Origin of the sequence: Anaerobium acetethylicum (assembly GCF_900096945.1) — a bacterium.
Taxonomy (GTDB): domain Bacteria; phylum Bacillota; class Clostridia; order Lachnospirales; family Lachnospiraceae; genus Anaerobium; species Anaerobium acetethylicum.
Window position 1 is genome coordinate 576716 of record NZ_FMKA01000001.1, and the last position, 57671, is coordinate 634386.

Here is a 57671-nt window from a genome sequence, read left to right on the forward strand (position 1 = left end):
ACAGTCTATACTAATCCTGTTCATAACATTAATATAGACAATATTTTCCCCATTTCCGAGACTATCAGAAACTGACTTGCCTGCATCAGCCATGGACTCCTGGAAATCATCCTGATTTCCTCTCCATGGGCTGGTATGACTTTTTCCAGCAGTATGGATCAGGCATTTTCCTTCCCTTGAGCCAAGACCGATTGAGATATTTTTTATAGCACCTCCATAGCCAGCTATCTGATGTCCTTTAAAATGAGAAAGTACCAGATAAGAATCATAATTCGCAAAATGTGATCCAACAAGATTCTCTTCCAGATGAGTTCCTCCATCTACAGGCAGACTCATAGACCCGTCAGCATCCAAAATATCCACCGTTGCGATATCTGTAAATCCATGATCTTCCGCTACCTGCATATGCATAGCCGTTTGACTTCGGGAACCACCATAAGCCGTATTGCATTCCACAATCGTACCATTTACAGACTGCACCAAGTCTTTAATCAATTCCGGTCTCAGATAATTACTGGCTGGTGGTTCTCCTGTGCTAAGTTTCACCGCAACATTTCCTTCAGGTGCCCAGTTTAGCGCCTGATAAGCAGACATCAATCCTTCCGGACTGATATCGGTTGTCATATACACTACCGATGCTTCCCCTGACCTTAGGTCTTCCTCTCCCGTATCAGATGAAGCTGTCTGTTCTGTGCTGTCAACTTCTGCATCGGCACCATTACTGCTTGTCTGAGAATTGCCACATGCTGCCAGAGAAAACACTACCACCAGGCTTAAAACCAGACTACCCACTTTTTTCAATTTCATATCGTTCACTCTCCATTCTTTTTAATCAACTACACCTTAATTTGAAATTGTGAGAAATTTGTGAGAAAAGAGGTAGATATATATGAAATTCGGATTTTTATGCAAAACCAGCATAAAAACACCTCGCGGTACTGGACTACGCAATAGTTACGAATATTTATACCATTCGTTAAGTTGTTAGTTACCACAAATGTTGTCTGAATCTGGACACTCAAACCAAAAAGTGGTTAGCCCATCTTCACAATCCACTCCATAATGCATATCATGATCCTTTAGAAACGTGCTGACAATGGAAAGGCCGATGCCCGTCCCCTTATTGCGTCCGCCATGATGTTGACTGCGCTGATATCTCTCCCAGATGATTGCGCGATCCTCTGCCGGAATAGGCTCTCCCGGATTGATAACAGAGACCCTTGTCTTATTGCTCAATTTCTCGATCACTACATCAATCATTCCACCATCTGCGGTATGATTGATGGCATTGTTTAATAAATTTCGCATCACCTGACAGATTTTCATTGCATCTGCATGAATTGGAATATCATTTAGTGTACTCGCCAACCGAATCGTGATTCCATATTCAGCGGCATTCTGTTCGCAATGGGCTATCTCAGATTCTACAATCTCATACAGATTGTACCAGTCCATTTTCAGTTTGACATATCCAGCCTGCAGCTGAGAATAATCCATGATGTCGCTGACCATCTCACTCATCCGTCCGGCTTCCTGTATGATAAGATTAAGGTTATCATTGCGCTTTTCATCATCTTTCCAGTTAATATCCCTCACCATTTCAGAATAGCCCCTGACGAGGGCTAAAGGTGAGCGAAGCTCATGTGACACATTGGCGATAACCTCTTTTCGAAGGATATCCACCCGCTGGAGAGCCTGACTAAGTTCCTCCACCGAATCGGATAATTGCCCCAGCTCATCATTCATGGAAAGTCCCGGCGTCGCCGTCAATTCACCCTTTGCAAGCCTGTCGACAGTGCTCTTTATAATGCGGATCGGCTTTACAAAATGGCGGGAAAGCAATGCTGCCAGCATCGCAGCAACCAGTGTCAGGATTATGCTCAGCGTGACCAGTTGATTGCGGTTGATACGCAGTGCTATGTGTAATTGATCCAGCGTTTGATATAAAATCACCGAAGCCTGCCGGTCATTATAGAATACTGGAATACCAATTTCCAGGACTATTGGATCAGCGTTATATCGTATGATTTTATTGTAGGATTTTCCTTGCAGAACCTGCTGGTATTCTTCGCTCCGCTCCACATATTTCATTGATTCTGACATTGATGCCATGGACTCTTCATCAGAAATTTTATGTCCGATGCTGTAAAGTGCAATCAACTTTCCGTCACCGTCAATCAACAGCATTTTCCCGTTGATTGACTTGCTCAGAGAAAGAAGAAGCTGATCGTTACCTGCGAGATCCTTTTTTTCTAAATCTTCTACGTAAGTCTGTATGTAGCTCTGCACTTCGGCAATCTTGGAATTCAAATAATTCTTCTCAAATAAAAATATTTGACCGATCCACATGAAAGCGATACTGAGCGCCACCAGGAGCATCATGATGATCCACAAACGCAGAACAATCTTTCCACGCAAGGGCGGCTTCTTGCGAATCTTAATTATATTCAAATTTATACCCGACCCCCCACGTAGTTTGAATTACTTTCCTGTATTCGCCTAAGTGCTCCCGAAGCGATTTGATATGAGTATCAACTGTACGTGCATCTCCGTAGTATTCATATCCCCATACCTTGTTGAGAAGCTGTTCGCGGCTGAGTACAAGCCGTTCATTCTGTACGAGATATAATAGGAGATCAAATTCTTTGGGTGGTAAATTAAATGCCTTTTCACCAATATTTACTGCTCTCGATCCCGGAGAAATACACAGCTCTCCAAAAATAAGCTTATCACTTGATTTGTTCCCGCAGCGTTTGAGTACTGCTCCGATTCGGGCCATTAGTTCTCTGGGACTAAATGGCTTTGCTAAATAATCATCTGCTCCAAGGTTAAATCCCAGCAATTTATCATATTCTTCACTTCGGGAGGTCAGCATAATAACTGGAAGCTGACTCTCCCTCCGTATTTCTCCCAAGGTCTCAAAACCATCAAGTCCTGGCATCATGACGTCCAGTACAACGATATCAAATTGTGTATTATTTACTTTTTCGATTGCTTTATGTCCGTTTTCTGCCTCCTCGCACTGATACCCATCCAATTCTGCGTAGGTCAGCACCAGCTTTCTAAGATGTATATCATCATCAACAATCAGCAATTTTGGCATCATGATACCTTCTTTCTTATTCGTGAACTTTCGCACCGTGCAGATATTTCACAAATTCAGGACTGCTATGATCAACAATTTCACTATGTCCCAAATCCATCGCTGCAATCTTATTCATATCTTCCTGTGATAATTCAAAATCCCATATATTAAGATTCTCTACGATACGATTCTGATGTACGGACTTAGGAATAATTACAACTCCTCTTTGTGTATTCCAGCGTAAAACTACCTGCGCGACTGATTTTCCATACTTCTCAGCCATCTCAGTAAGCATTGGATTTGTAAATATGCCATGTTTTCCTTCTGCAAGCGGACCCCATGCCTGAGGCTGAACACCGAATTCTTTCATAGTCGCCAAAGCATTCTCCTGCTGGAAAAATGGATGAAGCTCAACCTGATTGACTGCCGGTATTACCTTCGCAGTCAAACAAAGATCTGCCAGTCTTTCCGGATAAAAATTACATACTCCGATTGCCTTTATCTTTCCTTCTTTATACAGTTCTTCCATTGCACGCCATGCTCCGTAATAATCACCCAGCGGCTGATGTATCAAATATAAATCCAGATATTCGAGCCCCAGCTTATCAAGTGAAGTCTGGAATGCTTTCTTTGCCTCTTCATACCCTGCATCCTGTACCCATAATTTTGTAGTGATAAAAAGTTCTTCTCTTGGCACACCACATCTCTTAATTGCTGCCCCTACTGCTTCTTCATTAAAATAAGCTGCTGCTGTATCAATCAATCTATATCCTGCTTGAATTGCATCAGCAACTGCCTGTTCGCATTGTGCCGGATCTGGTACCTGAAATACTCCGAATCCTTCCATTGGCATCTTGATTCCATTATTTAATGTTGTAAATTCCATTCTTCTACCTCCAAATTGTTTTTTAAGTGACAAATCGTTTCTTATTTTTGTATTATAAGTGACGTTTCGTTTCTTGTCAAGCATATTTCTTTATGTTATACTAAAATCAGATAGTGCACACAAATTGGAGGAAAAACAGATGGCTGAATTTATCAGAGCCCGCAGCAACGAGCAAAAACAACTACGCATGAGCGAAATCATGAAAGCGACAGACCAGCTTTTTCATGACCATACATATCACGCTATTACATTAACCACGATTGCGGAAGCCTTGGGGTGGTCACGCGGCAATTTATATAAGTATGTAACAACAAAGGAAGAAATATTCCTGGAGCTATATCTGGAAAAGCAGAACAACTATTTTTCCGACATAGTATCCTCTTTCGCAGATAAAGACGATTTAACCGATGAAGAGTTTGCCCATTTATGGACCGGCATTCTGGATAGGCATCATGACTATTTGCGGTATTACGGAATCCTTGCCACCATAATCGAAACCAACGTTACTGTAGAACGATTGGCTGAGTTCAAGAAAACCGTTCTCTCCGGCTTTCATCCAGTCATACAAATTTTAATGAAACATTGTCCTGGTATATCAGGCGATGACGCTGCTACTCTTTATTGGACTTTGCTGTTTCACGCCTGTGGACTAAATAACAGTTGCCATGTCAGTCCGCTTGTTGCAGAAGCAATGAAACTAGCTGGCTTACCAGAATTGAAAATTGACTTTTTCCAGAATTTCCGTAATTTCATGCTTATGTGCCTGGGGCACTACAAATAAATCCCAATAAGTCAGACCTGAAAAACCTGACTTATTGGGGTTCACTTCATAAATTTTGTCTCTTTAGTCTCTAATATAGATAATCAGGCTCTAAAAGGCGCATCAGCTCTGTATCATGGTTATATACCAGTTCGGATTGTGTATCCAGCAGCATAGTCGCTCCATTTTCCCTTGTATACGGTTCCCAATCAGGAAGTCCATCCGCTCCCGGAATGCCACTTCGTGCAAAGTTAATCCATGCCTGGCTGATTTGCTCACTTAGCTTTCCGCTCTGGTGTGCAAACACATAAGGGATTTCCGCTCCATGATATGCACCCATAAGACCATCATCATAGGTAAATACATAGGCGTACACCGGAGCACCACCTTGATCTGCCTTATGTGACATGATCTTCAGCATAGGCAGACGGATAAAAGCATCTACATCTTCCGCCTCATCCCGATCCTCATTCGGATATGCCGCTGCAAATGCATTCATTTGTTCGTCAGTAAAATCAATGTTTCGTGCTCCTGCGCTCATTCCTGTCCATTCATTCAGATTGCTTCCAATCAGAAGCGGTATATCTTTTCCCATTTCTGCGAAGGAATCTTCTGTAACAGGATTCGTTGGCATAAAATCACCGTCTATGACCGGTCCCCATTCCATTCCGTAATCGTCGCTTAAGGGTGCCGGAATCTGAAATTCCACTCCCGTTTCCAATAAAGCACTGCTTGCTGCATCCTGCAGTTCCTTATTGGGAACCGTCTGCAGCGCCTCTATGTTATCAGCTGAAATACCAAGGTTTTTCAGGATATTCTCAGTCAGTCTCTGGCTTTCCTCCCTGGTGCTGAAGGTCACGCCCATCATCTCTGTGGCTCCGCTTTGTACGATTCCCTTATGGAACAGGCCTTCTGCATGCGGAGATGTCATGAGTGACAGCACCTTGGCTCCACCTCCCGATTGTCCAAAGACAGTCACATTTTCCGGATCGCCTCCAAAGCTTTCGATATTTTCCTGTATCCATTCAAGAGCCATCACAATATCCATCATTCCGACATTAGAAGAATACTTATATTTTTCCCCGTAAGCAGAAAGATCCAGATACCCATATGTATTTAGTCTGTGATTGACTCCTACCACAACGGCATCTCCACTTTTACTGAGCGCTGTTCCGTCATTTGCGGCATCATTAGCAGAACCCATGGAGAATCCTCCTCCATGCAGCCACACCATGACAGGACGTTTTTCTCCGTCATTGATACCCGGTGTCCACACATTAAGGTTCTGACAGTTATTATCTGTTCCATCTGTATCATTGTTTACCGGCATGCCAAGAATCGCTCCCTGTGGGGATATTTTTCCATACTGGTCTGCGTCCAGCACTCCTTCCCACGGGGTCGCCTTTTCTGCCGGTACGAACCGCTCCGCCGCCTCAGCATAAGGAATCCCATGGTAGGTATAGATTCCATCGCTGATATATCCCCTGACACTTCCTGCCCCTGTTTCGACAATCGCATCATCTGTCACATCCCCGATCTCGACTCTGGGAGCTGCAAACTGGCTGCGGAAATACAGAAATATCCCCGCTCCGGCAATAATGACTATTCCAATGATAACTGCAAGCACAATTAAAATGCGTTTTACAACCTTACTCTTCGTCTTTTTATTCTTTGTCTTCTTTTCTTCCATGAACCACAGAACCTCCAAATTATTATCGTTTAGGCTGATTATCAAAATCTATTGTAACTATTCATGACTACGTCCTTCATAGTCATCGATGTGCACACAAATTGCAAAAATCACAATTTGGCGTATCTCCTTAATTCCAAAACCACAAAAGGCCATTATAGGTGTATTCCATCGCCGCGCGACCGTCGTGCGAATATCCGTCCTTAATACGAAATGCGACATTTCCAGATTCCTCACTGTCGGTCGAAATGAAATTCCCGCTTGACATACCAAGCATTCCTTCAAGCTGTCTTGTGAAATGTCCACATTCAAAATCATCCGTTCCTGTAATCGCATAGATGAAGAAATCGACTGGGCTGTGACCAGAAGCGGTGACTGCCGCATCCACATCATCGCCCTCATAATCCATGGCGCCGCTCATGGGCAGGAAATATCGGAATTCATCCAGACAATTCACAAAGGTATACCATGTGGTAACAGATCCCATAGAAAATCCACCAAATGCGCGGTGGTCTCTGGAATTCTGAATATCCTCCGGCGATGTGCTCGCCGCATAGGTCGAATAGGCTCCTTCCACAGCAGGAATCAAGTCATTTACCAGTTCATTGTGATAATTGACAGTCAGCGTATAAAATGCCAGCGTGTAGTCTGCACTGTCCCTCGGGCTTTCATTATTGTAAGTAGGACATACAATGATAAGCGGCTCTGCCTCTCCATTCTCTATTGCGTGATCAATGACATTCTTAAAGGAATTCGGATTTTCCAGTGTGCCAAGAGTTGTTGTTTCATTACCCCAGCCGCCATGCATCAGATAGAAAACGTTGTACTTTTTATCTTCCGAGTATCCGTATGGCAGGTATACGATTGCCCGTTTTGTAAGCTTCTTACTTTTTTGTTCATATGTTTTCGATTCATAGGTATTGTAGGTTAGCTCCACCAGGGTCCCCTGCTGATCTGCAGCCTGGTAATACTCCTCCGGAATAGTCTTAAGTTCCGCAGGAACTGGACGCTCACCACCACTTCCCGTGTTCCTTCCAGCATCTATCACCTGCCCAGTTTCTTCCAGTCCGGTCTCACTGCCTGCATCATCCTGTGCGTCAGAGACCGAAGTAACATCTGATGATTTCTGGCCGCTGCATGCCCCTAGCAGACCAACAAGAAACAGCGACACTGCTATAATTCTAAGTACCCTTTTTGTCCGCATTCTCCATTCCTCCTCCTCAGTCCATCTGGTTTTCCCAGAATCTGACCGCATGATCTATCCATCCTTCTGCAACCGTCCCTTCGCCAAGCCCGAATCCGTGGGGCAAACCGTCGAAAATCTCAATCTCCGCATCTGTTCCATTTGCCTTGATCTGATTTATATGACTTTCCATTGTTCGAAAGCTTGCAATGCCATCGCTGGTACCCACACATGCATAGGTCGGCGGCTCATTTCCGTAGACCTCGGAAAGTCCCGTATATTGCATGATGACCGCTCCGGGTCCCGGGTACTCCGCTTCTCCAAAGGCTGCGGTTCCGAATGCTCCAAGCCAGGCTGCCATCCTCGCACCTGCTGATCCTCCCCACAGGGAATAATCCGCCGTGTCGACCTCAAGTTCATCCGCATGTTCGTGGATGAAAGCAATCGCTCTTGCAAGATCCTCGCAGGCAGTCTCAGCTCCCGGCCGGTAAATCAGTGCGAATGCATGATATCCCTTTTTTGATAATTCCAATGCGTGCGGAAAGCTGTCATGCATTGCTCCTACATATGCAAAACCGCCACCGGCATTCACAATGGCAAATTTCTCACCCGGATTTCCCCGAAAAAAGAAAAGTCCGGTATTTTCCTTAGCGGGATCAGCGGCTTTCTCTTCCTCCGTATAGATGTCGTAAAAAATCTGTTCCCCGGAATCCGCTCTGGTTTTCATATAATTTACGATTTCGACTGTCCGCTCTGGCTTCACATAGTTGTACCAGGTCAAGATTCTATCGACTTCATTCAGAGTTATACCCTTGTCAATCGTCTTGTCGGCAGGGAAAATCAGCCTCCCATAGCCTTCAAAGGCAGGATCATCCATGACATCCCATACTTTTGTGTCCACAGTGTATTTAAACTCTGTGTTATCCCCTGCTGCATCTGTGGATATAACGGAATCCGCTGTTGTTTCGGAATTGTTTTCTTTCAATTCATCATATCCTTCTTCAATAGTTTCACTGTCTCCTCCTGGTGAAGAAACCTTCTCATCCGCCGTGTTTCTGGCGCATCCTGCAAGCAGGGCAATGGACATCAAAAAAATAAAAAGAACCCTTCTGCACTTCCTATCATGCATACTGCTGCCTCCTTCCGTGTTCTCCGAACAGCTCACCCCCTCACTAAATTTGCTAACTTAGCTTAATACTAAATTGTGAGAAGATTGTGAGAAAATAAGTAGATTTATATGATGATACCAGGGTCAAAAGGTCATGTGTTTCATGCTTCCATGAAAAAACATGGCTTGGGGACCCGCAAAACATGAGAAAGCAGCCCGAACAGGGCGGATTTCGAATGTTTTTAGGATTGTGGGAGCACAAAGTGCGTAACAATCCGCAGGTATGAGGGGGTAAAATACCTTTTGACCCCAACATTATATGATAGTTATTATATGAGCAGAAAAGCAGGTGATGATATTTCGCCTGCTTTTTAACATTTACTTAATTTCCCCAGCAGTTTTTCTATTTCCCTGCTCTTTTTTCCATATCTGAACCAATTGGATATCGTTCACCAATAACTTTTATGTTTGATAATGCACCGTTTAATCGAACCAGTTCTTCTTCCGTAAATTCAACATCGACTGCTCCTGCATTTTCTACCAGACGAAAGCTTTTAGTTGTCCCCGGTATCGGTACAATCCATGGTTTTTGCGCAAGAACCCATGCTAATGAAATCTGTGCAGGTGTTGCTTCTTTATTTACTGCAATATCACGAATCAGATTTACAAGTACCTGATTCGCATCCATGCTTTCCGATGAAAATCTTGGAACCTTGCTTCTGAAATCGGACTCTGCAAATTTAGTATTCTTATCAAATGCTCCTGTCAGAAATCCTTTCCCAAGCGGTGCAAATGGCATAAAGCCTATTCCGTCTTCTTCTAAGACAGGAAAAAGAACCTCTTCTGGCTGTCTCCACATCATGGAATATTCACTTTCCACTGCTGACAGCGGGCACACAGCATGTGCCTTTTTAATCGTCTCTACACCCGCTTCTGAAAGCCCCCAGTTTCTGATTTTTCCTTCCTCCATCAGTTCTTTCATTGTTCCAGCCACTTCTTCAATCGGAACAGAGGTATCTACACGATGCAGATAATATAAATCCACAAAATCTGTCTGCAATCTTTTCAACGAACCTTCTATGGATTTTCTGATCACTTCCGGCCTTCCATCAAGCACCTGCTTTCCATCTGCTATCTTAATTCCACATTTTGTACTGATCACAACCTGATTTCTAAATTGTCTAACTGCCTCTCCGAGCAATTCTTCATTTGCAAATGGGCCATAGACTTCAGCTGTATCAAATAGTGTGATACCTAAATCATAAGCCTTCTGTATCAATAAAATCATTTCTTTTTTATCAGGAATAGTACCATAACCATAACTCATTCCCATGCAGCCTAATCCAATAGCAGATACTTCTAATCCATTGTTACCTAATTTTCTTTTTCTCATATCCGGCCTCCTAATCTTACTACTTTTTCGTTATTCAAAACATTCCTCTAAAATCTGAAGGATTTCCTCATGTGTCATTTTTTTATAGCTCCCCATTGAAATGTTACAGGACTTTGCAACCGGTTTTAGGATTTCTTTATCCATAATTCCAAGTCCTTTAAGTGTTGTAGGCAGACCGATTTCCTTAATAAAATCAGCCAAAGCCTCAACCCCCTCTCTCGCAAGTTTATCTTCTGTCTTTCCTTCCACATTAATATCCCATACATTTTTCGCAAAGCGAACGAACTTTGGAAGACCATACATGTAAATATGCCGATAATATACCGGACTGATGACTGCCAGTCCCTGTCCGTGATTACAGTCCGTAAAAGCGCCAAGCTGATGTTCGATCTGGTGGGCTTCAAAATCCATTTTCTTTCCTAATTTTATAATTCTGTTTTCAGCCATGGTAGAAGCCCACAAAAGATTGCTTCTTGATACATAATCATTTGGATTTTCTATTGAAGCACGTAAATTACGGATTACGCTTTTCATAAGCGCTTCTGAAATGTCATCGGATACATTATCCTCATTCGGTTCACTAAAATAGATTTCCATGATATGGCTTAAAATATCAAATCCACCCGATATCATCTGACTTTTCGGAACACTATAGGTGTATTCCGGATCCAGCAGGGCGAATTTTGGGTTGCATTTCGGGTAATCCCTGCCAGTCTTTATTTTCAGTTTTTCATTTGTAATGACTGCACCGCCATTCATTTCACTTCCCGTTCCAGCAACGGTAACGATGACTCCAAGAGGCAATGGTTCAAAATCAATGACTCCCTTTTTTGCCCAAAAGCTGTCCCAGATATCTTCTTTTGAAACAGCCGCAAGGGATACTGCCTTACAGCAATCCATTACCGATCCGCCACCGATCCCAATGATTACATCCACATGATTATCTATAGCCAAAGCAGCACCTTCCAAGACTTTTTCATAAGTTGGATTTGGCATGATTCCAGTGAATTCAATCACATTTTTTCCTTCGTCTGTTAATATCCCTATCACTTCATCATAAATTCCATTTTTCTTAATGGAGCCTCTACCATATGCAATCATGACATTATTCCCATACTTATTAACTTCACTTGCCAGATATTCTTTCACACAGCCTTTTCCAAAATACGCTTTTGTTGCATTCTCAAAAATAAAATTATTCATTTACAACACCTCCCATAATTGCATTCTCCTATTGCCTGTTATTCTTATTTTATTTTCAGAAAAAAATTATACAGTTTTCATAAAACCCTATGAATCATTATAAGTTGACTAATTCATCAAGAGAAGTTTCAATTTGTTTTTCAGTATAAACCTATTGCTTATAACCCAAAAAAATCCACAGAGCTTATACTCTGTGGAAGAAATATTGTGTCTTACTTATTTTCCAGTCCCATCACCTGGGCGACAGCATTTAAAAATAACTGAACCTGTCTGGATGGATTTGGTGAATGCAGTAGGCCAAATGGTATTTTGTACTCCCATTCCACTGGTAGTATTTTCAGTAATGGATGTACATTTTCCCAATTGCCAATTGCCATCAGAATATAATTATCCCTCTCGCATTGATTAAATACATTCATATCATAAAAATTAAAATCTATCACATGAATTTGGGGATAATGTTCCCAGATATCATCCCGCAACAAATCAACATAGCTGTTCCACCCTCGACGGATAAGCATCAGATTTTCACCAAACAAATCACTCATTTCTAACTTTTCTTTATCCGCCAATCTATGATGAATCGATACTGCACAACGAATCGGTTCCCTGGAGAGTTCCAACGCAGCACATTCTCTCTGTTTTAAAAAATCCTTTTCAAACACGCCTGCTACTATGTCAATATTCTGCCCAAGATTTTTAAGTATTTCTCTTGCATTTTCTGGCGTATTTTCAAATGGAACCAGCTGAAATTTCAAATCCAGATATTTTTCGTGGATTTTTGGCCAGAGTCCTATTAAAAATTGGCTGGGCGTCATGAGCGATGTGCCAATACGGATAACATTTTCACTTTGATCCATAGCATTTCTTGCGCGTACCAATGAATCTTTCGAATATTGAATCATATATTTCGCATCCTGATAAAGTGATTTTCCTGCTTCAGTCAGGATAAGTCCTCTGTGTGTTCGGATAAACAGCTGTAATTCCAGACCCGATTCCAAAAGATTAATCTGTTTAATTACAGCTGTAGGTGAAATATATAAATTTTGAGCAGCTTTTGAAAAACTCCCTGCATGTACCACCTCGATAAACGTATCTAATTGCCTATTGTACATATGGCACCTCCATTCTCTATGTATTAATAATGAATTTCGCTAAATACCATTATACTCCAATTAAATAGGAATATCATCTGCTGTATGCTTCAATGCAATAGAGTTTTTCTTTCTAAGAGTAAAATGCAAATCTCCTGATTGATTGATATTTATTTAAATCTGTATTTATTTCTTTAGTACTTAATTACTTAAGTACTTATTTGTATTGGATTATCCAATCACGGTTTTCCCGGTATCGGCTTTTCCTGTTCCGGCTGTTCCTGTTCATGCTTTTCCCGTTCAGGGTCTTCCAATTCTAACTGTTCCTCGCCCGATAAACCCGGAATCTCTAAGATTGTATATTCTGCTATAGCTAGCTGACCATTGCCGTTTCTCTTCTGCTCTCGAATCAGATACCCCTGCTTCTCCAATTCACCCAAAGTTGTACGAATCCCATCAACTCCCTCTTTGCAAATGGCCGCCAAGCCTCTTATAGAATAATCCCAATCGTCCGGCAGGCTCAGCATAAGAGAAAGGAGTCCTTTCGCCTTAAGCGACAGATTTCTATTCCTTAAATGCTGGTTTGCCATCACCGTAAAATTTTTTATTTTTTTAACTCTGATAACTGCCATAAAACTATTCCCCCTTTTCATAAGCAAGATCAGTAATGGTTCTATTTCTTAACTGTTCAGAACTCTTGTCTCGCAAGGTGTTTTTATGCGGAATTTGCATAAAAACCCGAGACATGCGTGCGCCAAATTGCTGATTTTGCAATTTGTGTGCATCATCTGCGACTATGAAGGACGTAGTCCTGAACAGTTACTCTATTTCAACACATTATTTTCCCGGTTTCCTATCGCCACTGTATCTTCTTCGCGGTAACCCAGGGCGATATGTTGCCATGTCATTTATCGAAGCACCATCCTGCTTTCTTTTTATCTGTTGAATTATTTCTGTTGAATTATTTCTTTTAAACCTTTTATGAAATTGTCCAAAATAGCCCTTGCCAGATACGCAGAATGTATATACATCTGCCACCGGTTAGGGGAGACCCCTAATACCCCTTCTTCCGCACCATCCTGCTGCTTTTCATGCCAGATTTGCTCCGTGGTATCAATTTTTCATACCAAATCGGTCCTCTGACATTAACTCTTCATACCACGTGGTCTTCTGGCTGCACGATCTGTTTCTTCTGTTTTCAAAATCGCGTTTTCCTGTCCTTCACGGTATTACTTTTTCATACCATATGATACAGATGGTATGAAAAAGTAATACCTTAATCTAAACATTAAAATGGGGTTAATTTCCCCCAACGAGAAAAGCTGCCCTTTCGGCAGCTTTTCATTCATCGCAGCGGTTCCTATCTACATCTTTTATTCTGGTACTCCTGCTCTTGCAAAAATAAGAAATACTCTGGCAAACAGGCTAAATGCTGGTATGGTTTTTCAACTTATATTTTTGAGAACACCTCCAATAATATGCATAAAAATAAAATTATTATGTTCTTATTTCTTGATGTTGCTCAAACAGGCTATTTTGCTGGCATTTTCAATGTTTTTTTTATTAATCCATACCCAGATTCATACCCAAACAGTACCCAGAACAGGACGATTTCTAGCAGTTTTTAACGGTTTGAAACGGTAAATACACCTAAATATTCATTTTTCCGTATCAAGAAAATACAAACGCAAAAGTGCCGCAAACCCTTGATTTACTTAGGTTTACGGCACTTCTAAATGTCATATTTTCAGTTGTAAAAATATGGAGCTGAGGGGAATCGAACCCCTGTCCGAAAGCCCATCCATTAAAACTTCTCCCACTACAGTCATTATTTTAACATTCCCTCTGCTTACCGCCTAATGACAGGCTTTAAGTTTTAGTAGCTTCATGAATTCTTCCATTCCCTCAAAGCTTTGGAAACGAAGTGCCTCACATCATTTGATGCCGAGCTCTTAAACTGTGAGTGGTTTAAGTTCGACAGCTGCCGCTAGGCAGCGTACGCTAAATTTTCGTCTGCGTTTATGTTTATTTTCCGGATTGGTGACGCGGACCCAGACCGCGAGTGGCTACTTTAATTTCAAAACCCCCGTCGAAACCAGTACAACCCCGAACATGTTCGGTTGAGTGGTATACAGACGCGTATAGACATATTATATACTAAATACTGACGCATTGCAATGGCAGGCATACCCATTTTCTTTTATTTTTCAAGCCTTTTTTCAAGCCATTTTTCAAGTTCGTTACAAAGCCAGTTACGAAGCCAGTTTTGCGCTGTTCACCGGAAGGCTCTGCAAGCCTCGCAAGCCTCATACAGCCTGTCTGATCCGCCATGCTTCCCCATTCATTCAGGCAGGCTGTATTTTTATCACAGCCTGCCTGGCATATGTTTCAGCACGATCAGGAACTGCCGGGATGCCATTCCGCATGGGCCTTCCGCATTACCTCCCGAACTCCCCCAGCCCATCATCTAGTACAGGTTTTTCACCTTAAAGTCTTTCTCAGCTTCCCTTCGCTGATCTTTCTTCGCGATGTCCTGGCGCTTGTCATAGAGCTTCTTGCCTCGTGCAAGGCCTATCTCCAGCTTGATCAGGCTTCCTTTCAGGTAAACCTGCAGAGGCACGATGGTGTACCCCTTGGCCGCCATCTGCCCTGCTATCTTGTTGATTTCGTATTTGTGCAGGAGGAGCTTCCTGACCCTCAGCGGATCCTTGTTGAAGATATTTCCTTTTTCGTAGGGGCTGATGTGCATGTTGTAGATGTACAGCTCCCCATTTTCCACGCGGATGAAGGACTCCTTGATGCTGCATTTTCCCATTCTGAGGGATTTTACTTCTGTTCCATGAAGCACGATGCCCGCTTCAAAGGTGTCTTCTATAAAGTAATCAAATCTTGCCTTTTTGTTGTTTGCGATTAGTTTTATGCTTTCTTTTGCCACTGTTATCCTCTTCTTCCCCTTCTTCCCGGGCCATTTCAAAATCAATTGTGCGCTGCAGCTTGTCGGCTCCGGTGACTTCTATTTTTACTTTCTGTCCAAGTTTATATGATTTGTGATTGCGTTCCCCGACCATTTCATAGGACTTCTCGTCGTAGTTGTAATAGTCGTCCCTGAGAGATGTGACGTGGACCATGCCTTCAATTGTATTCGGAAGTTCCACGTAGATTCCCCAGTTTGTGATTCCTGATATGACTCCTTCGAACACTTCCCCAATATGGGTTTCCATAAACTCCACTTTCTTGAGCTTGTTTGTCTCGCGCTCAGCTTCTTCAGCCCTTCTCTCGGTCTCGCTGGCATGCTTTGCGACTTCCGGCAGTATGGCCTCATAATGCTGCAGGCGCTTTTCGCTCATTTTTCCGCGGAGGGTCTCCTTTATGATCCTGTGGATCTGCAGATCCGGATACCTTCTGATCGGGGACGTGAAATGGCAGTAATATTTGGTTGCCAGGCCGAAATGTCCTGTGCTGACCGTTGTATATTTTGCCTGTTTCATTGATCTCAGGGTCAGCCTGCTGATCAGCGGCTCTTCCGGCGTATCTTCAATCTGAACCAGCAGCTTCTGAAGCTCCTTCGGATGGATCTCGTCCTTTGTGATTTTTATGGAGTAGCCGAAGTTGTTGATGAACATGCCCAGCTGCTGTATCCTCTCTGGATCAGGATTGTCGTGGGTCCTGTAGACGAAAGGCATCTCCTGCCAGAAGAAATCCTGGGCTACGGTCTCATTGGCGATCAGCATGAAATCCTCTATGATCTTTGTAGCCGAATTTCTCTCATAGGCCTTTACTTCGATCGGACGGCCTTCCGCATCCAGTACGATTTTGCTTTCCGGGAAATCAAAATCGATGGATCCTCTCTTGCGTCTCTTTTCCCTGAGAATCCTGGCCAGCTCCTCCATAAGATCGAACATGGGAACCAGGGGTTCATATTCCTGCAGCTCTTCGCTGTCCCTGTCTTCCACTATCTTTTTGACGCTGGTATATGTCATCCTCCGGTCCACGTTTATGACAGTCTCGGCTATCTTGTGGCCCGTCACTGTGCCTTTTTCATCTATCGTCATGATGCAGCTGAGTGCAAGCCGGTCTACGCCCTGGTTGAGGGAACAGATTCCGTTCGACAGCGTATGTGGGAGCATTGGGATGACCCTGTCCACCAGATAGACGCTTGTCCCCCTGTTGAGAGCTTCCACATCAAGGGCGCTTTTTTCCTGCACATAGTTTGTCACGTCTGCTATATGGACGCCCAGGGTGTAGGTGTTGTTTTCCTTTGAAATCGTAATGGCATCATCCAGATCCTTTGCATCCTCGCCGTCGATCGTGACGGTAGGCCAGTCCCTGATATCCATCCTGCCGGCCATATCTGCGGTGCTGACCTCGCCCGGGGCGTTCTCAGCCTGGTTCATGACCTTCTCAGGGAATTCAGTCGGCAGCTCATAACCGCGGACTATGGACATGATGTCTGTCCCCGGATCGTTGATATGCCCTATGATCTCCCTGACCTTGCCCTCAGGCTTCTTGGTACTGCTTCCGAAGTCTGTGATCTCCACGACCACCTTGTGTCCCGTTACGGCACCTTTAGAGCGCTCAAGGGGGACAAATATGTCCCTGGCAAATTTCAGGTTGTCCGTTACGACAAAACCGAAATTCTTATTTCTCTGGAATGTCCCCACAACCTCGTTCATTCCATGGGAAAGGATCTTCACAACAGTGCCTTCCTGCCGCTTGCCGCCCTTCGCCGGAGTGATCGCCACCTGCACCGTATCCTTGTGAAGTGCGCCGTTAGATGCGGATTCAGGAATGAAGACGTCCTCATCCATTCCTTCAATGGTCACAAAACCGAATCCCTTGGGATGGCCTTCATAAACGCCTGAAAGTACAACGCCCTCTGCTTTGGTGAATTTCCCTTTTTTTGATACCTCTATTTTGCCTTCTGCAAGCAGGGCATCCAGGACAAGCCTCAGATCATTCCTGTCCTCTTTCGGAATCTGCAGCAGCATGGCAATCTCCTTGATTTTCATAGGAACGTATGCTTCATCGCAAATTATGTCATATATTACTTTCTTTCTGCCTTCAAATAAATCTTCTATCATTCCACACACTCCCTTTTCTCCGTATTTTGGACGGAGACCGTTTATCTATTGAATCTATTACCATTATGAAATAATTATACTCAATTTTGAGAAAAAAAAACACTCTTTTAACAAGAGTGTTCATAATCTTAAAAATTAATGTTTAAAATTGCAGCTAAAACGATAAAAGCAATTGCAAGAAACTTTGTAGATTTTGCAAGAGCACCTTCCATTGAACGACCCTTGTTCTTTCCCCAATAAGATTCTGCAGCTCCGCTGATCGCGCCGAGTCCTGCCGACTTACCTTCCTGCATTAAAACGATTACTGTTAAAGCGATACAAACTAAAATAAAAACAACTGTAAGTATGATTCTTAAAATATCCACTGTTAGCACCTCCCGTAGTTAAACAATATTAAGTTTAACATATACCGCCAAGGTTTTCAACATCTTTTTGCAATTATCCCCAACTATCTTTTTTCAGAACATTCCATTATGTTCTTGCAATTTGGGAATAGGTGGATTTATAATATAAAAGATATGTATATCTAAACCTTAAGGAGGAATTCAAATGAAACAGGTAGATAAAACAATGATTATCGGCGATATTTTAAGAATAGATCAGGGTGTTATTCCTATTCTGCTCCAGTCCGGAATGCACTGCCTTGGATGCCCATCATCCCAGATGGAATCTTTAGCGGACGCATGCATGGTTCACGGAATCAGCGCTGATGATCTGATTACAGAATTAAACAACTATCTTGCAACTTTAGAAGACTAATTGAAATTCAAAAAAGCTCCCGTCATGGTTTATTGCCATTCACGGGAGCTTTTTTTGCGGCGTTTTACGCCTGCTCAGTCTTCCACATCCTCAGGAAGGGACTCTGTCTCTGTCTCTAGTTTAAAAATAATCTGATGTCATCTTCCACTGTTCCGATTCCTGCGATTCCAAAGGTATCAACTAACACTTTGGCCACGTTCGGTGAAAGGAATGCCGGAAGTGTTGGTCCTAAATGGATGTTCTTCACTCCTAAGTGCAAGAGCGCGAGAAGTACGATAACGGCCTTCTGCTCATACCATGCGATGTTATAAGCGATCGGAAGTTCGTTGATGTCGTCAAGACCGAACACCTCTTTCAGCTTCAGCGCGATCAGGGCAAGGGAGTAGGAATCGTTGCACTGTCCTGCATCAAGCACTCTCGGGATTCCGCCGATGTCGCCAAGGTCAAGCTTATTGTATTTGTATTTTGCACAGCCGGCAGTAAGGATCACCGTATCTTTTGGAAGTGCAGCTGCGAAGTCAGTGTAGTAGTTTCTTGATTTCTGGCGTCCGTCACATCCTGCCATTACGAAGAACTTCTTGATTGCGCCTGATTTTACGGCTTCAACTACAGGGCCTGCAAGCTCGAATACCTGGTTGTGTGCAAATCCGCCGATGATTTCGCCTTCTTCGATCTGTACAGGAGGTTCGCATTTTTTAGCCATATCAATGATTGCCGAGAAATCCTTCTTTCCTTCTGCATCCTTTTCAATATGGGCGCATCCTGCAAATCCTGCAGCACCTGTGGTGAACATTCTTCCCTTGTAGGAATCCTTCGGAGGCACGATGCAGTTCGTGGTCATGAGGATCGGTCCGTTGAAACTTTCAAACTCTTCTTTCTGCTTCCACCATGCATTTCCATAGTTTCCGAAGAAATTGCTGAATTTCTTGAATGCAGGGTAGTAATGTGCCGGAAGCATTTCTGAATGGGTATATACGTCCACGCCTGTTCCCTGGGTCTGTTCCAGAAGCTGTTCCAGATCCTTCAGGTCATGTCCTGAAATCAGGATTCCAGGGTTTTTCCCAGTACCGATGTTTACTTTCGTGATTTCCGGATTTCCGTAAGTTCCTGTATTTGCCTCGTCTAAAAGAGCCATTCCTGAAACGCCGAACTTGCCTGTTTCAAGTGTCAGGGCAACAAGCTCGTCTGCGCTTAAGCTGTCATCCAGAGTCGCCGCCAGTGCCTTCTGAACAAATGCATTGATTTCTGCATTGTCGCGTCCAAGTTCATTTGCATGCTTTACATAAGCAGCAAGGCCTTTCAGCCCGTAAATGATAAGTTCCCTTAAGCTTCTGACGTCTTCGTTTTCTGTTGCAAGAACGCCCACGACTGCAGCTTTCCTGTCCATTTCTGCCCTGTCGTCAGAGCTCCACAATGCCGCTGCACTGAGTTTTGAAGTATCTTTGATTCCGGCAACGAGGTCGTTTTTGATTTTAAGCGTCTCCGCTACCCTTGCATAAAAAATTTCATCATCGAAGTTTGCATTCGTGATTGTTGTGAAGAGGTTTGTCGTAATATAATGGTCCGTCTCAGGTGAAACTGTTTCTCCCTGATCCCTGAGTGCTGTGGTGACCGCGCTCAGACCTTTCGTAACATAAATTAATAAATCCTGTACTCTCGCAAGTTCTGGTGATTTTCCGCACACGCCTGCTTTTGTGCATCCTGTGCATCCTGCTGTCTCCTGACACTGATAACAAAACATTGTATTTTCCATGATCATTCTCCTTTTCGCTCTCGCTTGGTTGATGAGTTAAGTATAGTATATTTTGCGGCACCCATTTGTAGCTATGGCAACATTTTGTGAGAATGTGCTGGAAACATACATATTTTACATCATTTCCTCATTATGATCGCTTTTGCAGATTAACGACTGCTATTTTGCAAATATTCTGTTGGCACTCCGCTCCTGTCAGTTCAAAAAAAACAGATGCGGCATCTGCCGCATCTGTTATAAGCCATTCTATACATCAAGTTTAAGCTGGATCTCTTCCTCTGCTTCAGCCTTGAAATCTTCCACCTTCTCCTGCTGGATGATCGGAAGCTCCTCGACTGACTGGACTCCGAAGCTCCTTAGGAACTCCTCTGTCGTTGCAAAAAGGATCGGCCTTCCCGGTGCGTCGAGCCTTCCCACTTCGCATATGAGGTTGTACTCCACCAGCTTGTTGACTGCATGGTCGCATTTTACGCCACGGATCTTTTCTATCTCCAGCTTCGTAATAGGCTGCTTGTAGGCCACGATTGACAGCGTCTCAAGCAGTACATCGGTAAGCACGTGCTTATGGGGCTGCTTCGCGATTTTGATTATATATTCGTACATTTCAGTCTTTGTGCACATCTGAAATGAATTTTCCAGTTCTATGATCCTGATGCCTCTGTCCTGGGCATTATATTTATCCATCATATTGTGTATGATCTTTCGCGTCGTTTCTATGTCGTGCTCGATCACCGCTGCAATTTTCTCTATTTCCACCGAATTTCCCATTGCAAAAAGCACGGCTTCGATAACGGCTTCCAGTTTCTGTATTTCCAATTGTTTTCCTCGCTTTTCAAGTAAATTGCCAGACCTGAAGATTTCCCGCTTCTATGCCGCTTTCACTGCGGTTATAAGGATATCGTCAAAGGTATATTCCTGTGAGATGTTTATCTTTCCGATTTTCATCAGCTCAAGGACCGCCAGGAAGGTGACGATGATCTCCATTTTTCCGCACTGTCTTTCCAGCAGCTGCCTGAAGCTGAATTCTCCATTCTCATTTGCATAGGCTTCAATGTATCCGATTTTATCCGTCAGGCTGACTTCCTCTTTTTCAATCCTGCCGAACTTGCTCCTTACGGGATCGATCCTGTCAGACTGCTTCCTGATGATCGACTTGAAGATTGCATGGAGCCTCGTGAGGGTAATGCCGTCAAGAAGAGCTTCCAGGTCTACAGGTTCCGTGTAGTTCATGACCTCGGCAGGGATTGTGGACTGCTTGTACATGGATTTCCCCGCATCAACCAGCCTGTCCTTCAGCTCAAATGACATGTACTTGTACATCTTGTACTCAAGAAGCTGTTCGATCAGCTCCTGTCTCGGATCCTCTTCCTCTCCGTCTTCGTTGATTTCCCTCGGAAGAAGCATCCTGGATTTGATGTCGATGAGCGTCGCTGCCATCACAAGGAATTCGCTCATGATGTCAAGATCCTGACGCTCGATATCCTGGATGTATTCCAGATACTGCTTCGTAATCTCCACAATCGGTATATCGTATATATTGACTTTATTCTTCTCTATCAGATGCAGCAGAAGGTCCAGAGGTCCTTCAAACGCCTGCAGCTTTACAGGTATTCCCATATTATTCTACATTCCTTTGCCTGTTTTGACAGTCTCAACAATTACTATTTTACTACAAAACAAATTAATTTCAAGCCTTACCCTTCAAAGTCACAAGAACCAGTTCCGCAGGATTGTTGAACCTGATGTTGATGGTATGCGTCCCGAGCCCCCTGCTGAGGATCATTTTGTGGCGATCCTTCTCAAACAGGCCTCCGTCATATTCAGGAAACAGCCTGACCTGCGGGGATGCCACTCCTCCGATAAAAGGAAGCCTTGCTATTCCACCGTGGATATGGCCTGCAAATACCAGATCGGCGCCCCAGTCTGCATATTCCCTGAAGTAGCACGGATTATGCGCAATCAGTATCGTATATCTGTCATCTTTACGGCCAATAAGGCTTTCGATGTATCCCTGCTCCATCGGCTCGTCATGAAACCTTTTATAGTATTTTTTATCGATCTCAATCCCCCAGATATCAACAGGCGTATTTCCAAGCATGATGGTCTCTCTCCTGTTTTCCAGGACATGGATTCCCATAGCCTTGATCCGCTCCATATAATCCTCGTACATGGTCCCGTATTTTTCCGGGTATATGCGCAGCCTGTATTCATGGTTGCCTATTCCGTAGTAGACCGGGTATCTCTGAGACAGATTTGCCAGAAGGTCCAGCGGCACCGTGAACTCCCGTCCTGGCTTTGCCACCAGAAGGTCTCCTGCGGCTATGATGATATCAGGCTCTGCACGGTCTATGGCCTTTATGAGCCTTGCATTCCCCTTGCCATAGGATCGGTTATGGAGATCTGCAAGCACGATTATCTTCACATCTTTTTCATTCTTGCTGAATTCGGATCCATGTACCGTATACTTCCTCACCCTGAAAATTCTGGTTTCTATGAGTATGTCCGCTATGATCAGTGCTGCAATTACAGCTGCGGCCGCGATTATATATTCTGGCATTTGGTCTTCCTTCCCTTATATCTATACCTTATATCTATACCTTATATCTATACCATATGGCTTGTCTCAACCAGCACGCACTTCTGCACCACATCGAGGTCATATTTTTTTGCCTCCTGCAGAATCTCAAAACTTACTGTCCCTGGCTGCAGCCATATGGTCCTGATATTTTTTTCTGCACAGTCTTTGATATATCCCAGACCGATCTTAGGATTTACCACAAAAACTGCAACCTCTACGCCATCCGGAATATCACACACATTGTTATAAAGGCTGCATCCGCATGCCTCGCAGTATTTTGGCGATATGCCGTAGACTTCGGCTCCAATATCCCTGAGCCTCTTGAATATCTTATACCCGTATTTATCCTGATCTGTAGTAACTCCGATTACTGCCCACTTTTTTGTGCTTTCCGCAAGTTTTACTGCCATTATCCATCCACCTCGCAACTTTCTGATCGTTCTTCCGTATCTGCAAATATAACGTTCTTCGCGCATAAAATGAAATCTACTAAATAATAGATGACTGCTGCACGGGCAAACAGTATGCCTGCTCCTTTCGGATAAGCCGTTGCAATCTTCTCTACGGCGCCCTGAAGGAATAAAAAGAGTACCAGGGTATAGACCCCCCAGGCGATGGAGCTCTCAAGACACAGGATTCCCTTGTAATTGAAGGGCTTCTCATTGTAATCCCACCATACTTCTCCAAATAATCTGATCATGATCCTTGCGGTCAGATATTCGATTGCCGTGGCAATGATAGCTCCGCATGCATACAGCAATATATAGTTTCCTTCCAGCGGGCTGAGCAGAAAATAAACCGTAATCGCCCCTGCGCCATAGATCGGACAGAAAGGTCCCCTGACGAATCCTCTGTTTGTCAGCTTCCTGCTGCAGACCGACATATATGCCGATTCAATCGCCCATCCAAGAATACTGTAAATAATAAACCACTGCACTATATAATATATTTCGTTTCCCAAAATCTGATAATTCCACATATCATATCCTCCCCGCATCGTCTATCCTGTTTTGGCTGTTCAATAGCTTTTGTCATTGCAACTTCCGCCGCACGGCCGAAAAGCTATATCTAGTAGATGATTTTATCATAAAATGGTTTTTCTTTCCACCTGAAAATAAAATAACGCGCTGCATCCAGGCGAAATGTTTTCTTTCTTATAAAAAAATTCGTCTGATGAGACAAAAAACATCCCTTCCAGGCCACGATGACCGCAGAGGGATGTTCTTCAATTTTTATATTTGCCGCTAACTGCTGCCGGCTGTCCTGCCTGTCAGCGCAGGTCAGGGTTCAGCCTAAAGGACTGCCAGGATTGCAAAATTCAACATAAACAGCCCTGTTGCAACCCATATGACAGGATGTACTTCTTTTATCTTGCCCTTGCATACTTTGACGAGGCAGTACGCAGCGAATCCAAATGCGATTCCATAGGAGATGCTGTAGCAGAGTCCCATGAAAATCGAAGCGAAGAATGCTGGAACCGCTTCTTCAAGATCGTTCCATTCAACTTCCTTAAAGGATGACATCATCATGATGCCGACTACGATCAATGCAGGCGCTGTAGCCTGTGCAGGCACGATACCGATGATAGGCGCCAGGAACATGCTCAAAAGGAAGAACACGGCTGTTACTACTGAAGTGAGCCCGGTTCTGCCGCCGGCTCCGATTCCTGCTGCACTTTCCACATAGGTGGTGGTATTCGAGGTACCGAATATTGCGCCAACTGAGGTCGCTACTGAATCTGCAAAAAGTGCCTTGTCCATTTTTGATTTGAGGCCTGAACCTGATTCGAGAGCATTCTCATCTTCCGCACTGAAGATTCCCGCACGGCGGCCGGTTCCGATGAAGGTTCCGATTGTATCGAATGTATCCGAAAGGCTGAATGCAAAAATCGTCATAAGCACAAGCGGTATTTTGGCACTGTCGCTGAATAAGGAAAGGAGACCCTTGCTTCCGAATGCAACAAATAATGTCTGCTTTAATTCACCGAAGGATGTTGCCAGGCCTGTAGTTGTTCCAACCGCTGCCAGATCAACGATTCCCATCGGGATTCCAACCAGGGTTGTGGCAACGATGCCGATGATGATCGCTCCCTTGACCTGCATGATCAGGAGTGCAATCGTAATTACGATTCCGATAAGCGCAAGGATTACGCCGGCACTGTTAAACGTTACAAGGCCCGGTACAGCGCTGCTGCTTGCTACAACTGTTCCATTTTCTCCAAACTGCATATAAGTTCCCGGATCGGATGTAAAGCTAAGCAGTCCCGCATTCTTGATTCCGATGTAGGCTATGAATATGCCGATACCGCCGCTGATGGCATGCTGGATGCTTTCAGGGATCGACTTGATTATCATTTTACGTATTTTGGTTATGGTGATCAGAACATTGATCATACCGCAGAGGAACACCATAGCGAGCGCCTGCTGCCAGGAAAAGCCCAGGGCTCCACATACTGTATAGGTGAAAAATGCATTGAGTCCCATTCCAGGTGCCTGTGCATATGGCACGTTTGCAAAAAGCCCCATAACAAGGGTGCCTGCAACAGATGCGAAAATTGTAGCCAGGAATACGGCTCCTGTAGGCATTCCTGTAATGCCGAGCATCTGAGGGTTTACAAAAATAATGTAAGCCATTGCGAAAAACGTGGTGATTCCGGCAACGACTTCGGTTCCGACATTGGTACCGTGTTCTTTCAGTTTAAAAAATTTCTCCATAAAAAAAACTCCTTTTCCTTTTATTTTGAGATACTGTCCCAATACAACCGAAAAAGCAAACCGAGGTCTGCTTTTTCAATCCATGCATTATTTTAATCCTTTTGTTGACATTTTTCAACTGCTGTCTAAAAAACTTTTTTTCCTGCCATCGGATCGTAACTGTTCACAGCGCGAACAGCAAAATCAAATTATCTGTCCCACTTGTCAGTCAGCGAATTGATCTGGCTCGTGAATTTTGCGAGATCCTTGTTGGTTCCCCCCTCATTGTGCCTGATGACACGCATGAGACGCTCTCCAGCCTCCACAAGATGGTCGAATACGGTAACTGCCCTCTTTCTTGCAGGGAGCATGATCTGTTCGATCTGGACAGGTATTCCTTCTTTGATCAGGACATCCGCTGCCAGGTCATATTCCGTTCCGCTGTAAGGAGCCATGGTATCATATCCGTACTCGTCCCGGAGCAGCTCAGCAAACGAAGTACATACCGCATCCTCTCCATGAACTATAAAGACCTTTTTGGGTTTTTCCTTAAACTGGTTTATCCAGTATATCAGGCCGTCTTTATCGGCATGGCCGCTTATTCCGTTCAGTTTCCTGATTTCTGCGTTCACCTTTATGGGTTCACCGAACAGTTTGACTTCAGCGGCTCCGTCAACAATAATTCTTCCAAGGGTTCCCCCTGCCTGGAATCCGACAAACAGTATGGTGCTCTCCTCTCTCCACAGGTTGTGCTTCAGATGGTGCCTGATCCGGCCCGCCTCGCACATGCCGCTGGCAGAGATTATGATTTTAGGATTCTTATCAAAGTTTATGGCTCGTGATTCATCAGCAGAGATGGTCGTCTTCAGTCCCGGAAAAGAAAGAGGATTTATCCCTTTATTTAACAGCTCAAGCGCCTCGTCATCATAGTAGCCCCTTACATTGTTGCTGAATATCTGGGTAGCTTCATTTGCAAGTGGACTGTCCACGTAAACCGTAAAGTCCCCGTATCCAACGACCCGCTTTTCTTCTTTGATCTTTCTGATGAAATACAAAAGCTCCTGGGTTCGTCCGACGGCAAAGGATGGTATTACAACGTTTCCGCCGCGGTCAAAGGTATTCTGGATGATCTCGCTGAGTTCGGTGACAAAATCCTGCCTTTCCTCATGATTCCGGTCGCCGTATGTGGACTCCATGACTACATAATCAGCCTCATCCACATACTGCGGTTCTTTTATGATTGGCTGGTCCTTGTTCCCAATATCTCCCGAAAACACGATTTTCCTGGTTATGCCGTTTTCCGTCAGCCATATTTCTATGCTTGATGAACCAAGCAGGTGGCCGACGTCAGTGAAACGGATCCTGACTCCATCAAAAATGTCCTCTATCACATGGTATTCATGAGACCGGAAAAGACCGATCGCTCCAAGCGCATCATCCATATTATAGAGGGGTTCAACTTCAGGTTTTCCGGCACGTTTTCCCTTTTTGTTCTTCCATTCCGCTTCAAACATCTGTATGTGGGCCGAATCCTGGAGCATGATGTTGCACAGTGCGGAAGTCGCACCTGTGGCATGAATTTCTCCACGGAAGCCCTTCGCATACAGAAGCGGGAGTTTTCCGGAATGGTCGATATGGGCATGTGTCAGAAACACAGCATCCACATCTTCTGCATCGATTGCGAGGGTCTGGTTGACGAAAATATTCGCACCCTGCTCCATACCGCAATCGATGAGGATATGCTTTCCGCACGCCTCGAGGTAAAAGCTGCTGCCTGTAACTTCATGTGTAGCTCCTAAAAATGTAAGCTTCATAAAACTACCTCCTTGTTGTCGACATGACCTAGTCGAAAATATTATGCAAAAAGCCCCTGTCAATTATAACCTTGTTAAACTGACAGGGAGCTGTTTTTCAATATTGCATCCCTTCAAAAAAACTGTCCGCCTTGCGGCCGGGCCATTCAATATCTATTCCCACGGGATATCCGAGTGTTCGATTTTCTTATCGCGGAGCATGAGCTCCTTAACTGCCTCATCTGCAGGTTTTCCTTCAAAAAGCACTTTGTTGACCTGTTCGATAATCGGCAGCTGGATATCATATTTCTTTGAAAGTCCCATGGCCGCCTTTGCGGAAAATACGCCCTCGACTACCATCTTGACTTCCTTCATCGCTTCTTCCATGGAGTAGCCCTTGCCAATCAGGATTCCGGCACGCCTGTTCCTGCTGTGCATGCTGGCGCAGGTCACAATAAGGTCGCCCATTCCTGAAAGGCCGTAAAAGGTCTCCCTTTTTCCGCCCATTGCAATTCCAAGCCTGCTGATTTCAGCCATTCCCCTTGTAATGAGGGCTGCTTTCGTATTGTCGCCATAACCGAGTCCGTCCGCAATCCCTGCAGCCAGGGCTATGACATTCTTGAGTGCACCGCCCAATTCTATACCAAGAATATCAGGGCTGGTGTATACGCGGAAAGCTTCATTCATGAACGTATTCTGTATATATTCCGCAACCCTCTGGGTTCTTGCACCCACAACGCAGGTCGTCGGAATGCCCCTTCCGACCTCCTCAGCATGGCTTGGGCCTGAAAGCACTGCCACGTCTGCCTGCGGTATCTCCTCTTCAATAATGTCGCTGAGCGTAAATAAAGTCTTCTCCTCTATCCCTTTCGCAACATTAACGATAATCTGCCCCTCTTTTACATAGGGTGCCATCAGCCTGGCCGTGCTTCTTGTAAAGGTTGAAGGTACTGCAAGCACCATAAGGTCTTTTCCTTCAATCGCCTCTTCCAGATTTCCGGTGATCTTCATCTCCATTGGAAGCCTGACACCAGGGAGCTTGTCCTTGTGTTCCCTTTCCTCATCAAGCATCTTTACCTCAGACTCCACAATCGACCATATGGTCACCTGATGTCCGTTATTGTGTAAAAGTAATGCTAGTGCTGTTCCCCAGCTGCCCGCTCCGATTACGCTTACATTTGCCATATGAATGACACCTCATTTCCTGATTTTTCTATTTCTTCCTGCTGAATGAAAGCTTGTTTTCAGTTCCAGCCCTGAGTCTGGAAATATTCGCCCTGTGCTTATAAAATGCAAGGCCTGTCAGCACTGCCCCAATTGTATAAAGCTCATAGAGATGGGGCTGGCTCATCCGCCCCAGGTATCCCATCTGTCCCATTATGATCATTTCCACCAGGAAGCCGCCTATCATGATCAGTGACCCGAGAGACACATATCTTGTCTTTGCAACCGTAATCACAAAGGTCAGAAATCCCAGCAGGGCCAGAACCCAGTTGAATGACAGGATAATGCCTCCTGTCGCTGCAATTCCCTTGCCTCCCCTGAATTTCAGGTAAAAAGGATAATTGTGTCCGAGTACCGCTCCAAAACCGGCGTAGAATCCGAGAAGCGGAAGCATGTCCGGATGTGATTCACCGAAAATCATTCTTGCCGCAACAACTGCAAAAATCGTTTTAAACAGATCTCCAAGAAAGGTGATCAACCCTGCCTTGGGTCCTAAAGTTCTGAGTGCATTGGTTGTGCCTGCATTGCCGCTTCCGAAATCCCTTATATCAATGTGCTGCAGCCTTCCATAAATATAACCCGTCTGGAATAAACCAAATGCATATCCTATTGCCAAACAAACTATACGTTCCATCTTACTGATCCTTTTCCTTTCGCTCCCTGGTAATGAATTTCAAAGAAGTACCCCGGAATCCGAAGGCTTCCCTGATTTTATTCTCTATATACCTGGTGTAGGAAAAATGCATCAGTTCTTTGTCATTTACAAAGATGACAAATGTAGGCGGTTTTACTGAAACTTGGGTCATATAGTAAAGTTTAAGCCTTTTTCCCTTATCTGAAGGCGGCTGCTGAAGAGCAACTGCTTCTGTCAGGATTTCGTTAAGCACTCCCGTTGCAATTCTCATGGAACGGTTTTCTATTACCACGTCGATCACTTCGTAGAGCTTGTTAAGCCTCTGGCCTGTCAAAGCAGAAACGAATATGATTTCAGCATATGGCATGTAGGCAAGTACTTCCCTTACTTTATTTGTAAACTGGTATATTGTCTTGTCGTTCTTTTCAATGGCATCCCATTTGTTGACTGCGATTACGATACCCTTGCCTCTTTCATGGGCAATACCTGCAATTTTTGCATCCTGCTCGGTTATTCCTTCAACTGCATCAATCACAATGACAACTACGTCGGCACGTTCAACCGCCGATACCGTACGGATAATGCTGTAGCGTTCAAGCTCTTCCTTGATCTTGCTTTTACGCCTTAATCCTGCAGTATCGATAAAGATATATTCTCTGCCGTGATATTTGACTTCCGTATCTACGGCATCCCTTGTTGTTCCGGCGATGTCCGATACGATGACCCTGTTCTCTCCAAGAAGCTTATTGACGATCGAGGATTTTCCTACATTAGGCTTTCCAACAATCGCAATTCGCGGACGGTCGTCTTCTTCTTCCTGAAGCTGTTCAGGTTTGAAATGCTTCGTTATTTCATCAAGCATATCGCCGATTCCAAGACGCGAAGCCGCTGAAATAGGCACCGGTTCTCCGATTCCGAGGTTATAGAATTCATACACGTCCGGCATGAGCTTTTCGAAGCTGTCTACCTTGTTTACGACAAGGACAACCGGTTTATTCGATCTTCGGAGCATGTCTGCGACTTTTGCATCAGAATCTATAAGACCCTGTCTCACATCCGTCAGGAATACGATGACGTCAGCGGTTTCAATCGCGATCTCCGCCTGCTCCCTCATCTGTGAAAGGATTACATCCTTGCTTTCCGGCTCGATACCGCCCGTATCGATCAGCGTGAACTGCATATTGAGCCAGTTTACGTCTGCATAGATCCTGTCTCTTGTTACTCCCGGCGTATCCTTAACGATGGAAATCATTTCCCCCGCTAATGCGTTGAATAAAGTAGATTTTCCTACATTAGGACGGCCTACTATTGCTACTATTGGTTTACTCATGATATTTATACCATACCTTTCTGATTATCTCTTGAATGGTTTTTCTTCTAATTCAAAATTGCCCGTACTAAATTGTGCCCGCTTGATTTTACAATATCTGTCGAGACTTGTAAAGCCTTTTCAAGTTCCTCAAGGGTAACGTCGTCCAAAAACACGTCCTCCCCGCTCCTTAAAACATTGCATGGGAGCAGGAGTTTCGTTCCCAGTTCCTTTCCCTGAAGCTGTTCGATGAGATCTCCTCCCGTCAGCAGTCCCGATACCGTGATCCTGCTTCCGAAGAAGTTGTTTTCTATTCTATATAATTCCACCCTGACATTCGGAAACAGCTTCTGTATCTTTTCCAGGATTTCTCTGATGATATCGTATGCCAGAACTCCTGTAGCCAGTGAAACATGACGTTCCCTGTCGTCCCTTGCAAGGCCTGCAAGCTCTTCCTCCACCTCGTCCTTCAGAAGCCTTACCATGCCCACACCGTTTTCAAGTTGGCGGTATCCGTCATAGGTCTCTGCTTCCGGAACCTCCATTCCTGCCAGGATATACCATTCATCCCCTGCATGTATGAAATTCATTCCGTGTTCTTCCTTAAGCTTCTTCTGCCACCTGTGTATGAGTTCCAGAACCTCCACCGCATCTTCTTTTGTAAACGGCTCCAGAGGATACAGCCCGTCCCTGAATTTGGTAAGCCCTACCGGCACGATCGATACGCTCTGCAGGTTAGGGATGTATTTCGCCATGTCCCTTATACTCCTGTCAAGCTCTGCTCCGTCGTTAACGCCTTTGCAAAGGACAATCTGACCGTTCATGACCACTCCTGCCTCGTTGAGCCTGTCCACCTTCTTAAGCGCCTCTCCTGCGAAGCGGTTATTCAACATTTTGCATCTCAGTTCAGGATTGGTGGTATGGAAGGAAATATTGATCGGCGACAGCCGGTATTCGATGATCCTGTCAATATCCCGGTCGGACATGTTCGTAAGCGTGATATAGTTGCCCTGAAGGAAGGAAAGCCTCGAATCGTCATCCTTGAAATACAGGGTCTCCCTCATGCCTTCCGGCATCTGGTCAATAAAGCAGAACATGCACTTATTCCGGCAGGATTTATACTCGTCCATGAGGCCGTTTGCGAATTCAATGCCGAGATCCTCGTCGTAATCCTTTTCGATCTCCAGCTCCCACTCTTCGCCGTCCGCTTTCTGTACAAGGAGCAGAATGGTATCGTCATTGACCAGATACTGGTAATCAAATACATCTTCTATTTCTTTATTATTAATTGCAATCAGCCTGTCCCCCGGCGCCAGCTCCATCTCTTCTGCTATGCTGCCCGGCTGGATTTTCTGTATCACATGTCCTTTTTCTTTCATATATAGTGCTCCTATTTTCAAATTATTATCGTAACTTCTATTGCAGCGATTCGGAATCCCGCATCATTTTCATACCATCATTGCATAAAAATACAGCTTTTTCATGCTCCTAATTGCTGGTTCTGCAATTTATGTACGCTATCTGGAACAGATGAAACTCAATCCAGAATAGCCCGCTTATAATTATATAATACTAAAATAACACATAAAAAGCAAATGCAACTGTTCAGCTGCTGTCGCTGAAGGATGGCCTTTTTTATGGAAAAGATGCTTCTTTCCCTCCTAAAAGGAACTATAAAATGCAACTTTTATTTTTCTTTTGCTGTATATTCTTGACGTTCCCCTTTCATGATGTTATAAATTTATATGGAACATAAATATAAACAGTAAACATCGGAGGGCCATTATGCCAAATCTTGATCTTCTCAAAAACAAAATTCCAGTTGCACCGTTAAAGATTGCCGTGCTTGAAGGCAGCAGGGATCTTGCTGAAAAAGTAGACGAGTACATCGTTAATTTCAGAAAAACAAGCGACTTAGAACATAAATCGACACTTGCTTTCAAAGGCTACTCTGAAGATTCTTATATTGCGAAATCATCCTGTCCACGTTTTGGAACAGGCGAAGCAAAAGGTGTCTTCAACGAATCAGTCCGCGGAAACGATTTATTCATCATGGTTGATGTATGCAACTACAGCCTTACCTATTCCATCAACGGCCGCCAGAACCACATGTCCCCGGACGACCATTATCAGGATCTGAAACGTATTATTGCGGCAGCTACAGGAAAAGCACACCGCATCAATGTAATCATGCCTTTCTTATATGAAAGCAGACAGCACAAACGTACGAAACGCGAATCTCTTGACTGCGCCCTGGCGCTTCAGGAATTGGCTGATATGGGGGTTTCATCCATCATTACTTTTGATGCACATGATCCGCGTGTCCAGAACGCAATTCCGCTTCACGGATTCGATAATTTCGTGCCGGCTTACCAGCTTATGAAAGCCCTGCTTGGTGCCGAAAAGGACCTGAAGCTTGACAATGACCACCTCATGGTCATCAGCCCTGATGAAGGCGCTATGCACAGAGCGGTATATTTCGCCAATGTCCTCGGCGTCGATATGGGCATGTTCTATAAAAGAAGGGACTATTCTACCATCGTAAACGGCAAGAACCCGATCGTAGAGCATGAATTCCTTGGATCTTCTGTTGAAGGCAAGGATGTGATCATTCTGGATGACATGATTTCTTCCGGAGAAAGCATGTTTGACGTGGCAAGAGAGCTTAAGTCCCGGAAGGCGAACCGCGTTTTCATCTGTACGACGTTCGGCCTCTTTACGGACGGTCTGGAGAAATTCGACGAGTACTACGAGAGCGGCCTTATAAGCCGTGTCATCACCACGAACCTGATCTACCGGACTCCAGAGCTTCTCTCAAGGCCTTACTACCTTGAAGCGGATATGTCTAAATTCCTTGCGACTATCGTCAATTCGCTGAACCATGACACTTCAATCGGAGCCGTACTGAATCCAACGGATAAGATCCATACACTTCTCGAAAAATACAAAGCCGGAAAATACTAAGAAACCGAACTATACAAAAGCGTAAAAAACCGGAAGCCGCACCGTTTGCGTATGGCTTCCGGTTTTTTCATTTCATCAAAACGGTTATCCCGGATGGTGCGCACAGTCCGGTTTTTCTTCCTCTTTTTCCGTCCCCTTCAGGCACAGGAAGGCCGCCAGGTTGCCGCGCTTTCCTTTCGTCGCCCTGTGGGAAAAGAGAAGTTCCGGATTGCAGCAGGTGCATAGATCAGTAACGCTGATCTTCTCCGGTCTGATTCCCGCCTCCAGCATTATCATTTCATTTGCCTTCCATAAATCCAGCTGATATTTCCCATTTCCCTTATGTGTCAGAATAAGACTGCACTGTTCCTCCGTAAAGGCATCTCTGAAGGCTTCTGCCACGTCCTCGCTGACCTCATAGCAGTCCGCACATATAGAAGGCCCTATGGCCGCTATGAGGTCTTCCGGAGCCGTACCGAACTCCCTTGTCATGGCTTCCACTGTCCTTTTCCCAATTTTCCCTACAGTACCCTTCCATCCCGAATGGGCAAGGCCTATGGCTTTCCTGACCGGATCCACAAAAAAGAGGGGAACGCAGTCCGCATAGAACGTGACAAGGGGCAGCTCAGGCACATCCGTAATAAGCCCGTCTATCCCCTCATAATCCGGATTCCTTACAATTCCCTTTCCCCTGTCTTCCAGAGTCGCTTTCCTTATTTCCGTGAGATGGACCTGGTCCGAAAATACCAGGTCTCTCCATTCCATGCCCAGGGCTTCCGAAATACGCCTGAAATTCTCCCTGACGTCATCTTCCTGGTCCCCTCTTGAAAAACTCAGGTTCATGGTGCTCCATATTCCCCTGCTGACCCCTCCGAGCCTGGTGGAGAAGCCGTGCTTTACCGCACCTGATTCCTCTATGTCCGGAAACACAAGGAAGGGGACCTCCTTTTCTATTCTTAATTCCATATGTTTTCCGCCTTCTTTGCGGCTGAATTCCATGTCACCCATTATTAACCCTCCCTTTATGCATGATCAAATGCATTTTTTATGACTTTTATATCCGCTCCCTGTATCAGTACCGCATCAAATCTGTATGGCCTGTCTGCCCTTAATCCGTGGGAATAGATATAGAAATCCGCGACCCGGCTGATCGTCTGCTGTTTTCTCCAGTTGATGGATTCTTCCGGGGTTCCTTTTTTCGTGGTTGACCGGTATTTGACCTCAACAAATACCAGATACCCCTCATGCCGTGCTATGATATCGATTTCTCCGCTGCGGCACCGGAAATTTCTCTCTTCTATTTTGTAACCCAGCCCTTCAAGATATTCCACGGCCATTTCCTCATAGCCGTTCCCAACTGTCCTCTTATTTATCACTTAGCTTGCCCCTTATCCTGTCCATATCATCAACAAATACGAGTATTTCCGCAACGGCCTCATAAAGCTCCGGCGGAATCAAATCTCCTATTTCAAGTTTCCCTAGCGTTTTTGCAAGTTTTTCGTCCTTGTGTAGCGGAACGTTCTCTTCCCTTGCCTTCTCGATGATCTTGTCAGCAAGGATCCCCCGTCCTGCTGCTATGATTTTGGGAGCCTGATCATCGGGATCATACCCCAGGGCAACTGCCTGCCTGGTTTTTCCTTGTCCCGTGCTGACGCTTTCCACCTGACTGCCCCATCCTTCAAAGCTTCTTTTTCCTGCCTTTTCCTTCATATGCTCACATCCTTACATCAAAGGCGTATTTTTTCATGCTGCCCTCTCCACAGCAGAGATCCAGAAATTCTTCTCTGTAATCGGCTGTCTTATCCCTTGTCTCCACGCTGAAGTCTGTATGGTATCCCTTTGCTTCCAGGCGGCCTTCAAGCTGCCCAATGCTTTCCTTCACGATCCTTGCAGATTCACCGTCCTCAAAAGAAAATCTCATGTTCATGTTTTTCCCCGACATCTGAACATGGATATCGACAGACCCCAGAGCATCCATGTCCAGATGGAGCAGAATGCTTATATCTCCATCTCCCTGGGCCAGCTTTTTCTTGTCCGTATAGACGTAAAGCTCGCTGTGGACAGTCTGGTTTCTGAGCCTTAGGGGAATCTGTATGTAGGCGAAAAGCTGGTTCAGCTGGTTCATGAAATCCAGGTTGTCCCTGAGGCTCCCGGCCTGTTTGGCAATCTCACGTGCCGGCCCCCCTGCCTGGTCCATGACCAGGTTCAGGCTTTTCGTCTGCCGGTCCAGTCTGTCATAGAGTTCTTCCAGGCCCTTCTCGTCTGCTATCTCTCCGGGACTTACAAGCCATGACGACCTGATGCCTTCCTTGAGCAGTTTTGCATATTCCGGGCTTCCGAACAGGTTCTCAAGCACCATTTTCATGGCCGTTTCTGATTCCGCCTGTCCGGATTGCCACTTTTGACAGGAAGCTTTCAGGATCGTCAGCAGTTCTTTTTCCGAAATGCCGCCGCCTGCAACCCGTTCCCGTATGCCTTCCGGTACTCCAAGCGTTTCAAGCCTCCCAGCCAGCGTTTCCCTTTCCGATGGTTCCAGAAATCTTCCCAGGCCCGTTTCAGCGCCTGCTTTCTTCCATGATTCTGCTTCATTCTCCGGAAGGAAGGATCCTCCAAAAATATCGAGAATCTTACTGTTCATTTCTATCATGCCAGCCTGGTTGCTGCCGCTTCCATCAAAACTGCCGCCAGCCCCCATGCTTTCAAGCATTTCCGGAATTTTTCCCGCCAGATTTTCTATCTCCATCGCAATCCTGTGCTCATAATTCCTGTATCGTTCAAAAGACTCCAGATTCTTCCCTGTCACCGGCAGGCCCAATTTCCGGACTGAAACTATACTGTTTACATCAGAATCAGGAAATCCGGAAACAGATCTGTGCATTTCCTGCACAGCGCGCATGTCGACCGGCATCTTCTTTTCCATCATGGCTTTTGCCATTTCCAGAGCCCTTTCGCCTGAAGGTATGCCGGCAGCCTCCAAAACCCGCATAAAAGCTGAATTATTCGTCCTGTAGTCTGCGACCGGGCTGATCACGATCTGCTCCCTGCTGCTCTGTTTCACCTGAAAGGATATCCGCTGTCCTATATACAGATCGACAGCTCCTTCCAGCCTTGCACTGATGGTTCTTCCGCCTTCCATGGCTATAACCACACTGTTATTGAGAATATCGATAACCTCGCCTGCAAAAATCTTGTCTGCGGCCAGCCCGTTCATGACGCCAGAGCTCTCCCTGCCGCCCGAAACCTGTTGTTCTGCAGGCTTAAATAAATTCATTATTCTGCTATACTCTATATTCATGCTGCTCTCTCCATCTGGCTGACTCCGCGCATCTATGCCCTCCCTGGCATACATGCACCTGTCTTTACTGCTTTGGCACCTGTCTTTATGGCTTTGACACCTGTCTTTACTGCTTTGGCATCCTCTTTCGCCTAAAGACAATGCTAACCCCTTAGGATTAGCATTGTCCGGCAGAACTGAGCCCTGCCATGTATTCAATTAATAAAATCCGGATCCTGGATCAAAAAAGGGATGCTCAAAGATTTTTTAAAAATGTGTTCCTGTGTATGGGTGATGGCCCGTGTACCCTGATGGCCTCCATGTGTGCCTGGGATCCATATCCCTTGTGGTCCCTGAATCCATATTCCGGCATGATTTCGTCATACTGCTTCATGAGGCGGTCTCTTGTCACCTTAGCGATTATGCTGGCCGCCGCTATGGAAATGCTCTTTGCATCGCCTTTTATGATCGGCACCTGCAAAATCTCGATTCCCGGTATGGTAACTGCGTCATTCAATAATATATCGGGCTGAACGCCAAGTTCCTTAAGGGCATTTTTCATGGCTTCATAGGTCGCCTGCAAAATGTTGATCTCATCAATCCTCTGGGGGCTGGCATATCCCACCCCTACAGCAACAGCCTTTTCCATAATGATGTCATACAATTCTTCACGCTTTTTTTCGCTGAGCTTCTTGGAATCGTTGATGTAAAGTATATCACAGTCCTCTGGAAGTATGACGGCTCCGGCAACAACAGGCCCTGCAAGGGGACCTCTTCCCGCTTCGTCGATGCCGCATATATAGCGGTATTCTCCGTATTTCCTCTCATACTCCTTCATGCAGTCGATCCTGTGTTTTTCCTCTTCTAATCTGAGCAGCTGTTTCTGGCATGCGCTTATGATGGATTTGACTCCTGCCCTGCCATCCGCTTCATATTCTGCTATCAGATCCGGAAACCTCTCAATCCCCGCTTCCTGAAATTCTTTTTTTATTTCGCTGATTTTCTTTTCCATACCTATCACTCTACTGGTGTTTTAAAATTCCGATTCCTTCAATCGGCCATATCCTGAGCCATGCACGTCCGATTATGTCTTCGCGGTTTACGTTTCCGACCCTGTCATCCCTGCTGTCCGAGCTTTCATTCCTGTTATCTCCCAGAACAAAATACTCATCCTTTCCAAGCTCTATCGGTTCGCCTGCAGCTCCGGCCGATTTCATCACTTCCCTGCCGTAGGACTCTTCCAGTTCCTTTCCATCAATATATATGACGCCATCTTTAATCTGAACCGTTTCGCCCGGAAGGCCGATAATCCTTTTGATATAATAGATATCCCCCCCATGTTCGAAAGGAAATACTATAATATCAAATCGTTCAGGTTCGGAAAACCTGTATGAAATCTTGTCTACGATCAGGTTATCCTTATCGCTGAGCGTGTATTCCATTGAGGATCCGCTTACCTGGGTCCTCTGCCCGACATAGGTTACGACAATCCATGTCAGAACAAGGACGATGCCCAGATAAAGCACCATGCTGAAAAGTTCCCTGAATACTCCGCCGACAGACATCTTTTCGGCATTTTTCCCTGCTTCCCCGTAATTCTCATCGTTTTTCTTCTTATTCATATCGTGACCCCCTGTATATCCTTTTACTATAGAACCCGATGACTGGACAACTACTGATTCTCTGTTTCCGCTGCTTCAACCGGTGGAAATTCCAAAGTGATTTTTCCAAGATTTCCGCTTCTGAAATCATCAATCAGTATGCCTGCGGCCTTGGAAGTGTCAAGCAGGTTGCCCTTAAGCCTGCAATGTCTGCTTTCGGCTATTCCATTCAAAATTTCGAGTGGTTCCGTTTCTTCATCTATGCCGTACCTCTTCTCCAGGGTACCTTTATACGACGCAAGAAGAAACTTGACAAGTTCAAATGCAAGTTCTTCAAGGTTTATGATATCATCTTTGATTGATCCGATAAAAGCCAGCCTCAGGCCTACTAACTGATCTTCGAATTTTGGCCAGAGAATACCCGGCGTATCCAGAAGCTCCAGGTTCTTATTCAGTTTGATCCACTGCTTTCCTTTTGTAACACCGGGCTTGTTTCCTGTCTTTGCGCATGCTCTTCCTGCATAGGAATTGATGAAAGTAGACTTGCCTACATTGGGAATGCCTACAACCATAGCCCTGACCGGCCTGTTCAGGATTCCCTTCCTCTTATCTCTCGCAATCTTTTCCTTGCAGGCTTCCTGGATGACTCCGTTTATGGATTTTAAGCCGTTTCCGGTTTTTGAGTTCACTTTGACTACAAAAAAACCCTTCTTCTGGAAATATTCCGCCCACATATCATTATATTTATCACTTGCAAGATCTGCTTTGTTCAGAAGTATCAGCCTTGCCTTGTTTTTTCCTAATTCATCTATATCAGGATTACGGCTGCTCAAAGGAATCCTTGCGTCCACAAGCTCTATTACCAGATCGATAAGCTTGATGTCCTCTTTCATCATCCTTTTTGCTTTTGTCATATGTCCCGGGTACCATTGAAAATTCATATTATTTCCTCTCTATCTGTAAAGCCGGTTTTCCAGTATTATACTACCTGCTTAATAATCCAAAATCAGAATACGGCGCAACCCTGAACCAGGCCTTGCCTCTTATATCCTTTATGTCTACATTTCCTATGTTTGCATATCTGCTGTCTTCACTGTTATTCCTGTTATCTCCGAGAACAAAGTATTCGTTTTTTTCAAGCCTGACTGGTTCTTCTGCAGTACCAGGCTTCAGAATCTCTTCTGCCTCTGTCTCCTCTTCCAGCACTTCGCCGTCAATATAGATTTCACCATCTTTGATCTGCACAGTTTCACCAGGCAGTCCGATTACCCGTTTCACGTAAAAATGCGAGCTCTCATTGCCATTCGGCTTAAATACTACTATATCAAACCTTTTAGGAGTTCCAAACTTATATATCATCCTGTTGATCAGGATCTTATCTCCGTCAGCCAGGGTTGGCGACATGGACGGTCCAATCATGCTGGTCTTTTCGCCGAAAAACTGCACGATAACAGCGGCTGTCAGAATAACCACCAGGATATCGAAAACCCATCCCAGTATGCTTTTTAGCAGCCCTGCATTTATCTTTTTCTTCTTTTTATAAAATCTAAGTTCACCCATATGCGATGTCCCCGCCAAATCAATAGTCTGAAAACGAAGGATGTCCGGCTGGTAATCTGCCGGCTGCCCTCACGAATATGACAAAAAAGGGACAACATATAATCTATTGTCCCCTTTGTTGCTATCTAGTACATATCCTACGAGAATCCTCGTATTATTTTACTAATTCTTTAACTTTTGCTCTCTTACCTACGCGGTCTCTTAAGTAGAACAGTTTCGCTCTTCTTACTTTACCTCTTCTGATAACTTCGATTTTCTCTACGTTAGGAGAATGTAATGGCCATGTTCTTTCAACGCCGATTCCGTTAGAGCTCTTTCTTACTGTGAAAGTTTCTCTTGAGCTTCCGCCCTGTCTTTTGATAACAGTTCCTTCGAAGATCTGGATTCTTTCGCGGTTTCCTTCTTTTACTTTAGCGTGTACTTTTACAGTATCACCAACATTAAAGCTATCTACTGATGCTTTAACCTGTTCTGCTTCGATTTTTTTAATGATATCGTTCATCTGTGTGACCTCCTTGATATTTTGGATGTTCTTAATACGATCTGTAACAGAGGACCATCTCTTTCTTCTCACAACAACTTACTTTAGCATAGTTTCGATATTTTGGCAAGCATTTTCCAAATATTCAACATCTTTTTTTGTAAGTTTTGCTTCTTTCAAAAGATCAGGCCTTCTTTCCGCAGTCCTGATCAGGGACTGCTGCCGTCTCCATTTTTCAACGTTTCCGTGGTGTCCCGAAAGAAGAACCTCCGGAACCTTTTTCCCATGCCATTCTTCCGGGCGGCTGTACTGCGGGTATTCCAGCAGGTTGTCATAAAAAGATTCAAACTCTGCAGAAACATCGTTGTTGAGCACGCCCGGTACCAGCCTGGAAATAGCATCTATCATTACCATGGCAGGCAGCTCGCCGCCTGTCAGAACGTAATCGCCGATTGAGATATTATCTGTGACCACTTCTTCCAGAACCCTTTCGTCAATCCCTTCGTAATGCCCGCAAAGAAACACAAGATCCTCCTCGCCTGCCAGTTCTTCTGCCACCGCCTGGCTGAACACCCTTCCCTGGGGAGTGAGGTAGACTACCCTCGGCCTGCGTCCGATCTGCTCTCTGACAGTCTCATATGCCCTGTATACCGGCTCTGCCTGCATGACCATTCCGGCGCCTCCGCCATAGGGATAATCATCCACCCGCTTATGCTTGTTTACTGAAAAACCCCTGATATCAACTGCATTCAGCGAAATCAGCCCTTTCTCAATGGCTCTGCCGATAATGCTGGTATTCAGTCCGTTCTCTATCATCTCGGGAAATAAAGTCAATACATGGTAGTTCATCAGTCCAACAGTCCTTCCATCAAATGTATCTTCATTCGGCGGCCTGCCACATCCACTTCCAGGACACATTCCTTTATGGCCGGAACCAGAACTTCTTTCTTGTCCTTTGTCTCAATGACATATACATCATTGGCGCCTGTCTCCAGAACGTCCGCAAGCACCCCGAATTCCTGTCCGTCATCTGTAAATACAGCGATTCCGATGATATCAGCGACAAAATATTCGTCTTTTTCAAGCTTTACGGCATCAGTCCGCGTCACCAGAAGGCTTTTTCCTTTATACTTCTCAATATCATTTATATTATCAATTCCCTTGAATTTCAGGATTGCGAACTGTTTAAAAAACTTTACGCCCTCAATTTCAAGTTCCATCTTTTCTTTTCCAGTATCCAGTATTACTTTCTTCAGTTTCTTAAATCTGTTAACATCATCTGTCGTAGGGTATACCTTTACTTCGCCACGTATTCCGTGGGTTGAAGAAATTATGCCTACCTGCAATAAGTCTTCCATATTCATTATAATCTCTCCCGTCATGCGTCTTTTACATAATTGGCAGCAATTCCAGCCAACTGCCGTAACTGCTGATTTGATATAAACAAACCCGGCGTCAGATTATTACTACCTTACGTCGGGTTTATATACATCTTTCAGGACTTACGTCCCAAAACATATTACTGCATGATTTCTACAATAACTTTTTTGTCATCTTTAGATGCTGCTGCCTTTACAACAGAACGGATCGCTTTCGCAATACGGCCCTGCTTTCCTATTACCTTGCCCATATCAGACTGGGCTACGCGCAATTCAACAAGAACACCTTTTTCTGTTTCTGTTTCTGTTACAACAACTTCATCCGGATAATCGACTAGTGATTTTGCAATTACTTCTACTAAATCCTTCATTACTTCACCTCCACTAGTTTTCCGGTCTTATTTTTCGATACCAGCTGTTTTGAAGATTTTGCCAACTACATCTGTAGGCTGAGCTCCGACTGAAAGCCATTTTTTAGCGAGTTCTTCATTAACCTTGATTGCACTTGGGTTTTTAGTTGGATCATAAGTACCGATTTCTTCGATGAACTTACCATCTCTTGGTGATCTAGAATCAGAAACTACTATTCTATAAAAAGGAGCCTTTTTCTGTCCCATTCTTTTTAATCTGATTTTTACTGCCATTACATTTCACCTCCTTAAGGATTTCATAATATACAATATCATTTGAATTTTCAAATTAATTGTTGAAAATATTTATGTTAAAAAGGAAGTTTGAACTTGCCTTTTTTACCACCTTTACCGCCCATAAGTCCGGGCATCTGCTTCATCATTTTTCTTGTCTGTTCAAACTGTTTAACCAGTTTGTTTACCTCGCTGATGTCAACGCCGGCACCTTTTGCGATCCTGTTCTTTCTTGAAGGATTCAGTATGTCCGGATTCGTGCGTTCCTTCGGAGTCATGGAGAGGATGATTGCTTCAACCTTGTCCATTGCGCCATCGTCGATTGCATCCAGATTCTTCATCTGCGCGCCCATTCCCGGCATCATGCCGAGGATGTCCTTCAGGCCGCCCATTTTCTTGATCTGATTCATCTGATCAAGAAAATCATCAAAACCGAACTGGGCTTTTCTTAATTTCTGTTCAAGTTCCCTGGCTTTGTCTTTGTCGACTTCTGACTCTGCTTTTTCAATCAATGTCAGAATGTCTCCCATGCCAAGTATTCTCGAAGCCATTCTGTCAGGATAAAACTGCTCCAGATCAGAGAGTTTTTCTCCCATACCAATATATAGGATAGGCTTTCCTGTGACCGCCCTGATTGAAAGAGCTGCACCGCCTCTTGTATCGCCATCTAACTTTGTAAGTACGACGCCGTCTATTCCGACTTTGTCATTGAACATTCCTGCGACATTGACTGCATCCTGTCCCGTCATTGCATCGACTACCAGTATCGTCTGGTCTACGTTGACGTTTTCCTTGATTTCGATAAGTTCATTCATCATGTCCTCATCTATGTGGAGACGTCCCGCTGTATCGATGATTACCACATTAAAGCCGTTCTTTCCTGCATGCTCGACTGCTGCCTTAACGATATTAACCGGCTTGTGGCTTGTTCCCATTGCAAAAACTTCAACGCCCTGTTTCTGTCCGTTTATCTGGAGCTGCTGTATCGCTGCCGGCCTGTAAATGTCACAGGCTGCCAGAAGGGGCTTCCTGCCTTTCGACTTCAGCTTCCCTGCAATCTTTGCAATCGTGGTGGTCTTACCTGCACCCTGGAGTCCGGCCATCATGATGACCGTAATCTCATTGGAAGGTTTGAGCTTGATTTCCGTTGTTTCGGAACCCATCAGCCTTACCATTTCCTCATTTACTATCTTTATAACCATCTGTCCCGGTGTCAGGCTTGACATAACATCCTGTCCTACCGCCCTGTCCTGAACAGCCTTTATAAACTCTTTTACAACCTTGAAGCTTACATCTGCTTCTAAAAGCGCCATCTTGACTTCCTTCAATGCAGCTTTTACATCATCTTCAGTAAGTCGTCCTTTGCTTCTTAAGTTTTTAAATACATTCTGCAGCTTTTCGGATAAGCTTTCAAAAGCCATGCTTATACCTCCTGATTTTATAGTTCTTCGAGTATCTCGTTTGAAATCTGTTCTATCTGCGCGATCAACTCTTCTTTTTCAACAGTTCTATATTCTTTAATCAGCAGATTGATCCTGTTTACTTTTTCCTTTGTACTCAGAAACTTTTCTACAAGATGGAGTTTGTTTTCATAATCCGCCAATATCTTATTGCATCTTTTTACCAGATCGTGTACGCCCTGTCTGCTTATTCCCTGATCTTCTGCAATCTCGCTCAAAGACAGATCATTAAGCACTATGTCCTCATAAATCTGTTTCTGGTGACTTGTCAGGAGTTCACCATAAAAATCATATAACAAAGCTTGTTCAGCTATTCTTTCCATCGCCATCACCTCTGCTATCATATAACAGTCCCACGAGGCTGTCAAGTGTTTTTTCTTGACAGCCTCGATATCTTTTTTGATTTCCGGCATCGGTGGAAACTCCTGCAGACAATTTTATTATAAGTTCGGTCTGATCAGTTTCGGCTTGTATCCGCTGACTTTAAGCGCTTCGACTATCTGGTCCTTATGTTCAGTTCCAAAAGCCTCCAGCGTAATCTTCAATTCTACCGCAGCATTCCTGTTAGTGCTGACAAACTGGTTATGCTCCAGCTTGATGACATTTCCCTGGTTCTTTGCGATCACATCGGCAACCTTGACCAGTTCGCCCGGTTTGTCAGGAAGGAGTACGGAAACGGTAAAGATTCTGTCTCTCTGGATGAGTCCGTGCTGCACGATTGAAGACATCGTGATCACGTCCATATTTCCACCGCTTAAGATTGACACGATTTTTTTCCCTGTAACGCCCAGATGCTTCAAGGCAGCAACTGTAAGCAGTCCTGAATTTTCGACGATCATCTTGTGGTTTTCAACCATATCAAGGAAAGCAACAATCAGTTCCGAATCCTCAACAGTGATGATGTCATCAAGATATTCCCTGATATAGGGAAAAAGTTTGTAGCCTGGTGTCTGCACGGCCGTTCCGTCTGCAATCGTGTTTACGCCTGTCAGGGTAGTCACCTTGTCGTTTTTCAGGGATTCCTGCATGCAGTTTGCCCCTGCCGGCTCCACGCCGATCACTTTGATTTTAGGATTTAAAAGCTTAGCAAGAGTTGCAACACCAGTTGCAAGTCCGCCTCCTCCGATTGGAACCAGGATGTAATCGACCGTAGGCAGTTCCTTGATGATTTCCATTGCGATGGTACCCTGGCCGGTAGCCACATCCAGGTCATCAAAGGGATGGATGAATGTGTATCCGTGTTCGGCAGCCAGTTTGTATGCATACTCGCAGGCTTCGTCGTAGACATTTCCATAAAGGACCACTTCTGCTCCATAGCTCTTTGTCCTGTTCACCTTGATCAGCGGAGTAGTCGTGGGCATCACTATGACAGCCTTAGCCCCGAAAACTTTTGCAGCATAGGCAACGCCCTGGGCATGGTTTCCAGCTGAAGCCGTGATCAGCCCCTTCTCTCTTTCTTCTTCAGTAAGCGTGCTTATTTTATAGTAAGCTCCCCTTACCTTATATGCGCCTGTACGCTGCATATTTTCAGGTTTGAGATAGACTTTGTTTCCAGTTGTCTCACTGAAATATTCACTGTATACCAATTTGGTAGGCAGAGTTACCTTATTCACGATTTCCGTTGCTTCTTCAAATTTTTCTAGTGATAACATTTCTCATCTTCCTTTTCCCGGACTATTCGTCCTCCTGCTTTACATCAAAGAGTGCATTTACAAAATCATCAGCATTGAATTTCTGAAGGTCATCGATCGTTTCCCCGACCCCAATGTATTTCACCGGTATGCCAAGTTCAGCCTGGATCGCCACAGCAATCCCGCCTTTCGCCGTCCCGTCAAGTTTCGTCAGTATGATGCCCGTTATATCCGTCACTTCCTGAAACTGCCTTGCCTGCGCAAGAGCATTCTGTCCGGTAGTGCCATCCAGTACGACCAAAGTCTCCCTGTATGCCTCCGGATACTCTCTCTCCAGTACCCTGTCGATCTTACCAAGCTCCTGCATGAGATTTTTTTTGTTGTGCAGACGTCCCGCAGTGTCGCAGAGAAGCACGTCAGCCTTTCTTGATTTTGCGGCTGCCACAGCGTCATAAACGACAGCTGCGGGATCCGCGCCTTCCTGCCCCCCGATTATATCGACTCCGGCACGGTTCGCCCATTCAGTCAGCTGCTCGCCGGCAGCTGCCCTGAACGTATCCGCTGCAGCAAGAACCACTTTCTTGCCCTGGTCCTTCAGTTTTCCGGCCAGCTTGCCCACCGAAGTGGTCTTGCCCACGCCGTTTACGCCGATGACGAGAACCACAGACTGTCTGTTCTCAAATTCATAAGCCGCTTCGCCTATATCCATCTGCTCCTTTATGCTCTTGATTAAGAGCGCCTTGCATTCTTTCGGCTCCTTAATCCTGTTTTCTTTCACTTTCTTCTTCAGATCCTCAATAATTGCCGTCGTGGCATTAATCCCTAAATCGCCCATTACAAGAATTTCTTCGATCTCTTCGTAAAAATCATCATCAATACTTGAAAATCCACTGAAAATAGAATCAATACCGGAAACAATATTATTTCTGGTTTTAGAAAGTCCGGCAACTAGCCGCTTAAAAAAACCTTTTTTCTCTTCTGCCATAATATTTCTCCTTCTTTTTTCTTCAGTCGTGCAGACCGCTATTTATCCAGGTCTTCCTCAATGAGGTTTACAGACACCAGCGTCGACACGCCCTTTTCCTGCATGGTAATTCCATACAGCCTGTCAGCCGCAGCCATTGTACCACGTCTATGTGTAATAATAATAAATTGTGTGTTCTTTGTCAACTTATGAAGGTATTTTGCGAATCTGGTAACGTTGGAATCATCCAGAGCCGCTTCGATCTCATCAAGGAGGCAGAAAGGCGACGGTTTCAGGTTCTGTATCGCAAACAGCAGCGCTATGGCCGTAAGTGCCTTTTCACCACCTGAAAGCTGCATCATGTTCTGAAGCTTCTTTCCTGGCGGCTGGGAAACAATCTGTATTCCTGCTTCCAGGACATCCTCATCCTCAACCAGCTCCAGGGAACCCTTTCCTCCTCCAAAAAGTTCTTTGAAGGCTTTATCAAATTCGATGCGGATCAGTGCAAACTTCTCCCTGAACTGGCTGCGCATTCCTGCATCCAGCTCTTCAATAATGTTGAGCAGCGTGTGTTCAGCCGTTACCAGGTCATCCCTCTGGGTGCTGAGGAAGCCATAACGCTCCTTCATGTTTTTATAGTCTTCGATGGCATTTACATTGACATCGCCCAGTTTCCTGATTTCCTCTTTCACTGCGGTTATCTGCTTTTTGATCGCCGCGGGGTTATCCATCTCTGGATTCCTCATGGAGGCCGCCACGCTGTAGGTGATTTCATACTCCTCCCACATGTAGTTAATCTGGTTTTCGGAAGATTCCTCTAATTTTTCTTTCTGGTTTCCAAGGCGGAAGCATTCCTTATCCAGTTCGTTCATTCTGGCCGAAAGTTCTTCTCTCTTTTTGAAGAAATTTTTATAGGAGCCGCTCAGCTTTTCCTTCTCTTCAGTCAGAGACTTCAGCATTCGGTCAAGCTCCTCATGTCTCTGAACAGAGCCACGAATCGTCTCCCTGATTTTCTGGATTTCGCTTTCCTTGTTTTTCACTTCATCGGCAGACTCGGCCAGCTGCTGGTCGATTGATACGAGCTCCTCTTCCAGCTTGCGGATTTCCGAATTGATACGTTTGGTGTTTTCAGCAAGGAACTCTTTCTTCTGGGCGAGTCCGGCAAATTCCATGGCAATGTCCGAAGTCTGCCGGCTGACAGAAGCTTCCTTCGTCCGTTCCCCGTCAAGCTCTTCCTGAAGTTCCCTTATGTTCCGTTCGATCTGCTTCTCCTTCGTTTCTGAATCATGAAGCTCCGCATCGATAGCCTGCTTGCCCTCGCCGATTTCCATTACCTGCTTTTCAATCTCCCGGCTTTCAGCGATGACGTCATTATAGCTCTTTCTTATTTCGTTTTTCTTCTCTATGGCCTTCTTTACATTCATCCTGCCAGTATTCTGCAGAATAAACTGTTCCTGCAGGCTTTTTGCATCCTCGCTGATTTCTGCCCTGAGATTATTTCTCTGGTCCCGGGCTTTAGCGATGTCTGATTGAAGATCAGCAACTGCCTGAAAGAGTTCTGCAACTTTTCCATCCAGCTCCTCAATTTCCCTGCGTCTTCCCAGAAGATTGCTTGCATTCTTGAACGCACCGCCTGTCATGGAACCTCCCGGGCTGAGTGACTCGCCCTCAAGGGTAACGATCCTGATGGAATAACTGAATTTTCTTGCAATCGCAATTGCATTGTCAATATTGTCCACAACCAGCGTCCTGCCAAGCAGGTATCTTGCCAGATCCTGATACTTCGGTTCCGTCTTCACAAGTTCACTGGCAATGCCGATCACCCCGGTTTCCGAAAGCGCTTTTTCTCCCGAAAAGCCCCCTTTGTTTCCGATGCTTGTCAATGGCAGGAAGGTAGCCCTTCCGAACTTGTTCTTTTTCAGATATTCGATCATGCCTTTTGCGGTGTTCTCATTGTCCGTTACGATATTCTGGATACTGCCGCCCAGAGCCGTTTCGATAGCAACCTCATATTCCTTTTCAACCTTTATGATATCCGCAACGACGCCGACGATCCCCTTCTGGCTGTCTTTGCACTCCATGACCTTACGAATGCTGTTGCCGTAGCCGTCATAGCGCTCTGTTATGTTCTTCAGCGAGTCGAGCCTCGACTTCTCCCTGTGGTATTCCGGCTGCAGCGCATTCAGCCTTTCGTTCTGGCGGACAAGGTTCTCCTGGATTTCCGCTACTGCCAGTTCCCTGGCTTTCTGGCTCTCCCTGAGGCTGGCGATTGTCTTTTCGACTGTTTCCAGTTCTGTTGTATGTCCCTCTTCTTCGGCATCCTGTTCTGCTTCGTCGCTTTTCATTTTGATAAGCTTCTGGCTGAGTTCCGCCTTTCGGATGTTGATCTGTTCAAGCATGGTGTCATATCTTTGAAGTTTCGCTTTTGTTGAAGCTCTCGAATTGAGAACTTCAAAAATATCATTCTTTCCAGTTTCAATGTCTGCATTCAGGCTTGAAATTTTTGCCTGTATTCCGGACAGAATGTTCTTCGCTTCCAGCTGCCTGCCATCCATTCCTGAAATGAGCCCGTCGATTTCTGCCTTCTCTGATTCGAACACATTTTTCTGCTCCCTGCGTTCTTTCACTTCCTCATTGATTGCAGCACGGCGTCTGTTGTAATACTCGTCACTTGACTTCGCTGTGTTGATCTGTTCGTTCAGTACGTTGACCTGGCCTTCCAGCTGGCCTTTTACAAGGCTTTCCTGGCCGAGTCTGCCCTTTGTCTCATCTATTCTGGCGTCGAGCTCTTCTATGTCCTTTTCGAGCTTTTCGTATTCTTCTTTTGTACTTTCATAATTTGCGGATGAAGTTTCCAGATCCTCTTCCGCAATCTTAAGTTTCTCATTTATCGATGCCAGCTGGGTGTTGATTCTCTCAGATTCCATAAGGAACATATTGACATCATATATCTTCAGTTCATCCTTTTTCTTCAGATACTCCTTCGCTGTCTCCGATTGCCGTTCCAAAGGGGCCAGCTGCTTTTCTATTTCTGAAAGTATGTCATTGACACGGACAAGGTTGGCCTTCTCATCTTCCAGCTTCTTCTGTGCCGTAGCCTTCCTTCTTTTGAATTTCACTATACCGACAGCTTCATCAAAAAGCTCCCTGCGCTCTTCAGGCCTGCCGCTCAGGATTTTATCAATCTGCCCCTGCCCGATTATGGAGTAGCCTTCCTTTCCAATTCCGGTATCATAGAAGAGCTCGTTCACGTCTTTCAGCCTGCATGCCGAACCATTGATCAGATATTCGCTCTCTCCCGACCGGAAAACCCTTCTTGCCACAGTGACTTCTTCGAACTCTATCGGAAGCTGGTGGTCGGAATTATCAAGCGTTATGGCAACGGAAGCAAATCCCTGAGCCTTCCTGTTCTCTGTTCCCGAAAAGATTACGTCCTGCATGCTTGCGCCTCTGAGCTGCTTTGCCCTCTGCTCGCCGAGCACCCAGCGGACAGCATCCGCTACATTACTCTTTCCGCTGCCGTTTGGACCGACAATACCTGTTATTCCATTATGGAAATCAAACACGATCTTATTTGCGAATGATTTGAATCCCTGGACTTCTATACTCTTTAAATACATCATGCACCTACTTTATTTTATTTTGCAGTATAAATGCTTCTGCGCCCTTTCTCTATTTTTTTGCATTCCCGCTTCCCTTGAGTTTTCGGATTGCATTGAAAGCAGCTTCCTGTTCTGCTCCTTTTTTCGTGGTTCCCGTACCCTGTCCGACAATATCGTCTCCAATCAGTACATTGACAACAAACCTCTTGTTATGGTCGGGTCCTTCCTCGCCAATTAGCGAATAGCTCAGTTCCTGATCATATGCCGCCTGTACGATTTCCTGCAGGATAGTCTTGCTATCATAAAAGAGCTGTTTATCCTCAATATCTGTCAGGATGAACCTGTCTATGAACTCTTTTGCATTAGTAAAACCACCATCTAGGTATATGGCCCCTATGACCGCCTCAAGTGCATCTGAAAGGATCGATTTCCGCTCTCTTCCTCCGGTCAGGTCCTCTCCTTTTCCAAGAAGCAGATACTTCCCAAGATCGATATCCCTCGTGCTCAGAGAAAGTGTCTGCTCGCACACTATGCTTGCCCTGAGTTTTGTAAGATAACCCTCTGCTTTTTCAGGGTATTTTTTATATAAGAAATCACTGGTTGCAAGTTCTAAGACGGCATCTCCCAGAAACTCCAGCCTTTCATTGTTCCCAACACGCTTAATCCTGTTTTCATTTGAATAGGAACTGTGGGTCAGCGCCTGTGTGATAAGCATGCGGTCATGAAAGGCATATCCAATCCTAGATTCCAGCTCATCTATCTTCTGTTTTTCATTCATTTTCAGAATCCTCTCTTACATTTTATATAGAAGCAGCGATTCAGGTCAATACCCTTTCAAGCCGCATTTTTAGTTACGGGAATATAATGTTACTGTTCACTCCGTGACCAGTAACATTATATTCCCCTATGACATGAAAAAGCCCTTTGCAGGGCTTTTTCAGAGTATAAGTTTCCCACCTGAAGCGAAAAACCAATCTTTAGTTTAATGCGTTTTTGATCTGATCGACAGCATCTCCAACTGAAATGATTTTTTCTGCTTCTTCATTAGGGATTTCGATATCAAATTCTTCTTCTATTCCCATGATAATCTGGAAGATATCTAATGAATCGGCTCCTAAATCATCAACAAAAGTTGTGTCCAATGTGATTTCATCTGCATCGACATTTAATACCTCCGCAATGATCTGCTGTAATTTTTCAAATTCCATATTTTTCAATCCTTTCTTCTATTCATCTTTTAAAATGATATTCTGCCTGATTTTTTCGTTTATCTGCTGTTCTTTAAAGGTTACGCACTGTATGATTGAATTTTTGATTTCATTTGCCTTGGCATTTCCGTGCGTTTTGACGACAAGTCCGTTCAGACCAAGCAGCGGTGCTCCGCCGTACTGGCTGGCATCGAAAGTTTTCAGTGTGGCTTTCAGTGCCGGCTTTACAAGAAGAGCTCCTATCTTGCTTCTCAATGAACTCATCATGCCTTCTTTGATTTTGCCGATAAGTGTGCTCCCTAATCCTTCATATAGTTTCAGGATGACATTACCAACGAAAGCCTCGCATACAATTACGTCGGCTCCGCCGTTTGGTATCTCTCGGGCTTCAATGCTTCCGATAAAATTGATATCCTGGCAGTTTTTAAGCAGCGGGAATGTTTCTTTGACAAGAAGGTTTCCTTTTTCCTCTTCAGCACCAATATTTACAATCGCAACTCTTGGCTTTTTTATTCCAACTACATTTTCCATGTATATTGAGCCCATCTTTGCGAACTGCAGAAGGTGTGATGGCCTGGCATCCACATTTGCGCCACAATCAACCAGTAATGACACTCCGTTTTTGGTAGGAATAAGCGGTGCAAGAGGTGGCCTTTCAACGCCTTTTATTCTTCCTACTATAAGCTGGCCTCCGACAAGAATCGCGCCGGAACTCCCTGCAGATACAAATGCATCAGCTGCTTTGTTCTTCACCAGGTTCATGCCAATTACAATGGATGATTCCTTTTTGCCTCTTATGGCCATAACAGGGGGTTCCTCAGTACTGATTACTTCTTTAGCCGGAATAATTTCAATCTGACCGGCATCGAATGTATATTTCCTGATTTCCTCTCTGATACTGGCTTCTTTTCCTACCAGAAAAACTTTGATATCCTTCCTTGAGTTGACAGCCTCAACCGCTCCCTTGACGATCTCGAAAGGGGCATTGTCGCCGCCCATTGCATCTACTGCAACTTTTACCATATCTTGCATTTCTACTCCTCCTTGCATGCCTATTACATAATATACTAGATATCATTCTATAAATCAATATACAATTATATTTTTTGTTGCAGAACAAAAAGTATGCCCTGACATAAAAAAAGCGCCCTGTTCGGGGCGCTTTCTACCTGTTTCCGTCGGATATTCCCGCCGGCTGAATTTATAATGATTATAAATTAGTCAACAGATACGATTTCTTTTTTGTTGTAAGAACCACAAGCTTTACATACTCTATGAGGCATCATTAATTCTCCACATTTGCTACACTTCACTAAATTTGGAGCGCTCATTTTCCAGTTTGCTCTACGTTTATCTCTTCTTGCTTTAGAAGATTTATTCTTTGGACAGATAGACATGGTTACACCTCCTCTTAAACTTCAACAGACCCTTATAGGAATCTATTTTTTAGAATTATTAAAGATATCACGGATAACTGACATTCTTGGATCAAGTTCTGTGACGTCGCAGCCACAGTTTCCATGATTGAGATTTGCTCCACATCTATTACAGATACCCTTGCAGTCGTCGCCGCAAAGAACCTTCATAGGCCAGTTTACTAAAATCTCATTATAGACAAGCGTGTCTATATCAAGGCTGCATCCAATAACAAAATTGCTTTCATCCAACTCTTTTATCCTGTCTTCTTCAGATAACTTCATATCTATACTTCTGGTTATCTCAAGATGGAAATCCGTCTTAACCGGTTCTAAGCACCGGGCGCATGGTATTTCTAAAGATAAATTGCAGGTTCCCGATATAAGAACTTCCCTTTTCCCAACATTGGTAATGGTCAGATCCACCAGTTCCTTTTCAATAATCTTAAAGCTGCCAAGAGCGGATTTAAAATAGTCCATCTCGACAGGTACCTGCGTGTGTACGACTTTATCCTCACGGGACAAAACATTTGATAAGTCTATTAACATAATAGTCTCCTAATTCATACCTAAGTTATTATACCCACATAGATTTTATTTGTCAATATCTTTTTCTATGCAGATATAATATGTTGCTGTTCGCTGAGCGGACAGCAACATATTATCAATGACGCAGCTAATTCACACCATCTATTATTTTACGAGTGCTAATGTCTCTCTCGCGATTGCAAGTTCTTCATTTGTTGGAACAACAAGAACTGCCGTTTTTGAATCAGGCGTTGAAATGACGATATCCATTCCCCTCTTTGCATTGGCTTCCTGATTAAGTTCTATTCCAAGGTATCCTAAATAGTCGCAGATATCGGTTCTTACATATTTGTTGTTTTCACCAAGACCAGCTGTAAATACGATTGCGTCTACACCGTTCATTGCAGCAACATAGGATCCTATGTATTTCGCAACAGAGTATGCAAATACTTTCATCGCTCTGATTGCATCTTCTCTTCCTGCAAGCACAGCATCTTCAAGATCCCTGAAATCACTTGTGAATTCAGATAATCCGAGAACGCCTGATTTTTTGTTGAGTACGTCCATAACGCCATCGATATCAAGGTTTTCTTTCTTTGCAATATATTCCATGATCGCAGGATCGATATCGCCTGAACGTGTTCCCATGATAACGCCCTGAAGTGGAGTAAGGCCCATTGATGTATCTACTGATTTGCCATTCTTAACGGCACAAACGCTTGCTCCGTTTCCAAGATGGCAAACGATTGTCTTCAACTGGTCATATGGTTTTTCCAGGATTTCAGCAGTTCTCTTTGATACATAGCTGTGTGAAGTTCCGTGGAAACCGTATCTTCTGATTTTGTATTTTTTGTAATATTCATAAGGAATTCCGTAAAGGAAAGCTTCTTCAGGCATTGTCTGATGGAATGCCGTATCGAAAACGCCAACCATTGGAGTTGTTGGCATTAATTTTTTGCATGCGTCGATTCCGATCAGGTTTGCAGGATTGTGCAGAGGCGCTAATTCATTACATTCTGTAACAGCTGCGATAACTTCATCTGTGATGATTGTTGAGCTTGCGAATTTTTCTCCACCATGAACAAGTCTGTGTCCAACTGCTCCGATTTCATCAAGGCTTTTAACAACACCTGTTTCAGTATCTGTAAGAGAATCAAGAACAAGCTTGATAGCCTGCGTATGATCTGGCATTGGGGATTCAGTAATAATTTTCTGTCCTCCTTCAGGCTGATAAACGATTCTGCTGCCATCGATTCCTATTCTTTCGCAAATACCTTTTGCTAATACGGCTTCTGTTTCAGAGTTGATTAACTGGAATTTAAGCGAAGAACTTCCACAGTTTATTACTAAAATATTCATTTTATTTCCTCCTGGTTTAACTGATTAATATATTATTCTTAGAAGAGAGCTGATTCTCATGATCGGCCCTTCCATTTTCAAACCTTACAGCACAGCCCTTTCGGCGTTCATCGGTGCCATAGAGCAGTTACTTACATGTTCTGTGCCTGTACTGCCGTAATTGCGATTACGCCTACGATATCTTCAGCGCTGCATCCTCTTGACAAATCGTTTACAGGTTTTGATATACCCTGTGTTACTGGACCATAGGCTTCTGCTTTTGCAAGCCTCTGTACCAGTTTGTATCCGATGTTTCCAGCATCTAAGTCAGGGAAAATAAGAACGTTTGCTTTTCCTGCGATTTCGTTGCCAGGTGCTTTAGACTGTCCAACGCTTGGAACGATTGCTGCATCTGTCTGGAATTCTCCATCAATTTTAAAGTTAGGATATGTTTCTTTTGCGATTTTTGTTGCTTCTACTACCTTATCAACATCTGCATGTTTCGCACTTCCCATTGTCGAGTGTGAAAGCAGAGCTACAACAGGTTCTTTACCAACAAGCTGTTCGAATGATGCAGCTGATGATCCTGCGATTGCTGCAAGCTCTTCTGCAGTAGGGTTCTGGCAGAGTCCTGCATCTGAAAATACGAATGTTCCATCTGCACCATATTCGCAATCAGGAACTACCATAACGAAGAAAGAAGACACTAACTTCGTACCTGGTTTCGTTTTAAGAATCTGTAAAGATGGTCTTAATACATCTGCTGTCGAATGGCACGCACCAGCTACCATACCGTCTGCATCTCCTGCTTTAACCATCATAACGCCGTAGTATAAGTAGTCTTTTAACAAGAGTGCTTCAGCCTGTTCAGCTGTCATTCCTTTGCTTTTTCTTAATTCTACTAAGAGTTCGATATAACTTGATGTTTTTTCCGAGGTAGCTGGATCTATAATAGTTGCTTTAGAAAGATCTAAGCCCTCGCCGCCTTTTTCGATGTCTTCTTTCTTTCCTACCAGGATAAGATTTGCGATATCTTCATTTAAAATTTCAGCCGCTGCTTCATATGTTCTGCGATCTTCAGTTTCTGGTAATACGATTGTCTGTCTATTGCTTTTGGCTCTTACTTTAATTTCGTCAATAAATCCCATGATTTTATGACTCCTTTCTTTCTTATCAATAAACCCATTATAAACTAAATGTTTATTGTATACAAGACCATTTTCATTAGTTATTTATTTAACAACTCACTGCTCTTACCCCCTTTTTTCCTATGCTCCTTTCATTTGTAATTGCATCAAAAAAATGCTAAACTATCCATAAAGGATTGAGAATAGCAGCTGCCTCTTTTTATCAGGCAGCAACAAAGGAGGAAATCCATGAAAACAGTCGGCTTCATAACCGAATACAATCCGTTTCACAACGGTCATCTTTACCATCTGGAGGAAGCAAAGAAAATCACAGGGGCAGACTTTGCAGTCGTAGTAATGAGCGGAAATTTCCTTCAGCGCGGCGTCCCTGCCATAACAGGCAAATGGGAGCGTGCAGAAATGGCACTCAGAAACGGCGCTGACCTTGTCATAGAGCTCCCGGTCTGCTATTCCACTGGAAGCGCTGAATTTTTTTCTTCCGGTGCTATAGCAGCGCTTGACAAACTGGGCATCACAGACTCGCTGTGTTTCGGAAGCGAATGCGGAGATGCCGGCCTTCTGTCGGAAATCGCCCATATTCTGGCGGACGAGCCCGAGGGCTATAAAGAACGGCTGAAATTAAAACTGAAATCGGGGATGTCTTTCCCCTCCGCAAGGTCTGCAGCCCTCATGGATTATCTTTCATCTGATCCGTATTTCTCGCGCATCGAGAAGTCTGCCCTTGAGGATACTGTTTCTAATCCGAACAACATCCTCGGCGTTGAATATATCAAAGCCCTTATCAAGCGAAAAAGCAGTATTGTGCCATACACAATAAAACGCATTGGCAGCGGCTATCACGATGCCGAGATTGCTGGCAGAATCTGCTCTGCAACATCCATACGGAACAGCCTTTTACAGAAAAAGGAGATTGGAGTGATACGCGGACATGTCCCTGAGTCCGTTTTTAAAATTCTCGAACACATGCACATGAACTCTTTTCCGATCTTTGAAGATGACTTTTCTGCACTTTTGAAGTACCAGCTGCTTTTGAAGCGAAGCCGCGGAGAGGATATAGCCGAATGCCTGGATGTTTCAAGGGATCTGGCTGCAAGAATATACAACAACCTGGACCGCTACACCAGTTTCAGCCAGTTCGCCTCTCTTCTCAAAAGCCGGGAAGTTACCCATTCAAGAATAACAAGGTCTTTCATACATATACTTCTGGACATCAGGGAGAAAGACGTCAGGTCATTCATATCGGAGGATTATATGGAATATGCAAGGATGCTGGGCTTCAGGAAAAACTCCACTGCCCTCCTTGGCACGATAAAAGAAAGGGGGTCTGCACAGCTCCTCACAAAACCAGCCCAGGCAGACAGGGTTTTGTCCCCTCTCGGCATGAAAATGCTCAGACAGGACATGCTTGCTTCTGACATCTACAATTCTGTGGCTGCGGATAAATTCTCTTCTGCCTTTATAAACGAATATACCAGGGAAGTCATCCGGATATAGCCGGCAGACTCATGAGCCTCCTGGCAGAGCGTTTTTAATTTGCGGGAAATTCGTGGAGTTTCCTGTGAATTTTAAAAAAGCATCCCCCTGATGAGTTCTCATACTCACCAGGGGGATGCTTCTGCTTGTTTATAAGGCCTTAAGCATGGCCATTCTCACTTATTAATTCTTGAAGCTATGGATAGGTGCTGGAATTCTTCCGCCACGGTTCACAAACGCCTCGCAGGAAAACTGGTTTACAGGCATGATAGGAGCATAGCCTAACAGTCCGCCGAATTCAACAATCTCTCCTACTGTTTTTCCGATTACAGGTATCAGACGCACGGCAGTGGTCTTCTGGTTAATCATGCCGATTGCCATTTCGTCTGCCATAATTCCAGAAATCGTGGATGCTTTCGTATCACCCGGAATTGCGATCATATCAAGGCCGACGGAACAGACACAGGTCATTGCCTCAAGCTTTTCAAGAGTAAGGGCTCCTGCCTGCACTGCATCAATCATGCCCTGGTCTTCACTGACCGGAATGAATGCACCGCTTAATCCCCCTACATAAGAAGAAGCCATAACGCCGCCTTTCTTTACCTGGTCGTTCAAAAGCGCAAGGGCTGCAGTCGTTCCAGGGGCTCCGGCATATTCAAGCCCGATTTCTTCGAGAATTCCGGCAACGCTGTCCCCGATTGCAGGAGTCGGCGCCAGAGAAAGGTCGATGATGCCAAAGGGAATTCCAAGCCTTCTTGATGCTTCCTGTGCAACAAGCTGTCCTACCCTCGTTACT

The 57671-nt window shown here is 44.5% G+C and carries 56 protein-coding genes and 1 other RNA gene (2 of these 57 running past the window's edge); 4 read left to right on the forward strand and 53 right to left on the reverse strand.

Translation table 11 applies throughout. From position 1 onward, the window contains the following. The 4 genes from BJR36_RS02575 to BJR36_RS02590 all read right to left on the reverse strand — a co-directional run. Positions 1-624, reverse strand: partial view of a DUF362 domain-containing protein gene (locus tag BJR36_RS02575; RefSeq protein ID WP_334292921.1) — the 5' portion only. The gene continues 228 nt to the left of window position 1, outside the view; the window shows 624 of its 852 coding nt (coding positions 1-624); it begins with the start codon at positions 622-624; its stop codon lies off the left edge, out of view. 360 nt (positions 625-984) lie between these two features. Continuing rightward, entirely contained in the window at positions 985-2451 is a 1467-nt protein-coding gene (locus tag BJR36_RS02580) for a sensor histidine kinase (RefSeq protein WP_091229632.1), read from the reverse strand. Then, positions 2438-3103 (reverse strand): response regulator transcription factor, encoded by a 666-nt coding sequence (locus BJR36_RS02585; protein WP_091229633.1) that lies wholly within the window; start codon positions 3101-3103, stop codon positions 2438-2440. Before BJR36_RS02585 ends, BJR36_RS02580 begins: the two co-directional genes overlap by 14 nt. Positions 3104-3119: 16 nt before the next feature. Beyond that, a complete protein-coding gene (locus BJR36_RS02590; protein ID WP_091229637.1) occupies positions 3120-3971 on the reverse strand; it encodes an aldo/keto reductase in 852 nt (283 codons plus the stop codon). Positions 3972-4110: 139 nt separating this feature from the next. Here BJR36_RS02590 and BJR36_RS02595 point away from each other — a divergent pair, with 139 nt between their 5' ends. Then, on the forward strand, positions 4111-4752 hold the full coding sequence (locus BJR36_RS02595) for a TetR/AcrR family transcriptional regulator (protein WP_091229640.1): 642 nt from the start codon (positions 4111-4113) through the stop codon (positions 4750-4752). A 70-nt stretch (positions 4753-4822) separates the two neighbouring features. Here BJR36_RS02595 and BJR36_RS02600 read toward each other — a convergent pair whose 3' ends face one another. From BJR36_RS02600 to secG, 11 genes are all read right to left on the reverse strand, one after another. Next, positions 4823-6421: a carboxylesterase/lipase family protein gene (locus tag BJR36_RS02600; RefSeq protein ID WP_091229642.1), complete on the reverse strand. Its 1599-nt coding sequence runs from the start codon at positions 6419-6421 to the stop codon at positions 4823-4825. 130 nt (positions 6422-6551) lie between these two features. Next, a complete protein-coding gene (locus BJR36_RS02605) occupies positions 6552-7625 on the reverse strand; it encodes an alpha/beta hydrolase (RefSeq protein ID WP_091229644.1) in 1074 nt (357 codons plus the stop codon). A 16-nt stretch (positions 7626-7641) separates the two neighbouring features. After that, positions 7642-8733 (reverse strand): alpha/beta hydrolase, encoded by a 1092-nt coding sequence (locus tag BJR36_RS02610; protein WP_330387791.1) that lies wholly within the window; start codon positions 8731-8733, stop codon positions 7642-7644. Positions 8734-9115: 382 nt separating this feature from the next. Next, a complete protein-coding gene (locus BJR36_RS02615; protein ID WP_091229647.1) occupies positions 9116-10105 on the reverse strand; it encodes an aldo/keto reductase in 990 nt (329 codons plus the stop codon). Positions 10106-10135: 30 nt separating this feature from the next. Beyond that, a complete protein-coding gene (locus BJR36_RS02620) occupies positions 10136-11308 on the reverse strand; it encodes an iron-containing alcohol dehydrogenase (RefSeq protein ID WP_091229649.1) in 1173 nt (390 codons plus the stop codon). A gap of 212 nt (positions 11309-11520) precedes the next feature. After that, on the reverse strand, positions 11521-12423 hold the full coding sequence (locus tag BJR36_RS02625) for a LysR family transcriptional regulator (protein WP_091229652.1): 903 nt from the start codon (positions 12421-12423) through the stop codon (positions 11521-11523). A gap of 218 nt (positions 12424-12641) precedes the next feature. Next, the gene (locus tag BJR36_RS02630) at positions 12642-13034 is read right to left on the reverse strand and encodes a helix-turn-helix domain-containing protein (protein ID WP_091229654.1); all 393 of its coding nucleotides are present in this window, start codon (positions 13032-13034) and stop codon (positions 12642-12644) included. A 1127-nt stretch (positions 13035-14161) separates the two neighbouring features. Beyond that, positions 14162-14510, reverse strand: a transfer-messenger RNA (tmRNA) gene (gene ssrA / locus BJR36_RS02635). 359 nt (positions 14511-14869) lie between these two features. Beyond that, positions 14870-15337, reverse strand: a complete 468-nt coding sequence (gene smpB, locus BJR36_RS02640; protein ID WP_091229657.1) for an SsrA-binding protein SmpB — start codon at positions 15335-15337, stop codon at positions 14870-14872. Continuing rightward, the gene (rnr, locus tag BJR36_RS02645; protein WP_091229659.1) at positions 15285-17483 is read right to left on the reverse strand and encodes a ribonuclease R; all 2199 of its coding nucleotides are present in this window, start codon (positions 17481-17483) and stop codon (positions 15285-15287) included. The genes smpB and rnr overlap by 53 nt, the downstream gene beginning before the upstream one ends. Before the next feature lie 128 nt (positions 17484-17611). Then, complete coding sequence (gene secG / locus BJR36_RS02650) at positions 17612-17848, reverse strand: preprotein translocase subunit SecG (RefSeq protein WP_091229660.1); 237 nt, start codon at positions 17846-17848, stop codon at positions 17612-17614. A 184-nt stretch (positions 17849-18032) separates the two neighbouring features. Between secG and BJR36_RS02655 the strand changes: the two genes are divergently transcribed. Next, complete coding sequence (locus tag BJR36_RS02655) at positions 18033-18242, forward strand: DUF1858 domain-containing protein (RefSeq protein WP_091229663.1); 210 nt, start codon at positions 18033-18035, stop codon at positions 18240-18242. A 115-nt stretch (positions 18243-18357) separates the two neighbouring features. Here BJR36_RS02655 and hcp read toward each other — a convergent pair whose 3' ends face one another. The 12 genes from hcp to BJR36_RS02715 form a co-directional block, all read right to left on the reverse strand. Continuing rightward, a complete protein-coding gene (gene hcp / locus BJR36_RS02660; protein WP_091229665.1) occupies positions 18358-19995 on the reverse strand; it encodes a hydroxylamine reductase in 1638 nt (545 codons plus the stop codon). Positions 19996-20241: 246 nt separating this feature from the next. Beyond that, positions 20242-20811, reverse strand: a complete 570-nt coding sequence (gene scpB, locus BJR36_RS02665; RefSeq protein WP_091229668.1) for an SMC-Scp complex subunit ScpB — start codon at positions 20809-20811, stop codon at positions 20242-20244. 51 nt (positions 20812-20862) lie between these two features. Beyond that, a complete protein-coding gene (locus tag BJR36_RS02670; protein WP_091229671.1) occupies positions 20863-21612 on the reverse strand; it encodes a segregation and condensation protein A in 750 nt (249 codons plus the stop codon). A 70-nt stretch (positions 21613-21682) separates the two neighbouring features. Further along, positions 21683-22552, reverse strand: a complete 870-nt coding sequence (locus BJR36_RS02675) for a metallophosphoesterase (protein ID WP_091229672.1) — start codon at positions 22550-22552, stop codon at positions 21683-21685. Between the two features lie 47 nt (positions 22553-22599). Next, on the reverse strand, positions 22600-22983 hold the full coding sequence (locus BJR36_RS02680) for a CoA-binding protein (protein WP_169823569.1): 384 nt from the start codon (positions 22981-22983) through the stop codon (positions 22600-22602). Next, positions 22983-23552, reverse strand: a complete 570-nt coding sequence (locus BJR36_RS02685) for a putative ABC transporter permease (RefSeq protein ID WP_091229678.1) — start codon at positions 23550-23552, stop codon at positions 22983-22985. The genes BJR36_RS02680 and BJR36_RS02685 overlap by 1 nt, the downstream gene beginning before the upstream one ends. A gap of 313 nt (positions 23553-23865) precedes the next feature. Beyond that, a complete protein-coding gene (locus tag BJR36_RS02690; protein ID WP_091229680.1) occupies positions 23866-25287 on the reverse strand; it encodes an NCS2 family permease in 1422 nt (473 codons plus the stop codon). A gap of 188 nt (positions 25288-25475) precedes the next feature. Continuing rightward, entirely contained in the window at positions 25476-27080 is a 1605-nt protein-coding gene (locus tag BJR36_RS02695; RefSeq protein WP_091229683.1) for an MBL fold metallo-hydrolase RNA specificity domain-containing protein, read from the reverse strand. 153 nt (positions 27081-27233) lie between these two features. Continuing rightward, positions 27234-28244, reverse strand: a complete 1011-nt coding sequence (locus BJR36_RS02700; RefSeq protein WP_091229686.1) for an NAD(P)H-dependent glycerol-3-phosphate dehydrogenase — start codon at positions 28242-28244, stop codon at positions 27234-27236. 28 nt (positions 28245-28272) lie between these two features. Continuing rightward, positions 28273-28917, reverse strand: coding sequence for a glycerol-3-phosphate 1-O-acyltransferase PlsY (plsY, locus tag BJR36_RS02705; RefSeq protein WP_091229689.1), 645 nt, complete (start codon positions 28915-28917; stop codon positions 28273-28275). Between the two features lies 1 nt (position 28918). Next, positions 28919-30247, reverse strand: coding sequence for a ribosome biogenesis GTPase Der (gene der, locus BJR36_RS02710; protein WP_091229692.1), 1329 nt, complete (start codon positions 30245-30247; stop codon positions 28919-28921). Between the two features lie 47 nt (positions 30248-30294). Further along, positions 30295-31605 carry a DUF512 domain-containing protein gene (locus BJR36_RS02715; RefSeq protein WP_091229694.1) on the reverse strand — a complete coding sequence of 437 codons (1311 nt, stop codon included), beginning with the start codon at positions 31603-31605 and terminating at the stop codon, positions 30295-30297. A gap of 406 nt (positions 31606-32011) precedes the next feature. Here BJR36_RS02715 and BJR36_RS02720 point away from each other — a divergent pair, with 406 nt between their 5' ends. Then, the gene (locus BJR36_RS02720) at positions 32012-33190 is read left to right on the forward strand and encodes a ribose-phosphate pyrophosphokinase (protein ID WP_091229697.1); all 1179 of its coding nucleotides are present in this window, start codon (positions 32012-32014) and stop codon (positions 33188-33190) included. 84 nt (positions 33191-33274) lie between these two features. On the opposite strand, the gene pgeF is transcribed toward BJR36_RS02720, so the two are convergent. The 25 genes from pgeF to pta all read right to left on the reverse strand — a co-directional run bounded on the left by pgeF (position 33275) and on the right by pta (position 55402). After that, the gene (gene pgeF / locus BJR36_RS02725; protein ID WP_242875435.1) at positions 33275-34168 is read right to left on the reverse strand and encodes a peptidoglycan editing factor PgeF; all 894 of its coding nucleotides are present in this window, start codon (positions 34166-34168) and stop codon (positions 33275-33277) included. Positions 34169-34191: 23 nt separating this feature from the next. Next, entirely contained in the window at positions 34192-34542 is a 351-nt protein-coding gene (locus BJR36_RS02730) for a YraN family protein (RefSeq protein ID WP_091229941.1), read from the reverse strand. Beyond that, positions 34535-34879: an EscU/YscU/HrcU family type III secretion system export apparatus switch protein gene (locus tag BJR36_RS02735; protein ID WP_091229704.1), complete on the reverse strand. Its 345-nt coding sequence runs from the start codon at positions 34877-34879 to the stop codon at positions 34535-34537. Before BJR36_RS02735 ends, BJR36_RS02730 begins: the two co-directional genes overlap by 8 nt. Before the next feature lie 4 nt (positions 34880-34883). Further along, positions 34884-36440: a flagellar hook-length control protein FliK gene (fliK, locus tag BJR36_RS02740; protein ID WP_207648803.1), complete on the reverse strand. Its 1557-nt coding sequence runs from the start codon at positions 36438-36440 to the stop codon at positions 34884-34886. A gap of 259 nt (positions 36441-36699) precedes the next feature. Continuing rightward, a complete protein-coding gene (locus BJR36_RS02745; RefSeq protein ID WP_091229711.1) occupies positions 36700-37455 on the reverse strand; it encodes a ribonuclease HII in 756 nt (251 codons plus the stop codon). Positions 37456-37465: 10 nt separating this feature from the next. Continuing rightward, positions 37466-38065: a signal peptidase I gene (gene lepB / locus BJR36_RS02750; protein WP_330387793.1), complete on the reverse strand. Its 600-nt coding sequence runs from the start codon at positions 38063-38065 to the stop codon at positions 37466-37468. Between the two features lie 50 nt (positions 38066-38115). Continuing rightward, positions 38116-38985: a ribosome biogenesis GTPase YlqF gene (gene ylqF / locus BJR36_RS02755; protein ID WP_091229713.1), complete on the reverse strand. Its 870-nt coding sequence runs from the start codon at positions 38983-38985 to the stop codon at positions 38116-38118. 43 nt (positions 38986-39028) lie between these two features. Further along, complete coding sequence (gene lepB / locus BJR36_RS02760) at positions 39029-39604, reverse strand: signal peptidase I (RefSeq protein WP_091229716.1); 576 nt, start codon at positions 39602-39604, stop codon at positions 39029-39031. 154 nt (positions 39605-39758) lie between these two features. After that, positions 39759-40106 carry a 50S ribosomal protein L19 gene (gene rplS / locus BJR36_RS02765; RefSeq protein WP_091229719.1) on the reverse strand — a complete coding sequence of 116 codons (348 nt, stop codon included), beginning with the start codon at positions 40104-40106 and terminating at the stop codon, positions 39759-39761. Between the two features lie 78 nt (positions 40107-40184). Beyond that, on the reverse strand, positions 40185-40934 hold the full coding sequence (gene trmD, locus BJR36_RS02770; protein ID WP_091229722.1) for a tRNA (guanosine(37)-N1)-methyltransferase TrmD: 750 nt from the start codon (positions 40932-40934) through the stop codon (positions 40185-40187). Continuing rightward, the gene (gene rimM, locus BJR36_RS02775; protein WP_091229946.1) at positions 40934-41443 is read right to left on the reverse strand and encodes a ribosome maturation factor RimM; all 510 of its coding nucleotides are present in this window, start codon (positions 41441-41443) and stop codon (positions 40934-40936) included. The genes trmD and rimM overlap by 1 nt, the downstream gene beginning before the upstream one ends. A 161-nt stretch (positions 41444-41604) precedes the next feature. Next, a complete protein-coding gene (locus tag BJR36_RS02780; RefSeq protein ID WP_091229725.1) occupies positions 41605-41835 on the reverse strand; it encodes a KH domain-containing protein in 231 nt (76 codons plus the stop codon). Positions 41836-41862: 27 nt separating this feature from the next. Next, positions 41863-42108, reverse strand: coding sequence for a 30S ribosomal protein S16 (rpsP, locus tag BJR36_RS02785; RefSeq protein ID WP_091229729.1), 246 nt, complete (start codon positions 42106-42108; stop codon positions 41863-41865). Positions 42109-42185: 77 nt separating this feature from the next. Continuing rightward, positions 42186-43529, reverse strand: a complete 1344-nt coding sequence (ffh, locus tag BJR36_RS02790; RefSeq protein ID WP_091229732.1) for a signal recognition particle protein — start codon at positions 43527-43529, stop codon at positions 42186-42188. A gap of 17 nt (positions 43530-43546) precedes the next feature. Further along, positions 43547-43891 carry a YlxM family DNA-binding protein gene (gene ylxM, locus BJR36_RS02795; protein WP_091229948.1) on the reverse strand — a complete coding sequence of 115 codons (345 nt, stop codon included), beginning with the start codon at positions 43889-43891 and terminating at the stop codon, positions 43547-43549. Positions 43892-44008: 117 nt separating this feature from the next. Beyond that, entirely contained in the window at positions 44009-45220 is a 1212-nt protein-coding gene (gene ilvA, locus BJR36_RS02800; RefSeq protein ID WP_091229734.1) for a threonine ammonia-lyase, read from the reverse strand. Between the two features lie 22 nt (positions 45221-45242). Further along, positions 45243-46184 (reverse strand): signal recognition particle-docking protein FtsY, encoded by a 942-nt coding sequence (ftsY, locus tag BJR36_RS02805; RefSeq protein ID WP_091229736.1) that lies wholly within the window; start codon positions 46182-46184, stop codon positions 45243-45245. A gap of 38 nt (positions 46185-46222) precedes the next feature. Next, complete coding sequence (gene smc, locus BJR36_RS02810) at positions 46223-49783, reverse strand: chromosome segregation protein SMC (RefSeq protein WP_091229739.1); 3561 nt, start codon at positions 49781-49783, stop codon at positions 46223-46225. 52 nt (positions 49784-49835) lie between these two features. Further along, positions 49836-50543 (reverse strand): ribonuclease III, encoded by a 708-nt coding sequence (gene rnc, locus BJR36_RS02815; protein WP_091229742.1) that lies wholly within the window; start codon positions 50541-50543, stop codon positions 49836-49838. A 199-nt stretch (positions 50544-50742) separates the two neighbouring features. Next, a complete protein-coding gene (acpP, locus tag BJR36_RS02820; protein ID WP_091229744.1) occupies positions 50743-50973 on the reverse strand; it encodes an acyl carrier protein in 231 nt (76 codons plus the stop codon). An 18-nt stretch (positions 50974-50991) separates the two neighbouring features. Further along, the gene (gene plsX, locus BJR36_RS02825) at positions 50992-51996 is read right to left on the reverse strand and encodes a phosphate acyltransferase PlsX (RefSeq protein ID WP_091229950.1); all 1005 of its coding nucleotides are present in this window, start codon (positions 51994-51996) and stop codon (positions 50992-50994) included. Positions 51997-52190: 194 nt separating this feature from the next. After that, a complete protein-coding gene (rpmF, locus tag BJR36_RS02830) occupies positions 52191-52370 on the reverse strand; it encodes a 50S ribosomal protein L32 (RefSeq protein WP_004612498.1) in 180 nt (59 codons plus the stop codon). 42 nt (positions 52371-52412) lie between these two features. Further along, the gene (locus tag BJR36_RS02835; protein ID WP_091229747.1) at positions 52413-52937 is read right to left on the reverse strand and encodes a YceD family protein; all 525 of its coding nucleotides are present in this window, start codon (positions 52935-52937) and stop codon (positions 52413-52415) included. Positions 52938-53081: 144 nt separating this feature from the next. Continuing rightward, positions 53082-54275 (reverse strand): acetate kinase, encoded by a 1194-nt coding sequence (locus BJR36_RS02840; protein ID WP_091229750.1) that lies wholly within the window; start codon positions 54273-54275, stop codon positions 53082-53084. Between the two features lie 131 nt (positions 54276-54406). Further along, positions 54407-55402: a phosphate acetyltransferase gene (gene pta / locus BJR36_RS02845; RefSeq protein ID WP_091229754.1), complete on the reverse strand. Its 996-nt coding sequence runs from the start codon at positions 55400-55402 to the stop codon at positions 54407-54409. Positions 55403-55630: 228 nt separating this feature from the next. Between pta and BJR36_RS02850 the strand changes: the two genes are divergently transcribed. Then, the gene (locus BJR36_RS02850; protein ID WP_091229757.1) at positions 55631-56896 is read left to right on the forward strand and encodes a nucleotidyltransferase; all 1266 of its coding nucleotides are present in this window, start codon (positions 55631-55633) and stop codon (positions 56894-56896) included. 162 nt (positions 56897-57058) lie between these two features. Here BJR36_RS02850 and BJR36_RS02855 read toward each other — a convergent pair whose 3' ends face one another. Continuing rightward, positions 57059-57671: the 3' end of a PFL family protein gene (locus tag BJR36_RS02855; RefSeq protein WP_091229759.1), read on the reverse strand. The gene runs 752 nt beyond the window's last position; only the last 613 of its 1365 coding nucleotides appear in the window; its start codon lies beyond the right edge, outside the window — the gene reads right to left on this strand; it ends in the stop codon at positions 57059-57061.

Excerpts from the sequence above, each read along its gene's own strand:
- lepB (WP_330387793.1), bottom strand. The coding sequence starts at position 38,065 with ATGAATAAGAAGAAAAACGATGAGAATTACGGGGAAGCAGGGAAAAAT.
- BJR36_RS02675 (WP_091229672.1), bottom strand. The coding sequence starts at position 22,552 with ATGCCAGAATATATAATCGCGGCCGCAGCTGTAATTGCAGCACTGATC.
- acpP (WP_091229744.1), bottom strand. The coding sequence starts at position 50,973 with ATGGAATTTGAAAAATTACAGCAGATCATTGCGGAGGTATTAAATGTC.
- ffh (WP_091229732.1), bottom strand. The coding sequence starts at position 43,529 with ATGGCTTTTGAAAGCTTATCCGAAAAGCTGCAGAATGTATTTAAAAAC.
- trmD (WP_091229722.1), bottom strand. The coding sequence starts at position 40,934 with ATGAACTACCATGTATTGACTTTATTTCCCGAGATGATAGAGAACGGA.
- rnr (WP_091229659.1), bottom strand. The coding sequence starts at position 17,483 with ATGATAGAAGATTTATTTGAAGGCAGAAAGAAAGTAATATATGACATA.
- BJR36_RS02780 (WP_091229725.1), bottom strand. The coding sequence starts at position 41,835 with ATGAAGGATTTAGTAGAAGTAATTGCAAAATCACTAGTCGATTATCCG.
- BJR36_RS02590 (WP_091229637.1), bottom strand. The coding sequence starts at position 3,971 with ATGGAATTTACAACATTAAATAATGGAATCAAGATGCCAATGGAAGGA.
- lepB (WP_091229716.1), bottom strand. The coding sequence starts at position 39,604 with ATGGGTGAACTTAGATTTTATAAAAAGAAGAAAAAGATAAATGCAGGG.
- rpmF (WP_004612498.1), bottom strand. The coding sequence starts at position 52,370 with ATGTCTATCTGTCCAAAGAATAAATCTTCTAAAGCAAGAAGAGATAAA.
- ftsY (WP_091229736.1), bottom strand. The coding sequence starts at position 46,184 with ATGGCAGAAGAGAAAAAAGGTTTTTTTAAGCGGCTAGTTGCCGGACTT.
- der (WP_091229692.1), bottom strand. The coding sequence starts at position 30,247 with ATGAGTAAACCAATAGTAGCAATAGTAGGCCGTCCTAATGTAGGAAAA.
- ilvA (WP_091229734.1), bottom strand. The coding sequence starts at position 45,220 with ATGTTATCACTAGAAAAATTTGAAGAAGCAACGGAAATCGTGAATAAG.
- BJR36_RS02655 (WP_091229663.1), top strand. The coding sequence starts at position 18,033 with ATGAAACAGGTAGATAAAACAATGATTATCGGCGATATTTTAAGAATA.
- fliK (WP_207648803.1), bottom strand. The coding sequence starts at position 36,440 with ATGAATTTATTTAAGCCTGCAGAACAACAGGTTTCGGGCGGCAGGGAG.
- ylqF (WP_091229713.1), bottom strand. The coding sequence starts at position 38,985 with ATGAATTTTCAATGGTACCCGGGACATATGACAAAAGCAAAAAGGATG.
- BJR36_RS02625 (WP_091229652.1), bottom strand. The coding sequence starts at position 12,423 with ATGTACAATAGGCAATTAGATACGTTTATCGAGGTGGTACATGCAGGG.
- smc (WP_091229739.1), bottom strand. The coding sequence starts at position 49,783 with ATGTATTTAAAGAGTATAGAAGTCCAGGGATTCAAATCATTCGCAAAT.
- rnc (WP_091229742.1), bottom strand. The coding sequence starts at position 50,543 with ATGAATGAAAAACAGAAGATAGATGAGCTGGAATCTAGGATTGGATAT.
- BJR36_RS02620 (WP_091229649.1), bottom strand. The coding sequence starts at position 11,308 with ATGAATAATTTTATTTTTGAGAATGCAACAAAAGCGTATTTTGGAAAA.
- BJR36_RS02690 (WP_091229680.1), bottom strand. The coding sequence starts at position 25,287 with ATGGAGAAATTTTTTAAACTGAAAGAACACGGTACCAATGTCGGAACC.
- BJR36_RS02700 (WP_091229686.1), bottom strand. The coding sequence starts at position 28,244 with ATGGCAAATGTAAGCGTAATCGGAGCGGGCAGCTGGGGAACAGCACTA.
- plsY (WP_091229689.1), bottom strand. The coding sequence starts at position 28,917 with ATGGAACGTATAGTTTGTTTGGCAATAGGATATGCATTTGGTTTATTC.
- BJR36_RS02585 (WP_091229633.1), bottom strand. The coding sequence starts at position 3,103 with ATGCCAAAATTGCTGATTGTTGATGATGATATACATCTTAGAAAGCTG.
- BJR36_RS02735 (WP_091229704.1), bottom strand. The coding sequence starts at position 34,879 with ATGAAGGAAAAGGCAGGAAAAAGAAGCTTTGAAGGATGGGGCAGTCAG.
- pta (WP_091229754.1), bottom strand. The coding sequence starts at position 55,402 with ATGGGATTTATTGACGAAATTAAAGTAAGAGCCAAAAGCAATAGACAG.
- BJR36_RS02605 (WP_091229644.1), bottom strand. The coding sequence starts at position 7,625 with ATGCGGACAAAAAGGGTACTTAGAATTATAGCAGTGTCGCTGTTTCTT.
- BJR36_RS02850 (WP_091229757.1), top strand. The coding sequence starts at position 55,631 with ATGAAAACAGTCGGCTTCATAACCGAATACAATCCGTTTCACAACGGT.
- BJR36_RS02630 (WP_091229654.1), bottom strand. The coding sequence starts at position 13,034 with ATGGCAGTTATCAGAGTTAAAAAAATAAAAAATTTTACGGTGATGGCA.
- BJR36_RS02715 (WP_091229694.1), bottom strand. The coding sequence starts at position 31,605 with ATGAAAGAAAAAGGACATGTGATACAGAAAATCCAGCCGGGCAGCATA.
- BJR36_RS02745 (WP_091229711.1), bottom strand. The coding sequence starts at position 37,455 with ATGGAAAAGAAAATCAGCGAAATAAAAAAAGAATTTCAGGAAGCGGGG.
- BJR36_RS02600 (WP_091229642.1), bottom strand. The coding sequence starts at position 6,421 with ATGGAAGAAAAGAAGACAAAGAATAAAAAGACGAAGAGTAAGGTTGTA.
- BJR36_RS02695 (WP_091229683.1), bottom strand. The coding sequence starts at position 27,080 with ATGAAGCTTACATTTTTAGGAGCTACACATGAAGTTACAGGCAGCAGC.
- BJR36_RS02840 (WP_091229750.1), bottom strand. The coding sequence starts at position 54,275 with ATGAATATTTTAGTAATAAACTGTGGAAGTTCTTCGCTTAAATTCCAG.
- BJR36_RS02685 (WP_091229678.1), bottom strand. The coding sequence starts at position 23,552 with ATGTGGAATTATCAGATTTTGGGAAACGAAATATATTATATAGTGCAG.
- BJR36_RS02610 (WP_330387791.1), bottom strand. The coding sequence starts at position 8,733 with ATGCATGATAGGAAGTGCAGAAGGGTTCTTTTTATTTTTTTGATGTCC.
- BJR36_RS02615 (WP_091229647.1), bottom strand. The coding sequence starts at position 10,105 with ATGAGAAAAAGAAAATTAGGTAACAATGGATTAGAAGTATCTGCTATT.
- BJR36_RS02595 (WP_091229640.1), top strand. The coding sequence starts at position 4,111 with ATGGCTGAATTTATCAGAGCCCGCAGCAACGAGCAAAAACAACTACGC.
- BJR36_RS02670 (WP_091229671.1), bottom strand. The coding sequence starts at position 21,612 with ATGGGAATACCTGTAAAGCTGCAGGCGTTTGAAGGACCTCTGGACCTT.
- BJR36_RS02680 (WP_169823569.1), bottom strand. The coding sequence starts at position 22,983 with ATGGCAGTAAAACTTGCGGAAAGCACAAAAAAGTGGGCAGTAATCGGA.
- BJR36_RS02835 (WP_091229747.1), bottom strand. The coding sequence starts at position 52,937 with ATGTTAATAGACTTATCAAATGTTTTGTCCCGTGAGGATAAAGTCGTA.
- plsX (WP_091229950.1), bottom strand. The coding sequence starts at position 51,996 with ATGGTAAAAGTTGCAGTAGATGCAATGGGCGGCGACAATGCCCCTTTC.
- BJR36_RS02720 (WP_091229697.1), top strand. The coding sequence starts at position 32,012 with ATGCCAAATCTTGATCTTCTCAAAAACAAAATTCCAGTTGCACCGTTA.
- ylxM (WP_091229948.1), bottom strand. The coding sequence starts at position 43,891 with ATGGAAAGAATAGCTGAACAAGCTTTGTTATATGATTTTTATGGTGAA.
- rplS (WP_091229719.1), bottom strand. The coding sequence starts at position 40,106 with ATGAACGATATCATTAAAAAAATCGAAGCAGAACAGGTTAAAGCATCA.
- hcp (WP_091229665.1), bottom strand. The coding sequence starts at position 19,995 with ATGGAAAATACAATGTTTTGTTATCAGTGTCAGGAGACAGCAGGATGC.
- rimM (WP_091229946.1), bottom strand. The coding sequence starts at position 41,443 with ATGGAAGACTTATTGCAGGTAGGCATAATTTCTTCAACCCACGGAATA.
- rpsP (WP_091229729.1), bottom strand. The coding sequence starts at position 42,108 with ATGGCAGTAAAAATCAGATTAAAAAGAATGGGACAGAAAAAGGCTCCT.
- pgeF (WP_242875435.1), bottom strand. The coding sequence starts at position 34,168 with ATGGAATTCAGCCGCAAAGAAGGCGGAAAACATATGGAATTAAGAATA.